The sequence below is a fragment of the Arthrobacter sp. USHLN218 genome (assembly GCF_037144715.1).
GTDB lineage: Bacteria > Actinomycetota > Actinomycetes > Actinomycetales > Micrococcaceae > Crystallibacter.
On sequence record NZ_JBBCYT010000007.1, the window covers coordinates 229,157 to 284,129 of the forward strand.

Genomic DNA, 54,973 nt, shown 5'->3' on the forward strand with positions numbered 1-54,973 from the left:
GACGCCGCTCCGGCGCAGGGCGCAGAAGCCCCGCCTGCCGAAACCGAGGCGCCCGCCAAGCCCAAGACGACCCGCCGCCGGAAAGCCGCACCCAAGGCCGAAGCCCAGGCGGCCGAGACCCAGGCCACCGAGGCGCCGGCCGACCAGCCTGCGGCCGGCCAGCCTGCGGCCGGCGCCGCCGCCGTCGAGAAGGTCGGCACGGAAGGGGCTACCGCGGAGAGCACCGCCGCTGTCCAGGCCTCCCCGGAACAGGCTGCCGCCGAGCCCGCTGCGGAGGAGCCCGCCGCAGCCGAGCCCGCTGCAGCCGAGGCGGCCCCCGCACCGGCGCGGACGCGCCGGACCCGCACTTCGACCCGGAAGAAGCCGGCCGCGAAAGCGGAGGAAACCGCCGAAGTTTCCGAGCCGGCCGGTCCGTCTGCGGAGCCCACCGAGACCGCCGGGTCCGCTCCCGCCGCGGCTGGCGAGCCGGCCGTCGAGGCCGCCTCCGCAGAGCCAGCCCGCGCTGAGGCCGGGGAGGCGCCGCAGGACCAGTCGTCGCCCGCCGGTGAAGCGGCCCAGGACGAGACTGCCCAGGACGAGAGCGCCCAGGATGCGGCAGCGCCGCTGAATCCGTTCGCAGTGCCCGAGTCGCCGATGTCGCTGCTGTTCCATGCGCCGGACCTGACCACGGTCCGCCCCGCCCGGCCTGCCGAGGAGCCCGAGCCGGCCGAAGCAGCCGACGAGGAGGAGGGCGGCCGCCGCCGAAGCCGGCGGAACCGCCGTTCGAAGAGCAAGAACCGCACCGAGGCCGTCGAAGAGACCGCCACGGAAGAAACGCCTGGCGCCACGGAAGAGGAAGCCGCCCCGGAAGCGGCCGACGGGGTGACCGCACGCCGCCGGCGCCGTCGGCGCCGCGGCGACCAGGACCTGGAGCTGACGGGCGGCCACGAAGATGATCCGCCTAACACGGTCACGCGGGTCCGCGCACCGCGGCCGGTCAGCGAAACCGCGCCGAGCAACCGCGTCTCTTCCGTCAAGGGCTCGACCCGGCTCGAGGCCAAGAAGCAGCGGCGCCGGGAGTCCCGGGAGTCGGGCCGCCGCCGCCAAGTCATCACCGAGGCCGAGTTCCTCGCACGCCGGGAGTCCGTAGACCGGCAGATGGTGGTTCGCCAGCGCGATGACCGCATCCAGATTGCCGTCCTCGAGGACGGTGTGCTGGCCGAGCACTTCGTCTCCAAGACCCAGCAGGACTCGCTGATCGGCAACGTCTACCTGGGCAAGGTGCAGAACGTGCTGCCGAGCATGGAGGCGGCGTTCGTGGACATCGGACGCGGCCGCAACGCCGTACTTTATGCCGGCGAGGTCAACTGGGACGCGGCGCATCTGGATGGCCAGCCCCGCCGCATCGAGAACGCCCTCAAGTCCGGCGACTCGGTGCTCGTGCAGGTCACCAAGGACCCCGTCGGCCACAAGGGAGCCCGGCTGACCAGCCAGATCTCCCTGCCCGGCCGGTTCCTGGTCTACGTGCCCGGCGGGTCGATGACCGGCATCTCGCGCAAGCTTCCGGATGTCGAGCGCAACCGGCTCAAGAAGATCCTCAAGGAGCACGTCCCCGAGGGCGCCGGCGTGATCGTGCGCACGGCCGCCGAAGGCGCCAGCGAGGAAGAGTTGATGAACGACATCAACCGGCTGCGCGCCCAGTGGGAAGGCATCGACGGCAGGGCCAAGTCGAACAAGACGCTGCCGCCCGAGATGCTCTACGCCGAGCCTGACCTGACCATCAAGGTTGTGCGCGACGTGTTCAACGAGGACTTCTCCAAGCTCATCGTCTCCGGCGAGGAAGCCTGGGACACCATCGAGGCCTACGTGACCTACGTGGCCCCGGACCTGGTGGACCGCCTGGAGAAGTGGAGCGCGGACGAGGATATCTTCTCGGCCAACCGGATCGACGAACAGATCCACAAGGCGCTCGAGCGCAAGGTCTTCCTGCCCTCGGGCGGCTCCCTGGTGATCGATCGGACCGAGGCCATGACAGTGGTGGACGTCAACACCGGCAAGTTCACCGGATCGGGCGGCAACCTCGAAGAAACCGTCACCAAGAACAACCTCGAGGCGGCTGAGGAAGTCGTCCGGCAGCTGCGCCTGCGCGATATCGGCGGCATCATCGTCATCGACTTCATCGACATGGTGCTCGAAGCCAACCGCGACCTGGTCCTGCGCCGGCTCGTCGAGTGCCTCGGCCGTGACCGGACCAAGCACCAGGTTGCCGAGGTGACGTCCCTGGGCCTGGTCCAGATGACGCGCAAGCGCATGGGCACCGGCCTGCTGGAGGTGTTCGGCGAAAACTGCGAGCACTGCGGCGGCAGGGGCGTCGTGACCCACGACGAGCCGATCGAGCACCGCCGGGCAGCAGTCGCCGCGGAGCACCATCAGCACCATGTTCGCGCGGAGAAGGCGCCGCGTCCGGAGCGGCAGTCGCGCAGCGAGAAGCGCCGGAACCGCGGCCAAGGCAACCAGGATGCGGGCCAGCAGGCGCAGGCCGCCCATGAGGCGCCTCAGCCGGACGACGCGGAGCGCCAGGCCAAGGCCCAGGCCACCCGGGCCGCGCTGGCGAACATTGCCGCCGCAGCCCAGGCCGCGCACGAGGCCGAGGACCATGCCCATGAGCTGGCCGAGGCGGGCGCTGCCCCGTCCGCACCGGTCCTGAAGATCAACGGCGAGGAAGTGGCGCTGCCGCGGGCCGAGCACAGCCCGGCCGCCGCGAGCGAAAAGCCGGCCCTGACGCTCGAGAACCTGACCGAGGCCTTCGACCGGGTCAGCCCCGAGGTCAAGGCGGAGAAGCCCGCCCCGGCCGAAACCCGGCCGGGGGCCGCGCCGGAGCCGTCCGCGGCGGAGGCGTCCTCAGCATCTGCCGCACCCGCCGCCGAACCCGTGCAGCCGGCACGTGCGCAGGCGGAGCCGGGCACGGCACCTGCGCAGGCGCAACCGGCCACGGCACCGACGGGCCGGCGCCGGCGCCACCGGGCCGCCGTCCGGCCGCAGGGAGCGGCCAATGCCGAACCCGTCCAGCAGCTCCCGGAAGCCCCCGCGCCCGCGGTTGCCGCCGGAGGCGCCCCGGCCGCCCGCCGGGTGTCGGTCTCCGCGCCGGCGGCCAAGCCGGCCCAGCCGGAGAAGAAGGGCGCCGAGCCGGTAATCCTTGGCGTGGGAGTCCCCGCTTCCGAGCTCTGACCACGGCAGCAAAAACGCCGCCGGGTGCCTCTTACTTGGCACCCGGCGGCGTTTTGCTATGCTGGCGTCAGTGACACGGGGTGCCGGTAACGCCGGCTGAGATGGATACCCGTTGAACCTGAACCAGTTAGGACTGGCGGAGGGATTGTCACACGGCTCCGCCGGCGTTGCCTCTATATTTCGATCGTCCCGCCGCGCTGCCGTGCAACGCTCGCTCCGCCTCTGATCGATGGAGCCAGCAGTGGAAACCCGCAGCATCCCCAGGGTACTGAGCATCGCCGGAACCGACCCGACCGGCGGCGCCGGCATCCAGGCGGACCTGAAGAGCATCGCGGCCAACGGCGGTTACGGCATGGCCGCCGTCACGGCACTGGTCGCCCAGAACACGCGGGGCGTGCGCAGCGTGCACACGCCGCCGCCGTCGTTCCTGGCGGAGCAGCTGGCAGCAGTCAGCGACGACGTCGAGATCGACGCCGTGAAGATCGGCATGCTCGGCTCGGCGGACATTATCGAAGCGGTCGGGGAGTGGCTCGCGGAAACCGCGCCCGCCGTCGTCGTTATTGATCCGGTGATGGTGGCGACCAGCGGCGACCGGCTGCTGGAACCGGCGGCAGAGGAATCCCTGCGACTGCTGCTGCGGAACGCGCACCTCGTTACTCCCAACCTTCCGGAACTCGGTGTGCTGCTCAACGAGCCGATGGCAGAAGACTGGGACGCGGCGCTGGCCCAGGGCCGCACCCTCTCGCGCCGCTACGGGACCATTGTGCTGGTGAAGGGCGGGCACCTGCCCGGCGGCGATTGCCCCGACGCACTGGTGGACGTGCACGGTCGCCTCGCCGAGGACGTCGTCGAATTCCGCTCGGCGCGCGTGGCCACGGCCAACACGCATGGCACCGGCTGCTCCCTCTCCTCGGCGATGGCGACGGTGCAGGCGCGGACCGGGGACTGGACCGAGTCGCTGAAACAGGTCAAGGACTGGCTCTTCGGCGCGCTGGCCCGCGCCGACGAGCTGGAAGTCGGCCAGGGCAACGGGCCCATCCACCACTTCCACCACCACACTCCGCGGCCGCCCGCCGCCTTCAGCGCCGAGTGCTGGGAAGACATTGCCGGCCTGCGCGCGGGAATTTTCGGCCTCGGCTTCATCCGCCAGCTGGGTGACGGATCGCTGCCGGAGACCGACTTCGGCTACTACCTCGCGCAGGACGCGCTCTACCTGTCCGGCTATTCGCGTGCGCTGGCGCTTGCGAGCAGCTTGGCGCCGACGGCGGGGGAGCAGCTGTTCTGGGCGAAGGGAGCCCGCGACTGCATCGAGGTGGAGGCGCAGCTGCACCGGGAATGGCTCAGCGAGCGCGAGGTGCCCGGCGGGCTCGGGCCCGTGACCAAGCAGTATGTCGACCATCTGCTGGCGACCGGCGCCTCCGGCGGCTATGCCGAGCTCGTTGCGGCGGTCATTCCGTGCTACTGGCTGTATGCGCACGTCGGCGAGGTGCTCCACGGCGCCTACCGGGCCTCGGGAGCGGCCGGGCATCCGTACGGCGACTGGCTGGAAACCTACGCGGACCAGGGGTTCGCTGAGGCGACGCGGCAGGCGGTCGGTATCATGGACGATGTTGCCGCGCGTTCGACCGAGGACGTGCGGCGGCGGATGCTTGAGGCGTTCCGCGAGTCCTCGCGCTACGAACTCCGGTTCTTCGACGCGCCGCGGCTGCACGCCGGAGGGACGCCCGCCTGAGCAGGGGCGCCGATCGCCGGGGTACGCCACGCCGGACCAGCCGGTATTTGCGGGTTGGAGCGGATATAGCGTAACCTAGTTCTTCGGTGCAAACGCCTTCGAAGGGATCATCCCGTTGGCGTGACTGCACAGCGCTGGCGCGGAGCTAATCAGGCCCGCAGAAGAGCGCGTAAAGGTATCAAACGTCGAGAGAAGTGAGTTCCCAAGTGGTGTACGCGATTGTCCGCGCAGGCGGCCGCCAAGAAAAGGTTTCCGTAGGAGACCTCGTGACCCTTGACCGCGTCCCCGGTGGAGCCGGCAGCACCTTCGAGCTGCCTGCACTGCTCCTGGTCGATGGCGACAAGGTCACCTCCGCAGCTGACGAACTGGCCAAGGTCAAGGTCACTGCCGAGATCGTTGAGAATCTTCGCGGCCCGAAGATTGTCATCCAGAAGTTCAAGAACAAGACCGGCTACAAGAAGCGCCAGGGCTTCCGTTCCGAACTGACCAAGGTCAAGGTCACCTCCATCGCTTAATTGCGGTCGGCAGGCTTCCAGCAGTTTCCAGAGACACAAAGGTAGGCATAGCAAATGGCACATAAGAAAGGTGCGAGCTCCACTCGCAACGGTCGCGATTCCAACGCTCAGCGTCTGGGCGTGAAGCGCTTCGGTGGCCAGGTGGTCTCCGCTGGTGAGATCATCGTCCGCCAGCGCGGCACCCACTTCCACCCGGGCGCGAACGTAGGACGCGGTGGCGACGACACTCTGTTCGCCCTCGAGGCCGGAGCCGTTGAATTCGGTACCCGCCGCGGACGCCGTGTGGTCAACATCGTCGCTGCTGCAGCCGCCGAGTAGTTTTCGGCTGTAGACAGCTTTCCAGTGAGGCGGGCCGGCTGGTCCGCCTCACTGGTATTTAACCCGACTAGAATCACCCATGGACCGTCCGTGCGCGACAGGTCCGCCGCACGCAAGAGGAGTTGAACGTGGCAACTTTCGTTGACCGGGTTGTACTGCACGTATCCGGTGGGGACGGCGGCCACGGCTGCGTTTCCGTAAGACGCGAAAAGTTCAAGCCACTGGGCGGTCCCGACGGCGGCAACGGCGGCAACGGCGGCGACGTCATCCTCCGGGTCGACTCCCAGACCACCACGCTGCTGTCCTATCACCACGCGCCGCACCGCCATGCCAGCAACGGCGACTTCGGCAAGGGCGACATGCGCCACGGCAGCAACGGGGAGACCCTGGTCCTGCCCGTGCCGGACGGAACGGTCGTCAAGACCAAGGACGGCAAGGTCCTGGCGGACCTGGTCGGCGAGGGAGCCGAGTACGTCGTGGCCGCGGGGGGCCAGGGCGGCCTGGGCAACGCGGCGCTGTCCTCGCAGAAGCGCAAGGCGCCGGGCTTCGCGCTCCTCGGAGTTCCCGGGGACGAGCAGGACGTGCTGCTGGAGCTGAAGACCATCGCCGACGTCGCGCTGGTCGGCTACCCCTCGGCGGGGAAGTCGAGCCTGATCGCGTCGCTGAGCGCGGCCCGGCCCAAGATCGCCGACTACCCGTTCACTACCCTGGTGCCCAACCTCGGCGTCGTGCAGGCGGGCGATGTCCGCTTCACGATCGCGGACGTCCCCGGACTCATCCCCGGCGCCAGCGAAGGCCGCGGCCTGGGTCACGAATTCCTCCGCCACGTGGAGCGCTGCGCGGCCCTGGTGCATGTGCTGGACTGCGCCAGCCTCGAATCGGACCGCGACCCGATCACGGACCTTGAGGTGATCGAGGCGGAGCTGGGCGCCTACGCCGTCGACATGAGCTACGCGGGCAGCGAGGGCGTGGTGCCGCTGAACGAACGGCCCCGGCTGGTCGCCCTCAACAAGGTGGACGTCCCGGACGGACGGGACATGGCGGAGTTCGTGCGGCCGGAACTGGAGCGCCGGGGCTACCGCGTGTTCGAAATCTCCGCGGTCAGCCACGAAGGCCTGCGCCAGCTGAGCTTCGCCATGGCCGAGATCGTTTCCGCCGCCCGCACCAACGCCGCGTCCGCCCCCGCCCCGGCGCGGATCGTGCTGCGCCCTAGGGCGGTCAACGAGGCCGGCTTCACCATCCGCAAGGAAGAGAAGAACCTCGAGCCGCTGTACCGCGTGCTGGGCGAGAAGCCCGAGCGCTGGGTGAAGCAGACGGACTTCAACAATGACGAGGCCGTGGGCTACCTCTCCGACCGGCTGGCGAAGCTTGGGGTCGAAGACCAGCTATTCAAGGCTGGCGCCGTGCCCGGTTCAACGGTGGTGATCGGCGAGGACGACGCCGTGGTCTTCGATTGGGAGCCGACTATGATGGGCGGCGCCGAGCTGCTCGCCGGCACCCCGCGCGGCACGGATCTGCGCCTCGCGGACTTCAGCAGCCGGCCCACCCGCAGCCAGAAGCGCCAGGAACAGCAGGACCGCAAGGATGCCAAGGCCGCCGCCCGCGCCGAACTCGAAGCGGAGCGCAAGGCGGGCATCTGGACCGAATCGGCCAACTACAAGGGGGCCGCTGCGGAAGACGGCGATGACCAGTAGGCTCCCCGCGGCGGACCGGTCCATGTTGCGGACCGCGCGCCGCCTGGTCGTCAAGGTCGGATCGTCCTCGCTGACCTCCGTTGCCGGCGGGATTGCGGAAGATGCGCTGCTGGACCTGGTGGAGGTGCTGGCTGCCCGGCGCAACCGAGGCACCGAGCTGATCCTGGTGTCCTCGGGGGCGATCGCGGCGGGGCTGGCCCCGCTGGGTCTCGCCCGCCGCCCGCGGGACCTGGCCACCCAGCAGGCCGCGGCCAGCGTCGGCCAGGGCCTGCTGATGGCCCGCTACACGCAGGCGTTCGGAGCCCACGGCGTCGCCGTGAGCCAGGTGCTGCTGACGGCCGAGGACCTGATGCGCCGCCAGCAGTACGCCAACGCGTACCGTGCGCTGAACCGCCTGCTGCACCTCGGCGTCGTACCCATTGTCAACGAAAACGACACGGTGGCGACCCACGAGATCCGCTTCGGGGATAATGACCGCCTTGCCGCGCTCGTCGCGCACCTGGTCAAGGCGGAGGCGCTCGTGCTGCTCTCTGACGTCGACGCGCTCTACGACGGCCCGCCCAAGGCCGGCGCCAAACGGATTCCGCAGGTCAACGGCGCGCAGGACCTCGAGGGCGTCAGCATCGGGAGCACGGGCAAGGCCGGGGTCGGCACCGGCGGCATGGTCACCAAGGTCGAGGCAGCCACCATCGCTGCCGAATCCGGAATCCCGGCGCTGGTCACCTCGACCCCGAACGCCGCGGAGGCGCTGGAGGGGAACGACGTCGGCACCTGGTTCAGCGTCAACGGTTCCCGCCGCCCGGTCCGGCTCTTGTGGCTGGCGCACCTGGCCACCGTGCAGGGGCGCCTGACCCTTGACGACGGCGCCGTGCAGGCGGTGCGTGAACGTCACCGGTCGCTGCTGCCCGCCGGGATCACCACGGTCAAGGGCACGTTCGAGCCCGGCGACCCGGTGGAACTGGCGGACCTCGAGGGCCGCGTCGTCGCGCGCGGGCTCGTCAACTTCTCCTCCTACGAACTGCCCCGCATGCTGGGCCGTTCCACCAAGGAACTCGGCGCGAGCCTCGGCCGGCAGTACGAGCGCGAGGTCGTCCACGTGGACGACCTGGTGGTCCTGTGACGCGTTCGTAACGCTGGACGGCGCGCCGCTCGGCACCGGCTAAAATCGCAGTATGACCCAGACAGCTCCTTCCCAGGCAACTTCCGGTGACGAGCAGGCCGCTGCCGAGCGGCCGGATGCCGTGACGGCCGTCCGCGCCATCGCGGACCGGGCCCGGACCGCTTCGCGCCGCATGGCCAGGGCCAACCGGTCCTGGAAGGACAAGGCCCTGCTGGAGATCGCCGACTCGCTGCTGGCGAAGCGGGACCTCATCCTGCGCGCCAACCGCCTGGACGTCGAAGCCGGGCGGGAAAACGGCACCAGCGCGGCGTTGCTGGACCGGCTCAGCCTCTCGGCCGAACGCATCGCTTCGCTCGCCGACGCCCTGAGGAACCTCGCGGGGCAGCCGGATCCGGTCGGCACGGTCATGCGCGGCCAGACCCTGCCTAACGGCCTGCGCCTGCGCCAGGTCCATGTCCCGATGGGCGTGGTGGCCGCGATTTACGAGGCACGGCCCAACGTCACTGTGGACATCGCCGGCCTGGCGCTCAAGAGCGGCAACGCCGTGGTCCTGCGCGGCGGCAGCGCGGCGGCGCAGACGAACGTTGCGCTGATCGGAGTCATCCGGGATGCCCTGGACCATGTCGGCCTCCCGGCCGACGCCGTGCAGAGCGTCGACGAGTACGGCCGCGAAGGCGCCAACGCGCTGATGCAGGCCCGCGGCCGGATCGACGTCCTGATTCCCCGTGGCGGCCGCGACCTGATCCAGACCGTGGTCAACAACGCCAAGGTCCCCGTTATCGAGACGGGCGAGGGCAACGTGCACATCTTCCTCGACGAATCGGCCAGCACCGAGATGGCCATCGACATCCTGCTCAACGCCAAGACCCAGCGGCCCTCGGTGTGCAACACGGTGGAGACCCTGCTGCTGCATTCCAACGCGCACGCGGCCGCCGAGGTCCTGCGCGCGCTATCGGAGGCCGGCGTCCGGCTGCACACGGACCAGCGCGCCGCGGAGCTGCTGCCCGAAGGTGCCGACGCCACGCCCGCCACGGACGAGGACTGGGCGCAGGAGTACATGGACCTGGACCTGGCGGTCGGCGTCGTCGATTCGATGGACGAGGCCCTGGAGCACATCCGGCACTGGACGACCGGCCACACCGAGGCGATCATCACCAACGACCTGGCCAATGCCGAGCGCTTCATTGCCGAGATCGATTCCGCCGCCGTGATCGTCAACGCTTCCACGCGCTTCACCGACGGCGGCGAGCTGGGGCTGGGAGCCGAAGTGGGCATCTCCACGCAGAAGATGCATGCCCGCGGCCCGATGGGGCTTCGCGAACTGACCACCACCAAGTGGATCGTCCAGGGTGAAGGCCAGGTCCGCGGCTGACCGCATGACCGCACCCCGGCGGCTCCCCAATGCGGGCTTGCCGCCGCTCAACGCGTACGATTAGACAGAAGCAGACCCGCGCCGCGTGATGGCGCTCGACGCACTCTCAGAGGGAGAACAATGCTGACTCAGGTATACAGCGCCGCACTGGCGGCAGCCGAACCCCATGTTGAACTGCCGGTTCCGGCCGGGGTAATCGGGGGAGGCATCTTCGTGGTCTTCCTCCTCCTGATGTTCGCCACGGTGGCCTTCACCAGCGTCGGCAACCGGCACCCTGCGGTCGAGGAACACGTCGACCCGCACCGCCAGCATCCGAACAAGCACGACCACGGCCAGGCCCGCCACTAGCATGCCCTTCGCGTCACCCGCGGATGCGGCCTCCCGCTCCGCGGGGGACTCCGGCCGCCGCGTCCGGCTCGGAGTGATGGGCGGGACCTTCGACCCGATCCACCACGGCCACCTTGTGGCCGCGAGCGAGGTCGCCGCCGTCTTCGACCTGGACGAAGTGGTCTTCGTGCCAACCGGCCAGCCGTGGCAGAAATCGACCCGGGACGTCTCGCCGGCCGAACACCGCTACCTCATGACCGTGATCGCCACCGCATCGAACCCCCGCTTCACGGTCAGCCGCGTGGACATCGACCGTCCCGGCCTGACATACACCATCGACACCCTGCGCGACCTGCGCGCCGCCCGGCCGGACGCCGAACTGTTCTTCATCACCGGCGCGGACGCCATGGCGCAGATCCTGTCCTGGAAGGACATCGATGAGCTGTGGTCGCTGGCGCACTTTGTCGGGGTAACCCGGCCGGGCCATGTCCTCCACGACCTCGGACGCAAGGACGTGAGCCTGCTGGAGGTGCCGGCCATGGCCATCTCCTCCACGGATTGCCGTGACCGCGTCGCCGAAGACCAGCCGGTCTGGTACCTGGTGCCGGACGGCGTAGTACAGTACATAGCCAAGTACGGCCTGTACCGCTCCGCACTCCCGGGGGCACCAGAATCACAGAACTAGCCGCAGACGAGACCACATGGGTGATTAGCAGAGCATGAGCAAGGAATCGCAGCAGCCTCGCAGCCGGAGGGAACTTCGGCTGCAGCGCAGCGAAGCCGCCGACCAGCCCCAGGACCGGGAACACGCCGCGACGGAGGCCGCAGCATCGGAAATTCCTGCCGGTGCACCCAAGGCACCCTCCCGGGATCCCGAGGCGGGAAAGCAGCGCCCCGCCGAACGCTCTTCGCAGGCAAGGGCCCGCGACCGCGAAGCACACCAGGCCTACAAGGCGCTGACCGAAGCGCTCCCGAAGGTTCCTGCTCCCCAGGAACAGCAGAACCCGCCGACCCGCCGGCAGCTCAGGCTGCAGCAGCTGGAGCGCGAACGCGGCGCCCAGGGCGCCGGCCAGCCGCCGGCCAAGCCCGCAGGCGGCGTTCCCGTTTCGGGCACTGACGACGGCGCCGCGTCCGGTAACCAGGATGGCGGCACCTCGGGCACGGCGGACGGCGGGATGACGGTCGACGCCGGCTACCAGCCTCAGCATCCGCCGGTGGAAGGCGGCCGCCGCGACCGGCGCAAGCGCGAACAGCCGGGGCAACCGGACAACACCTCGGCGACGGCCGCCGTTCCCGAGCTCCCGCCTGCCGCCGCCCAGGCGGTAGAGGCGGGGGAGATGTCGGTGGAACAGGCGCTGGCCGCCCGGGAGCTGTTGATCGGCCAGGCCAGGAACATGGCCAACGTGCTGGCGACGCAGCAGCAGGATCCCCGCAAGGTGGACCTGGAGGTGCTGGCGCAGCAGAAGGCCCTGGCCGAACGCGCCGCCGTACTCAACCGGCGCGCCGCCGACAAGCAGCGCCTGAGCGCCGAAGCCCGCCAGCAGCGCACCACCGCAACGGGGCAGCCCCCGGTCCAGGACCTGGCATCCGCCCCGATGGAGTTCGTGCGCATGCCCGGGAGCGAGAAGCACGTCCTGCGTCCCTCTGCGACCTCGCACGTGCCGATTGTGGCGGACCGGCCGCAGAAGGCGCGTCCTGCCGGCCGCCCGGAGAAGGTCACGGGTCCGGCCACGCCGCTGCCCGCGGCCCGGACCAAGGCCGCGGCGGGAGCGGCGCCGGCGGCTGCCCGTCCCGCCGATCCAGGGAAGCCCGCAACGCCAGCTGCGCCCCGGAAGGACACCCCGTCCGCGGCGCAGCAGAACAAGCCGGCGGCCAAGCCTGCACCGCGCAAGCCCACGGTTTCGGAACCGGCCGGGCCCGCACCGCGGTCGCGGCTGCTGGCCCACGCAGAAAACGTTGCGGACAACAAGATCCAGCCGCTGCGCGCAACCAACGCGCACGGGCTGGACCCGCTCGACGCACGAACGGCAGGACTGGGCCAGGCCAACCGCATGCGGATTGCCGTCATAGCCGCCCTGGCCCTGGGTGCCTTGGCGTTCGTCGCCGGCATCACCATGATGATCATCAGCTTCAGCGGCTAGACCGCACCAACCAAGGGGACCTCAGTGACCGCTTCCGAAAATTCCATCTCCATCGCCCGCGCAGCAGCCCGCGCGGCCGCGGACAAAATCGCCAAGGACATCGTGGCGATCGATGTCAGCGACCGGCTGGCCATCACCGACGTCTTCCTGATCGCGTCGGCGCCCAGCGAGCGGCAGGTCAACGCCATCGTCGACGGTGTCGAGGAGGCCCTCCACAAGATGGACCTGCGGCCCGTCCGCCGCGAGGGCCGTTCCGAGGGCCGCTGGGTCCTGCTCGACTACGCCGAGGTCGTGATCCACGTCCAGCATGAGGAAGACCGCGTGTTCTACGCCCTCGAGCGCCTGTGGAAGGACTGCCCGAGCATCGACCTGCAGCTGGAAGCGCAGCCGGCGCCGGCGGACTCGGAGTAGCCCGGGAGCCGGGGACGGGCTCACCGCGCGCCCGATTTGGCATCCCCGGCAGCTTCTGCATAGAATATTCAAGTTGCCCCGGACGGGGCGGCAAGGAAATACCACCGAATACGGGGCTGTGGCGCAGCTGGTAGCGCACCTGCATGGCATGCAGGGGGTCAGGGGTTCGAGTCCCCTCAGCTCCACTCGTGGAGGCATCTGGAACAGATGGAACCACGCCGTGGAACACAAGTCCGGCACTTTCCGCCGGCAGTATTTCCTAACGGGGCTGTGGCGCAGCTGGTAGCGCACCTGCATGGCATGCAGGGGGTCAGGGGTTCGAGTCCCCTCAGCTCCACGAACGAGGCCTATCGCCCGTCGGAAAAAGTCCGGCGAACGGTAGGCCTCTTTTCGTTTCCCCGGCAAGCCCTACGCTATCCCGCGGGCGCGGCTGGCGTCCGGTACAGCATGCGGCGGCTCAATCGTCCACGATTCCCCGGTACGCCTTGACCGCATTGTTGGTGGTCGGGAAGAAGTGGTCCGGACCGAACCGGCTGCCGACGCCGAACTTGACGAGCCGGTCCTTGATCGGCCCCTTCATCTCGGCGAACACCAAATCGATGCCCTCGCGCTCCAGCTGCTTGTCGAGCTCCACCAGCGTATCGGTGGCCGAGGTGTCCAGGCCGGTGATCGGCTCGGCAGCAACAATGACCATCCGCACCGGCGGGGGAGCCTCCTCGACCAGCGTCCTGATGTGGTCGCTGAACAGGGCGCTGTTGGCGAAGAACAGCGGGGCATCGAAACGGGCGATGACCAGCCCGGGAATCCGTTCGCCCTCTGGATGCCTGTCGACGTCGTGGAAGCCCGGCACGTCCTGCACTTTGACGAGTTCCGTGCGGTAGGGGCTCCAGGCCTGCCGTACGAAGGCCAGCAAAGCCAGGCCGACGGCAATGGCGATGCCTTGGAGGACGCCCACGAAGACGACGCCCAGGAAGGCGGCGATGAGAAGGACGGTTTCGGTCCGGCTCATGCGCGCCAGCCGCACGAGGGTCCTGATGTCCACCAGGGAGGCCACGGCCGCGATGACGACGGCGGCGAGGGTGCTTTGCGGCAGGTACGCCGTGAGGCCGGGTGCCAGCAGCATGAAACCCGCGACGAGCAGTGCCGCCACGAAGCCGGCCAGTTGGGTGCGTGCCCCGGCGTCGATGGATACCGGGGTGCGCGACGTACTGCCGGAGATCGGAAACCCGCCCAGCAGGCCCGCCGATAGGTTGGCCATGCCCAGGGCGCCCATCTCCTGACTGCCGTCCACGCGATAGCCGTAGCGGTCCGCCAGCGTCCGGGACAGGACGCCGGTATCGGCGAAGGCAATGAGGGCGATCCCGGCGGCCGGAGCGATCAGGGCCAGGATGTCTGCGGGCCTTAGCCCCGAGAGGGCCGGTCCGGGCAGGCCCTGAGGCAGGGCCCCGACCACCGGGACCTCGGACGCAAGCCCCAGCGCCGCCGTCGCTATCATGGAGCCCGCAACCGCGATCAGGATGCCCGGGAGCTTCCACCCCAGCAGCTTCGGAACCGCGATCGCCGCCAGCGACGCAAGGCCGATCGCCAGGGCAGTGCCGTTGACGCCGCCATCGGTGAGCGCGCCCGCGGCACGTTCGAAGTTTTCCCAGGTCGAGGCCCCGGAACCCGAGACGCCCATCAGTTTCGGCAGCTGGCTGGCGAAGACCACGAGGGCAATGCCGTTGAGGTAACCGGAACGGATGGGCTTGGAGAGCAGCCCGGTGACGAAACCGAGTTTCAGCGCCCGGCCGGCGACCAGGATGAGGCCGGTCAGCACGGCCAGCAGGCCGGCGAGGGCCACGGCGCGTTCCTGGTCCTCCAGCGCCAGGGGGAGCACGGCGGCGGCGATCATCGGTGCCAGCGACGAGTCCGGCCCGATCACCAGCAGCCGTGAGGGGCCGAAAACCGCGTAGGCCAGCAGCGGAACGATGGTGGCGTAGAGGCCGGTGACCGGCGGCAGCCCAGCCGCGGCGGCGTAGGCCATCCCCGCCGGAATCAGCAGGGTGAAGAGCGCTGCCGCGGCCACCAGGTCGGAGCGCAGCCAGGAGCGGTCATAGCGCAGGACGACGCCGATCCCGGGGAAGAACTTGTCGATCCACTTGCGCTGTCCCACTCGAGCCCGCCTCAGGGTCGGTCGTCGTGAACGCTCCGGCTGCGCGTCCGGGGCTGAGCCCATTATCCACCGCACCCGGTGGGCCAGGCACGGTCGTCCCACCGGGCTGCTGCCGCTTGGCGCGGGCACCAGGCCCGCCCCCGCGGCTCCCGCTGCTCAGCGGCGCTTGGGGGAGATGCTGGACTCGTGCAGGATGCCGGAGAGCCGGTCCATGAAGACATCCAGCCGCGGGTTCTGCCGGTCGTTCAAGAGCAGTGCGAAGATGTTCCGCGCCAGCCTCACCTCGGGGACGTCGATGACGACGATGCCCTCCGGTCCGTCCTGCAGGGCCAGTTCCGGCACCAGTGCTGCGCCCAGGCCGGAGGCAGCCATGGCCAGGCTGGCGTTGAAGTCGTCGCAGTAGGCGGCCACACGCGGATGCAGGTCGCAGCTGGCGAAGAGCCGCTCAATCACCGTCGCGTCGCTCGTCCCGGGGTGGTGCATGATCCACGGCATTTCGGCCAGCTGGGAGGCCGTCACCGTGGCACCGTGGCGGATGCCCCAGGACTGCGGCAGCACCACCCGGTAATTGTCGTCCCCGAGCCATTGCCGGCTGATGTTGTGCGGCCAGGCCAGGCCGCCCTGTCCGACCTGGAAGACCAGCGCGACGTCGAGTCCGCCGCCGCTCCGCAGCCCCTGGATCGTCTGGCCGGGTTCGGCCACGTAGACCTTGAGCTTGATGCCGAGGCCGGACCAGTCGGAGGCCCTCAGCAGGCGGGGCAGCACGTAGGTCGCCAGGCTGGGGAAGATGCCCAGCTTGATCTCCTGTGCGCTGGCGTCGTGGCTGCCGGCCGTCGCGGCGAGCAGCGCCTCGATGTCGGTCAGCACCTTGGCGGCGTGCCGCGACATGATCTGCGCCGCTTCGGTGGGCTGGACGCTGCGGGCCGATCGCTCGAAGAGTTTGACGCCCGTCTCGCGTTCCAGCGCCGACATCTGCTGGGACACAGCTGATGCCGTGTAGCCCAGCTGGCCGGCGGCGGCGGCGAAGGAGCCGCGCCTGGTCACTTCCAGCAGGGTGCGCAGATGCACCGTATTGACCATCAGGTCTCCTGACGATTGGAAGGATGCTCCATCAAAGCATCTTAGGCACGAACACGCCATTTTCCGGTTTCGGGAGGGGATGCAGCGCCGGTTCGGGAAAGGCCGCGCCGCCTGCGGCCGGCCGCCGAGGCGCAGGAATGCATCGGCCGCCGCGGGTGTTCTACTTAAGGCTGCCCGCGGGAGTGGCGGGGGTCGCTCCGGCGGGCACGACATGGACGCAACGACACGCCGACGAACAAGCGACACGAAGAATTTCCAACCTGTTGGCAAGTCCGTCCACAGCCTGTGGACGGCGGACCGGCAGAGGCGTCGGAACCCCGGAAAATCAACGGTTTCATCACTCATTGGATCCCGGGTTCCTGTGGACGACGCGGGGGATGAATGACATACTTGTAATACATCATCTAGGGGTCGCGGCGAGAAGCGTGCACTAGATGTAGTAGATTGAAAGCCGCTGGCGGGTGAATGGCAAGACCAGCCGGTGTGACGGCGGGACGGCACCGGGCGACAGCGAAGAATAGCCACAGACTTAACGGGAGAGGGACCATGACTGTAACGGTTTACACCAAGCCGGCATGCGTGCAGTGCAACGCGACTTACCGGGCGCTGGACAAGAAGGGCATCGCCTACGAGACCGTTGACCTCTCGCAGGACCCCGCAGCCCTGGACCGCGTCCGGGCCCTGGGCTACATGCAGGCTCCGGTGGTTGTTACCGAACAGGACCACTGGTCCGGCTTCCGCCCGGACAAGATCGAGGGCCTCGCCCAGACCGCGGCCGCTACTGTGGCCTAGCCGGAACGGAATCGGAAAGGCGGTCTCCATGACGGCTCTCCTGGCGGCCGGAGGGGCCATCGGGCAAGGGTCCGGAGGCGGGCCCGGCTCCACCACTGCTGCATCCCTGATCTACTTCTCGTCGGCCTCCGGGAACACCCACCGCTTCATCGGGAAGCTCGGTGTGGAAGCGGCGAGGATTCCGGTTTTTTCCCGGGACGAAACCATCTACGCCCGCCGGCCGTATGTCCTGGTCATCCCGACGTACGGCGGCGAGGACGGCCGGAACTCGATTCCGCCGCAGGTCCTCAAATTCCTCAAGCACGAGGGCAACCGGAACCTGCTCCGCGGAGTCATCGGTTCCGGCAACACCAACTTCGGCACCACGTACTGCCTGGCGGCAAAGAAGATCGCCGCGAAGTGCCAGGTGCCGCATTTATACAGCTTTGAACTTATGGGGACGTCCGACGACGTGGACCGGGTCAAAAAAGGATTGGAAGACTTTTGGAAACGACAGTCGCAGACGCGGCCGTAGCCGCTAAGGAACTGCCCGCAGCGTACAAGGGGCTCGGTTACCACGAGCTCAATGCGATGCTGAACCTCTACGGACCGGACGGCAAGATCCAGTTCGAAGCCGATCGCTGGGCGGCGCGCCAGTACTTCCTGGAGCACGTCAACACCAACACCGTCTTCTTCCACGACGTGGACGAGAAGCTCGATTACCTGGTCAAGCACGACTACTACGAGCGCGAAACGCTTGACCAGTACACGATGAACTTCATCCGCGACCTGTTCAGCCACGCCTACAAGAAGAAGTTCCGGTTCGAGACGTTCCTGGGAGCCTTCAAGTTCTACACGTCCTACACACTCAAGACCTTCGACGGCAAGCGCTACCTGGAGCGCTACGAGGACCGTGTCTGCATGGTCGCCCTGCACCTGGCCCGCGGCGATGAGGAACTGGCCACCCGGCTGGTCGACGAGATCATCGAGGGACGGTTCCAGCCGGCCACGCCGACCTTCCTGAACGCGGGCAAGAAGCAGCGCGGCGAGCTGGTTTCCTGCTTCCTGCTGCGGATCGAGGACAACATGGAGTCCATCGCCCGCGGCATCAACTCGGCCCTCCAGCTCTCCAAGCGCGGCGGCGGCGTGGCGCTGTCCCTGACCAACATCCGCGAGCACGGCGCACCGATCAAGCAGATCGAGAACCAGTCCTCCGGCGTCATCCCGGTCATGAAGCTCCTGGAAGACTCCTTCTCCTACGCCAACCAGCTCGGTGCGCGCCAGGGTGCCGGTGCCGTCTACCTGCACGCCCACCACCCGGACATCTACCGGTTCCTGGACACCAAGCGCGAGAACGCGGACGAGAAGATCAGGATCAAGACCCTCTCCCTCGGCGTCGTGATTCCGGACATCACCTTCGAGCTCGCCAAGCGCAACGAGGACATGTACCTGTTCTCCCCGTACGACGTCGAGCGCGTCTACGGCATGCCCTTCTCCGACGTCTCGGTCACCGAGAAGTACTACGAGATGGTGGACGACGCCCGGATCAAGAAGACCAAGATCAACGCCCGCGAGTTCTTCCAGACCCTCGCCGAGATCCAGTTCGAATCGGGCTATCCGTACATCATGTTCGAGGACACGGTGAACCGGGCCAACCCGATCGCCGGCAAGATCACCATGAGCAACCTGTGCTCGGAGATCCTGCAGGTCTCCACCTCCTCCGAGTACAACGAGGACCTGACGTACGCCGAGGTCGGCAAGGACATTTCCTGCAACCTCGGGTCGATGAACATCGCCAAGACCATGGATTCCCCGGACTTCGGCGCTTCCATCGAGACGTCCATCCGCGCGCTGACCGCGGTCTCGGACATGTCGTACATCAACTCCGTGCCCTCCATCGCGGCCGGCAACGCCCAGTCGCACGCCATCGGCCTCGGCCAGATGAACCTGCACGGCTACCTGGCCCGCGAGCGGGTCCACTACGGCTCCGAAGAGGGCCTGGACTTCACCAACATCTACTTCGCGACCGTGCTCTTCCACTGCCTCCGCGCTTCCAACGCCATTGCCAAGGAGACCGGGGAGACCTTCGGCGGCTTCGAGAACTCGAAGTACGCCACCGGAGAGTTCTTCGATAAGTACACCGAGCAGGACTGGCTGCCGCAGACCGAGAAGGTCCGGGAGCTGTTCCAGAACATCCACATCCCGACCCGGCAGGACTGGGAAGCGCTGAAGGCCTCCGTCATGGAGTTCGGCATCTACAACCAGAACCTGCAGGCCGTGCCGCCGACCGGCTCGATCTCCTACATCAACAACTCGACCTCCTCCATCCACCCGGTGGCCTCGAAGATCGAGATCCGCAAGGAAGGCAAGATCGGCCGCGTCTACTACCCGGCGCCGTACCTGACGAATGACAACCTGGAGTACTACCAGGATGCGTACGAAATCGGCTTCGAGAAGATCATCGACACCTACGCCGCCGCCACGCAGCACGTGGACCAGGGGCTGTCGCTGACGCTGTTCTTCAAGGACACCGCCACCACCCGGGACATCAACAAGGCCCAGATCTACGCCTGGCGCAAGGGCATCAAGACGATCTACTACATCCGCCTGCGCCAGCTCGCCCTGGAAGGCACCGAGGTGGAGGGCTGCGTCAGCTGCATGCTGTAGCAGCCGGCGCACAACTAAAAGTACGACGGCGGGTGACCGCCCGCCGTCGTACGCTTTCCTTGCGGTATTCCGGCACCGGAGGCCGCGTCCGGCGGGGCCTGAGGGCCGCCACCGCGAACTAGACTTGAAGAAACACCAAAGGAATCCGAGGGTAAAAATGACGGAGAAGGTCAAGCTCCTCCACCACGTTGAGGCCATCAACTGGAACCGCATCCAGGATGAGAAGGATGTGGAGGTCTGGAACCGGCTGGTCAACAACTTCTGGCTGCCGGAGAAGGTGCCGCTGTCCAATGACGTGCAGTCCTGGCACACGCTGACGCCGGCCGAGCAGACCCTCACCATGCGGGTGTTCACCGGCCTGACCCTGCTGGACACCATCCAGGGCACCGTCGGTGCCGTCAGCCTGATCCCGGATGCACTGACCCCGCACGAGGAGGCCGTGTACACCAACATCGCCTTCATGGAATCGGTGCACGCCAAGAGCTACTCTTCGATCTTCTCCACCCTGTGCTCCACCAAGGAGATCGACGAGGCCTTCCGCTGGTCGGTTGAAAACCAGAACCTGCAGAAGAAGGCCCAGATCATCACCGACTACTACTACGGTGACGACCCGCTCAAGCGCAAGATCGCCTCGACCCTGCTCGAGTCCTTCCTGTTCTACTCCGGGTTCTACCTGCCGATGTACTGGTCCTCGCGCGCCAAGCTGACCAACACGGCCGACCTGATCCGCCTGATCATCCGCGACGAGGCCGTGCACGGCTACTACATCGGCTACAAGTTCCAGAAGGGCCTGGAGCAGGTGGACGAAGCCAAGCGGCAGGAGCTGAAGGACTACACCTTCGAGCTGCTCTACGAGCTGTACGACAACGAGGTCCAGTACACCCACGACCTGTACGACGGCGTGGGGCTGGCCGAGGACGTCAAGAAGTTCCTGCACTACAACGCCAACAAGGCCCTGATGAACCTGGGCTACGAGGCCATGTTCCCGTCCACCGTGACGGACGTGAACCCGGCCATCCTGTCGGCGCTGAGCCCGAACGCGGACGAGAACCACGACTTCTTCTCCGGCTCCGGTTCCTCCTACGTGATCGGCAAGGCCGTCAACACCGAAGACGAGGACTGGGACTTCTAGCCGCCGTCATCATCTAGTTCTCTGCCTCTGCCCCGGTTGGACTTGTTGTCCAGCCGGGGCACTGTTGCTGTGGGATCCCGACCAAGTTGGAAGAAGTGCACCGCCGGCGGAAGCCTTGAAGGCGCATCACTGGCGGGCCGATGGTGCCACCGTTGCGGAAGGCGGCACCAATTCCGCTGTGCACCTAGTTAGGACTTTTGTCCCTGTTTTCCGCTGAGGCAAGTCTTGAGCCGATCTTGAGGGTGCCCTGCGCCTTTGCGAAGGTTCGGTGCGGCATGCTGTTCCCAGCTGGCGGCCACCATCCGGGTTCCGTCTGGGGAGTAGGAACCATTCGCGGCCGGTTCGTAGCCGCAACGCGATGGCGGGGCGCGGGCAGGTTCTGGGGAGGGCCTGCCGCCCCCGCCGTCTCGGACCCCAGGACGATCAACGCCGAGCGGCTACCCTCAGCATGTTGCTCCGAAAGCCGCCTGAAAGCCACTGGCCTCTCCCGCTGGTCCTTATCGGATGATTGGGTCAGCGTGCTTCGTTTGTAGTCCCTCTGCCATGCTTTCTCTCGGATATTGCAGCAGTAGACTTTACGCTCGGCCGCCGCTTATAAAGGGGTGCTCGGACGATCGCCGCGTCGCGGACGACCGCCTGCCGAAGTATGCTTTGCACAATGCGGGCACCCAGGAGGTGTGGTGCCTGGCTGATAATCCTCGTTCCACCATCAGCCCCCGGTCGGATCCCGGGATGGCTGTTCAGAACCGCCTCCCAACATTCCTACCAGAAAAGCACCCGAATGCAGCCACATCATTCGTCCCCATGGAGCCCGGCCGCAGCTATCTCCGAGCAGACCCCCGGCGTCTTCTTCGTCGAAGGCCCGGCCTCCAACTGGATCATCGCCCGCGACGGCCGCGACTTCACCGTCATTGACGGCGGCTACCCCGGCGACATCGGGCATGTCCTTGCCTCGATCAGTCACCTCGGACTAGACCCGGCCCACGCCGCGGCCATGGTCATCACCCACGGGCACATCGACCACACCGGATCCGCCGGCCATTTCTCCGACGAGTACGGCACGCCCGTCCTCTCCAGCTCCGCCGAACGCCCCCAACTGCTCGGCGAGGTCAAGTACCAGGTGGCGCCCCTCCAGATCATCATCAGGGCCTGGCGTCCCCGGGTTTTGAAGTGGATGATCCATGCCATCCAGGCCGGCGGCACCGCGACGAACAACATTGCTGAGGCTGAAGCCTGGGATGCTGCCCGGCTGGCCGCCCTGCCCGGCGGACTGGTCGCCGTCCCCACGCCGGGGCACACGCCCGGCCATGCCGCGTACCGGCTGCCCGAGGCCGGCGCCGTCGCCACCGGTGATGCCTTCGTGACCGGCCATGCGATCAGCGCGCACTGCGGACCGCAGATGCTGCACCCGATGTACCACCACGACGTCGCGGGCGCCTATGCGTCGCTGAACACGCTGGCCGCCGTCCCCGAGAACCGCGTGCTGCCTGGCCACGGCCCGGCCATGGACCTCGACCTTGCCACGGCCGTTCAGTCGCTGGCTCCTTGATTACAGCTAGTGCGTGTTGACCAACGGTTCCCGGCCGTCCCGACGTCTTCCACCGAGAAAAACGTGACCATCGCCGTCGCCTCCGCTACCGGCAAGCCGGACACAGCATTGCCCCGGAGTCTGGGGGCGCAGTTCCGGGGCAATGCCTTTCCCCTCCCAGGACGGAGGGACCGGCGGCGCTGCCAGTCTCGTCATGGCGTTGCCGTCACGACAGACAATATGGGTGCTGACTTGGAAAAACACCGGGCGTAAACGCTCACCGCCGAATCGCTTCAGCACCCTGGAAATACGAAATGGCCCGAAGCCAGGCCTCCCCAGGCCGTCTCGCTTCGAGCCATTTCGCTCTGGCAACAGTTCACGCATATGAATCCAGCGCCGTTGCTGGCATTCCCCCATGAGAAAAGCTGCCCGCCGGTCGCGGCCCCGTTCAAAAGCCCCGCCGACAGGTCCAGTATCCCGGATCCCGTGAGGACCTAAAGCGGTTGACCCGTCCCGCAGTCACCCCAGTTCCCAGTTACTGGGGTAGCACCGGGAGCGGACGTCCGTCTGATCTGCCGGAGGATGCTTCGTATGGCCGTCAGGAATCCTCTGCCGAACAGCACAACCCGCCGCAGGAGGCTCTGCCGGCTCGGGGCTGCCGCTGCCGCTGCCGTGGGGCTGGTTTTGTCCTCCACCGCCGCCAACCTCACCCTCGAGCACGTGGAGCGGTCCACGATCGAACCCTATGGTGAGAGGATCCGGATCAGCGGCGGGTCCGTGAACGTTCATCGTTCGGCTGGCCCAGGAGAAACCATTGTGCTGTTGAGTGGGCTGGGAACGCCGTCGCCGGCGCTGGACTTTGCCCCGCTGATCCGGGTCTTGGACGACTACAACGTCGTCGTGGTCGAGGGGTTCGGCTATGGGTATGCGGATCAGGCCCCCGACGATGCCCGGACCGTTGAGAACATCACCGACGAGCTGCACGAACTGCTCGGCGGGCTGGGAATCGGCGATCCCTACGTCCTGGCGGGCCACTCTTTGGCCGGCTACTACATGCTCTCTTACGCCAACCAGTATCCCGAGGAAGTGTCGGCCGTCATCGGCATCGACCCGACGTTGCCGTCCGATGATCACGGGCAGGGCCCGGAACAGGCCGCGGAAAGCTCTCCCGGGTTCAACTGGGGGCGGCTGCTCTCGATTACCGGTCTGGTCCGCTGGACCATAGCGATCGCACCCGGCCTCGCCGAACCGGACGGCAGTGCGTTTACCTCGGATGAACTCGAGAGGATGCGGTTGATGGCCAGCTGGAACTGGGACACCCCGGCGGTGGTCGACGAGACGGCCAGGATCGGGCAGAACGGCCGCGCCGTCCGGGGGATGAGTTACCCGGACGAGCTGCCGGTGCTCACCTTCCTGGCCAGCGGGAACGGGATGTCCCCGGACAGACTCGGACGTTACGAGGAATGGCTGCGCAACGTCCGTGACCACAAAATCGTGGTGCTCGACGGCGGTCACTACCTTCACTGGACACACTCGGCAGAGATGGCCGAGCAGATCACCGCGTTCCTGAACGCGCACTGACGAGAGCTGCTCAGTCCCGCCCGAAGGTGGCGGTCAGGTGCTTATGGATCGGGTAAACCTCGCCCGCCGTTAATCGATGGAGGGGCTTCGGGCCTGAATTCCTCTGGACCGCGGCTGCCGGGGCCGCTACCGTAGGATCAAGTGGGGGCAAGAGCCGTGCGAAGGACAGCAATGGCCGGTGCCAATCCTGACGCAATCGATTCCGACGCAGTGACCTTGCCGTCACGTGCCCGCCGCTTGACCCGGCGCGCCGCGCACGGTGTCGCCCGGCCCGCGGCCGCCCTGCTGCGTGCCTACGAAACCGAGCACGCCATCTACGGCACGGTGCTGGTTAGCGCCCTGATTGCCGTCGGCTGGAAGTACGAGACTGACTTGGAAGTCTTCCTGTTCACCCTCGGAACCGTCGGCGTCTTCTGGTTGGCCCACATTTACTCCGGGGTGGTTGCTGGCAATCGGTCAGCCGGGCGCCCCCGCAAGGCGGTCTGGGCTATGGTGCTGGCCACCGCCCGGCATTCGGCCGGCATGGTGCTTGCGATGCTCCTGCCGGCCTTCTTCCTGCTGCTGGCCGCGGCCGGAGTACTCGACGAGTACGTGGCCTATTACGTCGCCCTGTGGGTCGGCGTCGGGGTCCTCGCTGTGCTGGGCTACACGAACGCCGCCCGGCGTCGCAAACGCTGGCCGCTCCGGCTGCTCAACGCCGCCACTACCTCGGCCTTGGGCCTGATCATTATCTGGCTCAGTACGCTCGTGCATTGACCTTCGTTTTGGGGCGGTCAGTGCAACGCGGCGTTGACCAGCAGGCCGTAGAAGAATGCGGCCCAAAACGCGAGCACGGCGAAGAGCGCAGTGAACGCAAGCCCGAGTATCAGGGTGATGCCCCGCTGCAGCCGGGTGAACCCGCTGCTGTTCCAGCCGTGCGTGGAGAGAACGGCGCGCAGCCCGAGCAGGGCGACGGAAAGCGGCACGCCGATCAGGAGGACCAGATACCCGGCCGGGGACACCGGGTCGTCCTGGATGAGGTTGAACTCATGCCGGGCGACGGTGTGCGGGGCGAAGGTGTTGACGGCGAGGACCAGAGCCGGGTAAACCAGCAGGCTCGCCGCCAAGAGGGCGACCCCGGTCTTCTTCAGGACCCGCAGCGGCCGCGGATCCTCGGTTGAGTGTGGGGGTGCGGCCTCTATGCTGGGCATCTCCTCAGCCTAGGCCAAAGTCCTTGCGTCAACGCGCTCGGAGCGAATCGACTGGCGAGGCCGACTAGGCGCGATTAAGCGATGGCCTCGGGCAGCACCGGCACCTCGATGTCCTCCTCAAGTACGAAGGGGAGACGCTGTGGCCTGATGGGCTCACGCCTCCGACGACGCCGGACTGCAACATCTTCGTGAGTGAGCTGCCCGGGGATAGCATTCAAGAGCTTCATTGAGCCGTCGACGGGCGATTGCCGGATGATAATCATCAGCATCGTGAAGGAAAGAAATAACGCATGACCGCAACGGATCGAACCGAACGCCAGCGCCCCGCGAAAAGGAAACCCGAGTCGGGGATCGCGTACGCCGTCACCGGAGGTGCCCTGCTGCTCGGTACTCTCGCTTTGGTCGTCTTCGGCCGGTTCGAGGAAACCCCTGTCACCTTCGCCGCGTTGGCCGGCGGGGTTGCCCTGGGTGCCTGGCTGTTCCGCTGGGGACACCGCTCCTGGATTTCGATCCCTTGCCTGTTCGTTTCGCTGGCTGCATTCATTGCACTGGCCTCCTTTGCCGGTGGGGGCACGAGCATCGCCTGGATCGGGGGCTTCGTCGCAGGAACGAACCTCGGTGCCGGCTGGAGGTTGGCGACGCGCCGAACACCCGAAGCGCGCGGGACGATGGCCGGTGTCAGGCCGACGGTTGATTCCGTCCGGGCGGATATCATCTCTGCGATCGCAGAGATGCGTGCGGTTGCCCAGGAAGAGCAAGACGAGCAGCGGACCCGCACGGCGGATTACCTCGATCAGCGGTTCGCAGGTGTCACGGATCGGCAGGGCCTACGCGAGGCCGCCGAAGGCGCGCTCACCCTGTACGGCGGTGCGGGAACGTTCGCGGACGTCGGAACCGCCGAGTCGGCGCGGGCTGTGGTGAACCTCCAGGAGGCCCTGCACATGGCCCGGTCCCGGTTCGTGCGGAACACATAAGCGCGGCCACGCCGTGTCCGCGGTCGGCCTCGCCCCGTTACGATATGGCGTTGCAGGACCGGATCCTTCCACAGCGCTTCTGTACTCGCCCGATCAGCTCAGGGCATCCGGGCGTGCGTCGTAGCTCATGCGTGGATCGACTACCAGCCGCAGGGCTTTTTCGCGTGCGGGGTACGCCTGAATCCCGGCGGCGCCCTGCTCGGTCGCCTGCTACGAAGGGTAGAGACTTATGAGGCCAGCCAGGGACGGTGCCAGCCGAGGTAATCGGCGGTCAGCTCATCTGCCACTGGCGGCCCCCAAGACCCGGGCGTGTACCTGTGCACCGGTGGCGGCGCATCCAGGAGTGGCTGCATGATCCGCCATGTCTCCTCGACCCCGTCCTGGCGGGTGAACCGCGTACTCTTCCCGACCATCGCCGCCTCGAGCAACACTTCATAGGGAGTCGGCCCTTCGCCCCCTTCATTGGCGAACTCCATGTCGAGATCGATGGCGCCGGGGCCGACCGTGTCCGCACGTAGAGCCTCGACCTTGAGCCGGACGCCGGTCGACGGATCAAGCCTGATGACGAGCTGGTTGGGCTCTGGTCGGCGATCGGATCCGAAGTTGAAGCCGAGCCGGGGCGGGTGCTTGAACACCAGCCGAAGTTCGGTCTGGGTGACCGGAAGCCTCTTGCCGGTCCGAATGAAGAACGGTACCCCTGACCAGCGCCAATTGTCGATGTCGAGCCGTAACGCGGCGTACGTCTCCGTCGTCGAATCCGCGGCTACGCCGTTGATGCTCTGGTAACCCTCGTACTGGCCGCGGACGTAGTGGGCGGGGTCGGCCTCGGAGACCGCGCGGAACAAAGCGACCTGCGAGTCCTTGATCGTTTGCGGATCACCCCCTGACGGTGGCTCCATCGCGGCCGCGGACACGACCTGCATGAGGTGGTTGACCACCACGTCGCGCAGCGCACCGACGGGATCGTAGAAGTGGCCGCGGTCCTCGACGCCGAAGTCCTCGGCCATCGTGATCTGCACGCATTCGACATAGTTCCGGTTCCAGATCGGCTCGAGCATCGTGTTGGCGAACCGCAGGTAAAGGACCTCCTCCAGACCCATCTTCCCCAGATAGTGGTCGATCCGGTACAACTGCGACTCGTCGAGGAACTGGTGCAGCTCCTCGGCCAGGGCGCGAGCCGAGGCTCGGTCGCTCCCGAACGGCTTCTCCACCACTACCCGCCCCGTCGAGGTCAGGCCCGCCCGGGCCAGTCCCTTGATGACTGTGCCGAACAGGAAGGGCGGGACTTCGAGGTAGAACACAGGCGTGTCGGCGCCCTTGATTGCCTCGGCGATCCGCCCGTAGGTTGCTGCGTCGCCGAAATCGCCCTGCACGTAGGACAGCCGGGCCGCGAAACGGCCGAAAACGGCGGCGTCGATCACCTCCCCGGCACCCTCGATTGACACCCGCGCCCGTTCCACCAGCTGGTCAATCGTCCAATCATCGACGGCCACCCCGACGATCGGGCACTTCAATAAACCCCGCCGCTCCAGCCGGTACAACGACCTGAACGTCATCACCCTGGCCAGGTCTCCGGTGATCCCGAACACCACGAACACATCGGCGGAACCCTGACCAGCGCTATCCGGATGGCTACGCCCGGCACCGGTTGGGCCACTCATAGTTGCTGTCATGGCATCTCCTCGACGTGATCGACTATCTGCCGGCAAGAACGAATCTGCTCGTGGCCTCCGTGCCGGGGCTGAGGTAGACCGGCTTCTCTCAGAGCCAACCACCGCCTCCCGGCCCCCGTCATCACCTATTTTGGATGATGACGCCATCCGCTCCGGGGGGTCAGGATCAAGGTCTAGAGGCAGCATCGCCTGATCAGAGAACCGCTCCAGGAGGCTCCGGCATGACAGACGACCAGCACTATGACGTTGTCATCATCGGGACGGGAGCCGGGGGCGGGACGCTCGGCCACAGGCTCGCCACGAACGGGGCGAAGGTGCTCTGGCTGGAGCGAGGTCCGTTCCTGCCGCGCGAGCGCGACAACTGGCAGACCGAGGCGGTGTTCGTCCGCGGAAAATACCTCGCGAAAGAGCTGTGGTACGACCGGCACGGCCGCGAGTTCCAGCCGGAGGTCAACTACTACGTCGGCGGGAACACCAAGTTCTACGGCGCGGCATTGTTCCGCCTCCGTCCGGAGGACTTTGGCGAGCTACGCCATCATGGCGGAATTTCCCCGGCCTGGCCGATCTCCTATGACGACCTGGAGCCTTACTACACCCAAGCCGAACATCTCTATCTGGTGCACGGTCAGCACGGCGAGGACCCGAGCGAGGGCCGTGCCAGCGCGCAGTACGTCCACCCTCCGGTATCCCATGAACCCCGCATCCAGCAGTTGAACGACGACCTGGAGAAGCTCGGGCTGCACCCCTTCCACCTCCCGATCGGCGTCAATCTCCAGGAGGTCGGACCCGGACGGGCGGCACGGGCAAGTGCGTGCATCCGATGCGACCGGGTCGACGGCTTCCCGTGCCTGCTGAACGCAAAATCGGACTCGCAAGTCATCTGCGTGGATCCTGTTCTCTCCCAGGACAACGTCACACTGGTTACGGGCGCCCACGTGCAGCGCTTGGAGACCGACGCTTCAGGACGCAGTGTCACCGCGGTCGTCACAACCTTGGACGACGGCACCGAGACCAGATTCACCGGCGACATCGTGGTCGTCGCCTGCGGCGCGGTGAACTCCGCCGCCTTGCTGCTCAGATCCCGCCAGGACCACCACCCGGACGGGCTGGCCAACAGCTCCGGAGTGGTCGGCCGGCACTACATGCGGCACAACAACATGGCGCTGATGACCGTGTCCCGGGAGCCCAACCCCACGCGGTTCCAGAAGACGTTGGCGATGAACGACTGGTATCTAGGGTCCGACGACTGGGACTATCCGCTCGGCGGTATCCAGATGCTCGGCAAATCCGACGACGAGGAGCTTCGCGCGCAGTCGCCGCGATGGGCCGGCAAGATCTCTCCGGGCCTGCCCTTCGAGGTGCTGGCGCACCACGCCGTCGACTTCTGGCTCTGCGGCGAAGACCTGCCGCAGGCCGACAACCGCGTCACGGTCGACGCGGACGGCACCATCCACCTCAGCATCGACGAGAAGAACAACGTCGAAGGAGTCAAGCGGCTGCGCCGCAAACTCGACGGCATGCTCGGCAAACTGGGCATGCACGAGCACCATTTGCTGGACCGGAGCCTCTACCTGTACAAGAGCATGCCGATCGGCGCCACCGCGCACCAGGCAGGCACCGTCCGTTTCGGCCTCGATCGCGAAACCAGCGCTCTCGACGCGAACTGCAAAGCCCACGACCTGGACAACCTCTACGTCGTCGACACCAGCTTCTTTCCCAGCATCGGCGCCGTGAACCCGTCCCTGACCGCCATCGCCAACGCCCTGCGGGTCGGCGACCACCTCACCGAACGCCTTGGCTAGTCCCCGGGTCCCCATGGCAGCTGTCATTCCCGCTGAAAGGGGTGCGACATGACGCTGTTCGCCGAGGCCCTCATGCCTTTGATGGAGGTTGACCCGGTTCCGTGGGCTCGAGCCCAGATGGCATTCACGTTGGCCTTCCACATCATCCTGGTGCCACTCGGCGTGTCCTGGTCTGTGATGGCGCTGATCGCCAACTACCGGGGCATCAGGCGGTCCGACGCTGACGCCATCCGGCTCGCGCAGCGCTGGTCGAAGTACATGGCGGTCACCTTCGCCGTCGGCGCCGTCACGGGAACGGTTCTCTCCTTCGAATTCGGCCTGCTGTGGCCTCAGTTCATGGGTCAATGGGGCGAGGCGTTCGGGGTGCCTTTTGCGTTCGAGGGTCTCTTCTTCTTTCTCGAGGCCGTTTTCGTCTCGATCTACATCTTCGGGTGGCGCCGACTCAAGCCCTGGACCCACTTCTGGACCGGTGTGCCGATCGCCGTCGCCGGCATCTTCGGCAGCGTTTCGGTAGTGGCCGCCAACGCATGGATGAATTCCCCCGAAGGGGTCACCCTGGACACCGCCGGGAATGTCGTGGCCGTGGACCCGCTCGGCGTGATCTTCAACGAGGCGATGCCGCTGATGGCGGCGCACATGGTGATTGCGGCCTACCTGGTCGGCGGCTTCCTCGTGGCCATGGTCTACGCGACGGCGATGCTGCGCGGGCGGCGGGACCACTACCACAGGCTCGGCTTTCTTATCGCCTTCAGCGTGGCCGCCGTCGCCGTCCCCGTGCAGATGGGGGTCGGTGACGGCCTGGCTCGCTGGGTATACAGCAACCAGCCGGTCAAGTTCGCCGCGATCGAGATGGTGCCGTCGACCAGCAGCGACGTGCCCGAGACGCTGCTCGGCCATCTCAACTCAGAAGGAGAGGTGGTGGGCGGTATCCCCATTCCCGGGCTCGCCTCGTGGTTGTCGGACCCCAGCACTGGCCGGGCGACCGTCGTTCAGGGGCTCGACACCGTACCCGCAGACGAACGGCCGACGAACCGCCAGGTGAACGTCGTCCATCTCGCTTGGGACATCATGGTCGGCGTCGGTACTGCCCTGTTCCTGCTGACGCTGTGGTACTGGGCCTCGTGGATCTTCCGACGAGAGATGCCTCGCAGCAAGTGGTTCCTGCGCTGCGCCGTCGCTGCCGGACCCCTCGCCGTCCTGGCGTTGGAGGCGGGCTGGACGGTGAGCGAGGTCGGCCGTCAGCCGTGGATCGTCTACAACAAGATGCGCGTGGAGGACGCCGCGACCACCAACACCGGAGTCTGGGTCACCTTCATCGTGGTCACGATCCTCTATCTCGGGCTGGGCGTCACTACAATCCTCGTCCTGCGCGGGATGAGCCGTCGCTACCGTGCGGCAGGACGATTCGTGGAGACGGACTCCCCGTACGGACCACGCAAGCCGATGAAAGAGCCCTAGGGGTCACCCATGGATACCGCCGCAGCCCTGCTCCTGTTCGGTGCCATCACCATCTACGCGATCTTCGGCGGCGCTGACTTCGGTGCCGGCTTCTGGGACCTGACCGCTGGTGGCACGCAGCGCGGGGAGCGGCCGCGCGAGGTAATCGACCACTCCATCGGGCCCGTGTGGGAAGCGAACCATGTGTGGCTGATCTTCATCTTCGTCGTGCTCTGGACGTGTTTCTCCGAGGCTTACGCGTCGATCACCCTGACCATGTTCGTGCCCCTCACCTTGGCGGCACTCGGCATCGTCCTGCGCGGTGCCAGCTTCGCTTTCGGGAAGGCGGTGTTTCGGCAGCGAGCCCGCCGCAGCTTCGGGGCCATCTTCGCCGTCTCCTCGGTGCTGGTGCCCTACTGCTTCGGCGCCATCGCGGGAGGCATCGCATCCGGCCAGGTTCCGGCCGGCGGTCGGGCGGGCGATCCGCTGCACAGCTGGGTCAACCCGACGTCGGTCGTCATGGGTCTGCTCGCTGTATCCGTGACGGCCTATGTCGCCGCGGTACTGCTCACCTGGGATGCCCGTCGCCTCTCCGACGAGGCGATGGTCGGCTACTTCCGCGTCCGCGCCGTGGCGGCCGGGGCCGTGGCGGGAGCCGTCGCGCTGGTCGGTCTCTTTGTCGTACGGAGCGAAGCCAGCTACGTCTTCGGAGGACTCACCTCACGTGCCCTGCCGCTGGTGATCATCTCGGCGGCCGCCGGGCTCAGTGCGCTTTTCCTGCTCCGAGGCCGGCCCCACCGCGGAGCGCGGCTGGCAGCGATCACCGCGGCCGGCGCACTGGTGCTCGCCTGGGGCGTTGCACAGTGGAACTACCTGCTGCCCGAAACGCTAACGGTCCCGGCGGCCGCTGCGCCGTCGGGCACGATCACGGCCGTGCTGGTCGCGGCCGGTCTCGCCGTGCTGTTGATCGTGCCGGCCTTCACCTTGTTGTACGTGCTCGACCAGCGCGGAATGCTTCCCGAAGAAGGCGGCGACGACGAGCCCGACCGGGGCCCCGGGGCCGTCCGTGCCTGACGTCGCTGACGAGGTGGCAAGCGAGATCGACGTGGTCGTGCGCCGGGCGCGGCCATTCTCTTCTGGTCAATCGGTGGCTGGACCCTGCCGCCGGACTTCGTATCAAGCCCGGAAGCAGGCAGGCCGGTTCAGCCGGGCTTTCCACCGCGGTGGAAGCCGCGGGAACTGAGCGTGGGGAACTGGCGGCGACGCCGGGGCATGGTCGCCGGCGTCGCCTCTTCCGCTGCAGGGTGTCCAGCGACGTGGACCTCGTACCACTGGTGGTAGAAGGCGACCAGCGGGGCCGAGCTCAGGCCGTGGAGAATAACGCTGAGTGCAACGGTGATGACTACGGTCGTGAACACGACTTCACCGTCGGGAACCCCGCGCTCGAAGGCGAGCAGCGCGAACACCAGCGAGGCGAGGCCGCGCGGACCGAACCAGCCGATGAACGCCGTCGTCTGGGCCTTCACGCTCTGGCCGGCGAACGCGATCGCCACGGGGATCATGCGTACCAGTGTCAGGCTGAGCACAGCGTAGAGGACCACCTGCCACGTGACGTGGGGGATGGCCCATGTCAGGGCCAGTGCTCCGAAGCCGATCCAGGTCACGGCGGCCAGGAAGTCGCCCGACTCCTCGGCAAACAGGGTCACCAGCGAACCGCGTGCGCCCGAGGCCCTCCCGAACGCGAGGCCGCCGACGAAGGCGGCGATAAAACCGCTGCCGCCAAGCGTCAGCGCGAGGGTGTAAGCCAGCAGCGCCACGGACATGGTCACAACCTGGCGCCACTCCGGGCTGATCCATCCCCGCCGGTCGGCGGTGCGGAACAGCAGCCCGCCCAGGATTCCCGCCGCGAGTCCGCCAGCGAGTCCCCAGCCGATTTGGGCGGCCATGTTGCTGACGACCGCGCCGGTGACCCCGGTCGTGAGTTCGGCGTTGGCGATTTCGAGCGCGACCAGGAAGAAGGGGACCGCGAGGCCGTCGTTGAGGCCGCTCTCGACGTCCAAGGCTTGCCGCACCCGGGCCGGAACGGCGGTATCCGCGACGACCTTCCGGCCCAAGGCGGCGTCGGTCGGGGCCAGTATTGTGGCCAACAGGGCGGCGGACGCGAGCGCCATGCCGGGGAAGACGAGGGTTCCGACCCACATGCCGGCGAGCATTGTGAGGGGCAGGCCAATCAGTAGCAGGCGGCTTGGCCACCCCAGTTCCCGGCGGAGCGAGCGGAGGTCGAGCCGGGCGGCATCGCTGAACAGCAGCAGCACGAGTGCGAGCTCCGCCACGCGCTCGACCGCTTCGGCCTCCAGCGCGATGTCGAGCATGCCCAGAGTGGAAGCGCCGACGGCGAATCCGGCGGCCGTCAGGAAGAGTGCCGAGGTGATGCCATAGCGGTCAAATGGCCTGGAGACGGCGCTCCAGACGATGATGATCCCCAGTATCGTCGCCGCCGTCACCATGCGGATCCTGCTCTCGATCGCTGCATCGGAGTTTGAGCCCAGCCTACGCTTTACCCGGGCGCTCCGGCAGTGCCCGGCGATCTTGCCCTCCCACCTCGATTCAGCCTGGCAATCCGTCCCGTCCCTGCCGGGCTGCCGCCTGTTCCGCCTGCACCGCCCGGTGGATGTTCCCGTGGATCCTCTGCGTGCTGAGTCGCTCAACCACGCCGTCCCTCTCCAGGGTCGCGCGTACGGTCGGCTTCAGCCGGGCCAGGCGCAGGTTGATGCCGGCCTCGCGGGTCAGGTGCACCACGTCTGCCAGCTTGGCTGCGCCCTGGGAATCGATGAAGTTGATCCCCTCGCAGTCGAGCACGATGCCGGTAAGCTGCGGCGCCGATTGGATGGCCTCGCGCAGGCGGTCCTCCAGGGCGTCGGCGGTGGCGAAGAAGAGCCCGCCGTCGAACCGCACCACGGCGATGTCGGGAAGCACTTCGTCGCCGGGGTGGCCGTCGGTTTCGCGGAAGACCTGGGTGCCCGGCTGGCGTCCCAGGACCGGCATCTCGGGGTGTGTGGCCACCGAGATGAGCCAGAGGAGCGAGAGTCCGATGCCGATGAGGACGCCCGCGAGCACGCCAAAGATGACGGTGCAGGCGATCGCGGTGACCGCGATCCAGAAGTCGAACCGCTGCACCCGGGCCAGCCGCCGCATTTCGCGCAGGTTCATCATGCCCATGACGACGGCTTCGATGATCAGGGCCGCCAGCACCGGCTGCGGCAGGTTCGAGAAGAGCGGAGCCAGGAAGAGCAGCGTGAGCAGGACGGTGGCGCCCGAGGTGAGGGAAGCCAGACCGGTCCTGGCCCCGGAATGATCATTCAGCGAGCTTGCCGACAGGCTCGTCGAGACCGGCATCCCCTGGAACAGGCCGGCCGCCGTGTTGGCCAGCGACTGGGCCGTCGACTCCTGGTCAATGTCGATCCGGTAGTGGTGCTTCGCGGAGAAGGCCCGAGCATCTCCCGCGGTCTGGGAGAAGCCGATCAGGGCAAGCGCCACGGCCGCGACGGCGACGATACCCACCTTGTCCCACATCAGGTGGAGGTCCGGGACCTGCGGCGACGGCAGCCCGCTGGGCACATGTCCGACGAGTGCCACGCCTTTGGCCCCAAGGTCGAACACCGCCGACGCGAGGAGTCCGCCCACGACCAGGACCAGGGCGCCGGGGATGCTGGGCGCGACCGCCCTCAGGCCGAAGACCACGGCCAGCGCAATCGTGCCTACGAAGAGCGTCGCCGGATGCGTCCCGCCCAGGGTGCCCAGCCAGGAGATAAATTCCTGGATCGGGTTGGACCCGGTCGCGTCAGTGCCGGTGAGCTTCGGCAGTTCGCCGACGACGACGTCGATCGCCGCGCCGAAGAGGAAGCCGGTCACCACGGCCCGGGAGAGGAACTGGGCAATCCAGCCCATTTTGAGGACTGCCACGAGCAGGAACAGGATTCCGGAAGCAAGGGTGATGCCAGCGACAAACGAGGCAATATCCTGCGGGCTGGTGAGGCCGGCGGCGAGCACTGCGCTGGCAGCCACCGCCGCGAGGCCCGAACTGGGCCCCATCGAAATCTGACGGCAGGTGCCGAAGATGGCGTACGCGATCGCGCCGGCTGCGGCTGCATACAGTCCATTCTGCAGCGGGATTCCCGCGATGCCGGCGTACCCCAGGTTCTTCGGAACGATGAGGGCCGCGACGGTGATTCCGGCGATCAGGTCGCCGCGCAGCCACGTGCGGTCGTAGGAACGGAGTTGTCCGATCAGTGGCACCAGGGACCGGCCCCTGTGCTGCGACCTTTTCATGGTCCAGTCATACTCCGGGCCGCAGTGGTCCACCAGAGCCATCTTCTCCGGATCATCCCGCTGGTTCACCAGCCGGACCGCAGCGCTCGCCGGCTTTGGTCAGCGGGGTCCGGCCGGATGCATGGGAGCCTTACTTCAGCTTGAGCCTGGCCAGGACCATGTTGTGGTCCGACGCCGGGGTGGAGCGCAGCCGGCCCGCGGCGTCGATGTCGAGGACGTTCTCGTACGAGGCGGTGCCGGCGATGTTCTTCGTGAAGACGTAGTCGATGCGCCCGAACGTCGACGTCTGCTGTTTCCGGTAGCCGTTGGTGGTGGGGTAGAGGAAGTCGGTCTTCGCCGCCGAGGAAGCGGTGTCGGTCCAGCCCGCCTTGATGAAGGCCTCGTGCGGGGCGTTGGAGGGCAGCTGGTAGAAGCTGCTGTTCATGTCCCCGCCGACAACGACAGCGCGGTTGCGGGTGTTGATCGTCTTCATCTGCCGGTCGATGGTCTGCAGGACGGCGGTTTTGGAGACGGAGCCGGTCAGCGGCAGCTTAGGGTCGACGTGGTAGGACACGGCGTAGAAGATCTTGCCGGTCTTCTTCGATTTCAGGGCTACCCAAGCGGCACCGCGGCGGTCCTGGCCCGCCGGGGTCGGCAGGGCGAAAGTGCCCCGTTTCACGACCGTGTATTTGGAGCTTTTGTAGGCGACGCGGTTCCAGTAGTGCTTGGTGCCGGCCTTCTCCGGCGTCCGGTCCAGTGCATAGCCGATGGTCTTCAGCCGGGCCTGGAAGTCGGTCATGGCCTTGGTGCTGGCGGTGCCCGGGATGTTCACGTTCATGGCCTCCTGGAGCAGGAGCACGTCCGGGTTCTTCGCCTTGATGGTTTTCAGGTGCGTGAGCTTGCGGGTATTCCAGTGCGGGGCGCCGGTGACCGTGCAGCTGGCACAGAGCAGGTTCTGGCTGGCAACGGTCAGCGGCTCGCTGCCGCCGACGACCGGGGCCGCGGGGTAGGCGGTGAGCCGGACCGAGGTGCGGGTCTTGTAGGTCTTGTTGTGCGCCTGGACCCGAATGAAGCTCGGCATGGAGGAGCGGGATCCGTGCGTGAGGTTCCGGATGGTCAAGGTGGTGCCCGTGACGTTGAGGTAAGTGCGCGGCCGCAGCGTCATGGCCATGTTGTCCGCGATCGTCACCGTGTAGTGGGTAGTGTCCGCGGTGCGGTTCCAGCTGACCGTGATGCTGTCCTGCCCGCCGGTCGTCTCCAGTGCGGTGAATGCGCCGGGGTAGTTGGCCTGTGTCGTGGCCTTCAGCGTGGGCGACCAGGCCGAGCGGACGTACTCGCCGTAGTCGCTGCCGGGCTCGCGGTACAGCGCCCGGTACTGGATGTAGTAGGTAGTCGCGTCCTCCAGGTCGCCCAGGTATCGGCTGTTGACCTTCTCGATGACTGGTGCGCCGGCCATGTCGGAGCGTGTGGAAAAGCGGACCTCGTACCGGTTGGCCCCGGTGACCGCATCCCAGTCGAGGGTAAAGCCGGTGTAGCCGGCAGAGACGAGCTCGGGTTTGTCCAGGCTGGCTGCCACCTGTACCTGTCCAGGGGCCGGTGCCGCCATGGCGGTGCCGGGTACTAGGGCAGCGAGCAGTGATGCGGCGAGCAGGGCGGCCGCGGCGCGGCGCAGGGGAGTGGACTTCATGATGCTCCTAGGCGAGTGAGTGATCTCTAGGAGACATGCGTCGAACCCCCGAAGCCTTCCCCCGCACAAGAGTATGACCGCCAAACCGCGTTTGGGGAAACGTTGAACCTAGGAGGGCATCCCCGGGCGACGAAACGATCCTCAATCCGTCGATCGCCCGGGCCCCACGGTGCCGCACCTCCCCGGCCAGCGCGCCCGGTCTAACCTTTCGCTTCAGTGACCGCGGCTAGGTCGCGGCCGAAAGCCTCGGGTTCGTCATCGATAGGAAGGTCAACGGTGTTTTCGTCAGCGTCGAGGGATCCGGGGGAGTCCGGCCTGAGGGCAGCGAAGACCGCAGCGAGGTCATCCTGCTCGCTCCCGTGCTCGGCGACGAGCTCGAAGGTCTTGCTCCGGGCGGCATCGGTGCGAAGGCTGTCGATGAGCACGCGGGCAATTTGGTCACGCGCAATGGCACCGTCGGCGGGCGTGCCGCTTTGCCGGCGGTCGCCCTGGAGCATGACTATCCTGCGTTGGTCGGCCTGGTTGTGGTCGAACCAGCCCGGCCGCACGATTGTGTAGGGGTTGCCGCTGGCCTTCACGAGCCGCTCGCTGCGCAGCTTCCACTGGGTGTACGGCATGCCTGGCCTGGTCACACCAATCGCCGTCATGAGCGCGATGCGCACGCTTCTGCCCTCCAGCGCGCGGAGGATGTTGGCGACGCCGGCATAGTCGTTGTCGCGCACGTCGCGTTCGCTCGTGGTGGAGCCATGGGTAAGTACGACGGCGTCCACCTTTTCAACGGCAGAAACGAGTGTTTCGGGTCGGGTCAGGTCTCCGACGACGACTTCAACATCGTCGGGCAGGGTGCGTGCGGCGCGGGCCCGGTCGCGCACGAGTGCCCTGACGGTGTAGCCCCCGCGCAGCGCCTCGGCTACGGCGTGGCGGCCGATACTGCCGGTAGCGCCTGCAATCAATACTGTGAGCTGGCGGTTGTTCGTCATTTGTTCTCCTTGACGGCGCCAGTCTGCGCCGTTTCACGTTGTGTGGCCGCCCAGCTGGCGAGGACTTTCAGGGCGTCCTCCGACGGCGTGTTCGGGTCGGCGGTGTATACGTTGATCCGCAGTCCGGGGTCGGAGGGCAGTTCGAGGGCTTCGTATGTCAGGTCCAGGTCGCCGACGATGGGGTGGTGGAGCCTTTTGCGGCCGGTGCGGTGGTACTTGACGTCGTGCCGGGCCCATCGGGTGCGGAACTCCTCGCTGCGGGTGGAGAGTTCCCCGATCAGGTCCGTGAGGTCCTTGTCGTAGGGATTTTTCCCGGCGGTGGACCGCAGGACGGCGACGATGTCGTCGGCGCTGCGCTCCCATTCGGCGAAGAACTCGCGGGCCTTAGGGTTGAGGAAGGTGAATCGTGCGCTGTTGGGCGGGGTAGTTCGTTCTGCCATCATGTCCAGATAAAGGGCGCGGCCGAGCTCGTTGGCGGCCAGGACGTCGCCGCGGTCGTTACGCACCCAAGCGGGCGCCGTCGTAATCGCGTCGATGACCCGCTGCACACTGGGCCGCACCGTCAGGGGACTGCGCTTGCGCCGCACCCGGGGAGCGGCTGAAGCAGCGCGGGCCAGATCGAAAAGGTGGGCCGTCTCGGCGTCGTCAAGCTTCAGGGCGCGCGCGAGGGCCTCCAAAACGCTGTCCGAGGCGCCGGAGAGGTTTCCGCGCTCCAGGCGGATGTAGTAATCGATGCTCATCCCGGCGAGCATGGCGACTTCCTCGCGGCGCAGTCCGGCCACGCGGCGGTTGCCGCCGTAGGCCGGCAGCCCGGCTTCCTCGGGCGTGATCCGGGCACGGCGGGAAGACAGGAACTTCCGCACGTCGTCGCTGTGTGTCATGGGATCCACGCTACGCCCGGGCTTGGGAGCGAGGGAGGCACTGCCATTACCCGGAACGACCGTGACTCCCTGACTCTAAGGAATCGCGGTTGCATGGAAAGCATGAAACGAGCACCCACAACAGCTGCCCGCCCGGCGGCGATCCTGGCAATCATCCTGGCAAGCTACTTCATGATTCTTTTGGACAACTCGGTCATCTTCACTGCCCTGCCCAGCCTGCAGGCCGAGCTGCTGTTGAGCACCGGTGAGCTCTCGTGGATCCAGGATGCCTACACGCTGGTCTTCGGCGGCCTGCTGCTCCTGGGCGCCCGGGCCGGCGACTTGCTCGGGCGCCGGCGCGTGTTCGTGTTCGGGCTGGTGGTGTTCTCGCTCGCGTCGCTGCTGATCGGCCTGGCGCCGGCGGGCTGGTTTGCGATCGCCGGCCGCGCCGTACAGGGCGTAGGCGCTGCGATCGTGGCACCGGCGTCGTTGTCGTTGCTTACCGCGAGCTTCCCGGAAGGCCGTGAGCGGATCAGGGCCGTGTCCCTGTACGGGGCGACGGCCGGGATCGGCGCCAGCCTCGGGCTGGTGGTCGGCGGCGCCCTGGCCCATTGGATCTCGTGGCGGGCCGGGTTCTTCGTCAACGTCCCGATCGGGGCTTTGATGATCGCGCTTGCTCCCCGGTTCCTGCCCGAGACCGGACGCGCCCGCGGACGCTTCGACGTGCCCGGCGCGCTCACGGCGACCCTGGGCGTGGGCGCGCTCGTCTTCGGCATCATCCACACCGCCGAGGCCGGCTGGAACGAGCCGGTCACCACGATGGCAGTGAGCGCCGGCGCCGTACTCCTGGCCGTGTTCGTGCTGATCGAGCGCAAGGCGGCCCAGCCGATCATGCCGCTGCGCCTGTTCGCGAGCCGCCGCCGCACCGGCGCCTACGTGGCCCGCTTCCTCTACCTCGGTGCGATGATCGGGTTCTTCTTCTTCACCACGCAGTACATGCAGGAAGTCCTCGGCTTCAACCCGCTGCAGGCCGGGATCGGCTTCCTGCCGATGACCGCCGTGAACTTCGCCGTCGCCATGAGCATCCCGCCGCTGGTCAGGCGGATGCCGGGCTCGGCTGCCCTATTGGCAGGGATCCTGATCACCCTCGCCGGGATGTTCTGGCTCAGCCGGGCCGGGGCCGACTCGAGCTACGGGACGGCAGTCGCCCTGCCGATGATCCTCATCGGTGCCGGCCAGGGGTTGGCCTTCGCGCCCTTGACGTCATTCGGGATTGCCGGTGCCCCGGCGGCAGACGCCGGCGCCGCGTCCGGCCTGGTGAACACCTTCCACCAGGTAGGCACCTGCCTGGGACTCGGCATCGCCGTCGCGGCCGCAGCCACCGTCCCTGCCGGCGGCCCTGCCACAGGGCAACTGGCTGCGCAGGTCAGCGCCGCCCTCACCACCGGCAGCGTCCTCCTGCTCCTGGCCCTGGCGGTCAGCGCAGCCCTCATCCTGCCCGCAGACCTCGCGGCCCGGCGGATCCGCGAAACCCCGGCCACCGTGTCCGTGCCGCAGGCCGCGCACGCGCGCTGACCACCTGAACCCGGGTTCGTTCTTTGCAGCACCTGCCCCTCGACCACCACCTGTTCCCCACGAAACAAAGGAAAAACTCCCATGAAAACACGCAAGCTCGGCGACGGCCTGGAAACTTCTGCCATGGGCCTCGGCTGCATGGGCCTGAGCTTCGGCCTCGGCCCCGCTACCGACCGGGCCGAAGCCCTTGCCGTCATCCGGTCCGCCGCCGAACGCGGCGTCACCCTGTTCGACACCGCCGAAGGCTACGGCCCTTACCTCAACGAAGACCTCGTCGGTGAAGCCCTGCAGCCCATCCGGGACGACGTTGTGGTGGCCACCAAGTTCGGGTTCGACATCAACGAGAACGGCGAAACGGTCGGGCTCAACAGCCGCCCGGCGCATATCCGCGACGTCGTCGACGCCTCGCTGCGCCGGCTGCGCACAGACCACATCGACGTGCTTTACCAGCACCGGGTCGACCCGAACGTTCCGATGGAGGACGTCGCGGGCACCGTCAAGGACCTGATCGCCGAGGGCAAGGTGCGCCACTTCGGCCTGTCCGAGGCGAGCGAAACCAATATCCGCCGCGCCCACGCCGTCCAGCCCATCGCAGTCATCCAGGACCACTACTCGCTGTGGATGCGGGAGCCGGAAACCACGAAGTTCGGGGTCTGCGAGGAGCTCGGGATCGGACTGGTCGCCTGGGGCCCGCTCGGACAGGGCTTCCTCACCGGCGGCATCACCCGGGACATGAAGTTCGACCACCCCAATGATCTCCGCGCGGACTTCCCGCGCTTCATCCCGGAGGCACTCGAGGCGAACTTCGCCCTGGTCGACTTCCTTAAGGATTTCGGCACCGAAAAAGGCGCCTCCCCGGCACAGATCGCCCTCGCCTGGCTGCTGGCGCAGAAACCCTGGGTCGTGCCGATCCCCGGCGGCACACACCTGACCCACCTGGACGACAATCTGCCCGCAGCCGACCTCGAACTCACCGCGAACGACCTCCGGCGGATCGACGAAGCCCTCGCCGCCCTCGACCTCGTCGGCGCACCCCTCTCCGCCGGGCTCGACGCCGCCATCGACCGCGACCGCTAACCACAGGCAACCTACCGGCCCCGACTCCATCGAAGCCGGCCGGCTTAACACGCCGGCACTCATGGGGGTACTGACAGGCACTCCCAGGCGATCCATGCCCGGTGTTGACTGAAACCCGACACAACCACTAAGGAACCCCACCATGCGAGCAACACTGATGTACGGCGCCGGAGACGTGCGCGTCGAAGCCGTCCCCAACCCCGCCATCCAGGAACCCGCCGACGCGATCGTGCGCATCGTCGCAGGCTGCATCTGCGGCAGCGACCTGTGGCCCTACGCCTCCATGCCGCAGACCCCCGAGGGCGCGCGGATGGGTCACGAATTCGTCGGCATCGTCGAAGAACTCGGATCCGAGGTGACCGGCCTAGCGATCGGGGACTTCGTCATCGCACCGTTCGTCGCTTCCGACGGTACGTGCGATTTCTGCCGGGAGGGACTGCAGACCTCCTGCCGCCACGGGGCCCACTGGGGCGGACATGATGACGGGGGCCAGGGTGAATTCGCCCGTGTCCCGCAGGCCTCCGGGACCTTGGTCGTTGTCCCTGCCGGCTTCGATGAGAAGCTGATTCCGTCACTGTTGAGCCTCTCCGATGTGATGTCGACCGGATACCATGCGGCCAAGAAGGCCGGCATCGCGCCAGGCCAGACGGTCACGGTGATCGGTGACGGCGCGGTCGGCCTCTCAGCGGTCATCTCCGCCAAGCTGATGGGCGCCTCGCGCATCATCCTCATGGGACGGCACCCGGACCGCACGGACCTTGGCCGCGAATTCGGTGCCACCGACGTGGTTTCCGAACGCGGTGAGGAGGGCATCACCAGGGTCAAGGAACTCACGAACGGCGAGGGCACGCACGCCGTGCTCGAAGCCGTGGGCCTCAAGCCTGCGCTCGAGATGGCCATTGGCGTCGTCCGTGACGGCGGCGTCATCAGCCGCGTCGGGGCACCGCAGTTCTCCGACGTGCCGCTCGGGTTCCCCGAGTTCATGCGCAACATCACGCTCACCGGCGGCGTCGCGCCCGCCAGGGCGTACATCGACGAACTACTGCCGCTCGTGCTCGACGGCACCATCGAACCGGGCAAGGTCTTTGACCGGACCATTGGCTTGGACGACGTGCCTGCAGGCTATCGGGCAATGGCCAGCCGCGAAGCCCTGAAGGTACTCGTTCGCCCGTGACCCAGGTCCCGGGACCGACAATGGCCCCGGGACCTGCGTTTTGCCTGCTCAGCGCGTGCGTGAGCACGAACACATGTCACGGGTTTGTAACGATTCAGCAGGGGGCGATACGTTAGATGGCGCCATGCTCCGGACGGTGCCATGGCCTGGTGCGCACGCCGAACTCTGCCAGCGTACCTGTCCGTTCAATTGCACTGGCAGAGGTGGAGGAACCATCATCGGCGCCACCGGCGCCTTGGGGTGAAGTGCGGCCAGCCGAAGCAGTTCCTGCTGTGCGGCGGCCGCGCCGGGATGCTCTCTCTCGAATCCGACAGCTAACTTCTCAGGCGTGTAGAGAGGATTCCCGTGAAGATTCACTCATCGCGCGGTCGCCGGCGTGCCGGCTCCGCCGTTCCACCCGGCCGCCGCGTTCGCGGCCGCCGAAGCGCCGCCGCAGCCTCCTCTGCGGCCGGACTCTCCTCGGTTCGGAAGCCGGTGGCGTTCACCGGCATCGCCGCCGTCGCCACCGGGCTGGCAGCGGCCGTGGTCCTGCCGCTGATTCAGCCAGCGGAACCGGATGCCGCGGGCAACCCCTCGGACGCCAAGACGTTCACGACGACCGGATCGGTAGCGGTATCGACCAGCAGCACGACTCCCGCGTACGACCGGCCCACGGTGGACAGCAAGGCGGCCTCCACCGAGGCTGAACCAAAGCCGGCGGCAGGCGACGTGCTGCCGACCGCCGGCGCCGCTTCCCCGCAGGTCCCCGCGGCAGGAGCGAATGGCCCTGCCGAGGAGCCTGCTGCCGTCCCGACCAGCGACGGTGCGGGAGCAACGGGGACGCCGGAGGCTGCGAGCGCCCCGGCCACCGGCTCGACCCGGGACAAGGCGGCGGCCGCGACCGGTCCGTCCCGGGCCGCCACCGCGGACCCGACCTCGGTGCCGGAATCGACGGGCACGGCGGCGGCCGCGACCGGTCCGTCCCGGGCCGCCACCGCGGACCCGACCTCGGTGCCGGAATCGACGGGCACGGCGTCGTCCGCGCCGGCGAGCCCGCGCCCCACCGCATCCGCCACCCGCACCGAGCGGGCCGTGCCCGACCAGACCGCTCCGGCCCAGCGCAGCGCGCGGGCCACGACGTCGGTGTCTCCGAAGCCTGCTCCGTCCACCGAAACGACCGCTCCCGGTGGTCTTCCCGTGCCTGGCGTATCGGTGGAAATCGGCACTTCGGAGGGCGAAGCGGCGCTGGGGAAGCTTCGGGCAGTGCGCGGCGAGACCGTCGACGACCCGAACTGGCGCTGGATCCGCGCGCATCTGCACGGGCGCGAGGAAGAACGCAGCCGCTAGGCCCTCGTGCTGGTCCGCGGGGACAGAATCCCGCACGCCCCTGCCTCGGACCTGCGGCGGGAGTACGACGGCGGAACTCACGTTCCGCCGTCGTACTTGCTTGAGCTGCGGGCAGCTCAACGGCGGCTCGACCAATTCCCGGATGCGGGATTACCGTTGAGATGGAGTCCGATGATGGACGATTTCAACGCACTGGTGGACACGGCGCGGACGGCCTACGCCCGCGGTGACTGGCATGCCGCCTATCGGGATTTCGGGCGCGCCAGGGAGCTCTCCGGATTGTCAGCGGCGGATCTTGGCCTGCTGGGCAGCGCCGCCTGGTGGGTCGGGGAGGTCCGGGAATCGCTGTCCCTGTCCGAGGAGGTGTACCACCGCTTCCTGGACGGTGGCGAGCCGGCCGAAGCGGCCATGAAAGCGTTGAACCTGGGCCTGTTGTGGTTCATCCGGGGCGACCTCGTGATTGCCTCCGGCTGGGCCAGCCGGGCTCGGCGGATCCTGGCCGACATGCCGGAGGGGCCGGCGCAGGGCTACCTGCTGTACCTGGACGCGTCAATTGCCTTCGACTTCAGCCCCGACGGACCGGCGGCGCAGGCCGCGGCACGGCTGCAGGAGCTGGCCCGCCGGCACCGCGCACCGGAGCTGACCTCGTTCGGGTTGGTCCTGTCCGGGCTGGTCGATCTGCGCGCCGGCAGGACGGCGTCGGGTTTCGCGCAGCTGGATGAGGCGATGCTGCCCGTGCTCGCCGGGGCGATCCCGCCGGAATGGGCCGGGGACATCTACTGCACGGTGATCCATGCCTGCCATGAACTGGGGGACCTGCCGCGCATGAGCGCCTGGACCCGCGCCACGGAGCAATGGTGCCAGCAGTTCCACGGGGAAGTGGTCTACGCGGGCATCTGCCGCATCCACCGGCTGCAGCTGCTCAGTGTGGAGGGCCGGTGGGGCGAGGCGGAGGCGGCCATCGAGCGCAGCGGCGCGGAGCTGGTCGGCCGGAACAACTGGGTGGCGGGCGAGGCCTTCTACCAACTGGGCGAGCTGAGGCGGCTCCGCGGCGATGCCGGCGGAGCGCAGGCAGCCTACGCCCGCGCCCGCGAGCTGGGCACTGACCCGCAGCCGGGGGAGTCCCTGCTGCAGCAGGCGGCGGGCCATAGCGACGCGGCATGGGCCGGGCTGTGCTCGGCGCTGGCCGGGCGGGACCGGCTGGCGTGCGCGCGCCTGCTCGAGCCGGCGGTCTGCATTGCCCTGGCCCGGGGGCTGCGGGACGAAGCGGAACGGTTCTGCACCCAGCTGGAGGAAACGGCGGCCGAATTCGGCACGGCCTGCTTCCGCGCGTGGGCCGGACACGCCAGGGCGGAAGTGCTGGTCGACGCGGCAGACTTTGCGCACGCCCTGCCCCGGCTGCAGTCTGCGGCCGCGGGATACCGGGCGCTGCAGGCCCGGTATGAGACGGCCAGGCTCTACGAGCTGTCCGCAAGGGCGCACCGCGGGATGTCCCAGCCGGCCGTGGCCGACGCCGACGAGGCCACGGCGCTCGCAATCTACCGGGAGCTCGGCGCGCTGCCCGACATCCGGCGCTTCGACCGGACCCCGCTGCCCGGTGGCCTGACCGAGCGGGAAGCCGACGTCCTGGCCCTGATCGCTTCGGGGGCCAGCAACAAGGACACGGCCCAGGCGCTGTTCATCAGCCAGAAGACCGTCGGCCGGCACCTGGCCAACATCTTCGCCAAGCTCGGAGTGTCGTCCCGCACCGCGGCCGCCGCCTGGGCCCATGAGCACGGCCTGCAGCCCGCGGGAGCCCGCAGGCCGGCAGGCTCTGCATGAAATGGCCCATGCCGCGGCCGGAGGAAATGGGTAATCGTCCCGACGCGCCGGTTCTCGCCGCTCCGTAGCGTTGATGGTGCACAGCCAGTGCACACAGCGTGAAGGAGCAGCAGTGATGGATATCGATCTGGCGGTCCTGGCCGGCGGTGTCTCCACCGTCATCTTCGCCGGCAGCGTCATGCCGATGATCGTCAAGGCGGTGCGGACCCGCGACCTGGCGTCCTACAGCCTGGGGAACCTGCTGTTGAGCAACACGGGGAACCTCGTCTATGCCGTCTACGTCTACAGCCTCCCGGCCGGGCCCATCTGGGCGCTGCACGGTTTCTACATCCTTTCGACCGCCTTCATGCTGGCCATGTACCTGCGCCACGGTGCGCTCGCGGACCGGCGGAAGGCCCGTCCGCCGCGCACCGGACAGGATGAGCGGCAGCCGCGGCAGGGCACCGAGGCCTTGTCCGGACTCCGGCAGTCCGCCGCCTCCGGAGCCGTGGTCCCGTAACGCAGGTCCGCTACAGCAAAGGAAAAGAAAAATGACCATCGACCAGGAAACGACTCTGGAAGAACTCGGTAGCGGCCATGACGCCGCGGCGGCGGCTGCCGCCGCGGGAGGCTACCTGGAGATCCTCAACAAGGCTGCGATCGCCCTGCTCACGAGCGTCGGGCACCAGACCGGCCTGTTCGAAACGCTGGCGCAGCTGCCGGCGGCGACGAGCAGGCAGATCGCCGACGCGGGCGGCCTGGACGAACGCTACGTCCGGGAGTGGCTGGGCGGCATGACCGCTGCGGGGATAGTCCGCTACGACGCCGCCGGCCGCACCTACCTGCTGCCCCGCGAACAGGCGGCCGTCCTGACCCGGGCCGCGGGCCCGAACAACATGGCTCTGCTGATGCAGCACATCTCCATGATGGGCGAGGTGGAGCAGAAGATTATCGACCGCTTCCACCGCGGCGGCGGCCTGGCCTACGCCGAGTACCCGCACTTCCACCGCAACATGGCGGAGACCAGTGCGGCAGTCCACGACGCGGCCCTGCTGGACGTGATCCTGCCGCTCGCGCCGGAAATGCCGAAACGCCTGGCCCGGGGTATCGATCTGTGCGACATCGGATGCGGCAGCGGCCACGCGATCAACCTGATGGCCAGGGCCTTCCCCGCCAGCAGGTTCACCGGCTACGACTTCTCCGGGCATGCCATTGAGGCCGCCCGCGCCGAGGCCGGCCGGATGGGCTTGGCGAACGCGTCCTTCGAGGTGCTGGACGTGGCGGCCCTCGACCGGGAGCAGGCCTTCGATGCGGTGACCGCGTTCGACGCGATCCACGACCAGGCGCACCCGGCGCAGGTGCTCGCGAACATCCGCAAGGCGCTGCGGCCCGGCGGGGTGTTCCTGCTGGTGGACATCAAGGCCTCCAGCTACGTCGAGGACAATGCCGCCCTCCCGTGGGGCAGCTACCTGTATGCCATTTCGATGTTCCACTGCATGAGCGTCTCGCTCGGGCTCGACGGCGACGGGCTGGGTACCGTCTGGGGCCGGCAGCTGGCGCTGTCCATGCTCTCGGACGCGGGCTTCGGCCGGGTCGAGGCCAAGGAGATCGAGTCGGATCCGTTCAACCTGTACTTCGTGGCAGGGCTGTAGTCAGGCCCGCGGGAGGACGTGCCGCCGCTTCGGGAGCCTGATCCTCTCCAGGTCCTTCGCCGCGAGGACCGTGGCACCGCCCGCCCGCGCGCCGGCCTGCTCCGCCAACACGGACACATCGTCCCCGTAGCGGGAGGAGAAGTGCGTCAGCACCAGCGTGCCGGCCCCGCCGGAGGCAGCCAGCGCACCGGCCTGTCCGGCGGTGAGGTGGCGATACTGCGAGGCGAGCCCCTCGTCGTCGTCGTTAAAGGTGGACTCGGTGACGAGCAGGTCGGTGCCGTCGGCCAGTTCCTCGGCGCCGGGACACACGGCGGTGTCCATGATGAAGGCGAAGCGCTGGCCGGGACGGTACACGCTCACGTCCTCCAGGCGCACGCCGTTGAGGCTGCCCTCGCGCTGGAGCCGTCCGACGTCGGGCCCGGCGATGCCGGCCGCGGCGAGGCGCTTGGGCAGCAGGGTGTGGCCGTCCGGTTCGGTGAGGCGGTAGCCGTAGGTCTCGATCCGGTGCCGCAGTTCCCGGACCTCGAGCCCGGCAGCGATGGGGCCGGCCGAGCCGTGCGGGCAGAGCCGCAGGTCGATTCCGGGGGAGGCTACCGAGACTAGCGCACGGACCACGTCCTCGCCGGAGGCCGGGTAGTGCAGATAGACCGGATGGGGCACGCCGTCCAGGGCCATGCGGGAGAGCACGCCGGGCAGGCCGTAGCAGTGGTCCCCGTGGACGTGGGTCAGGCAGATCCGCGTGATCCGGGTGGCGGAGACGCCGGCATGGATCATCTGCCGCTGCGTCCCCTCACCCGGGTCGAAGAGCAGGCCTTCGCCGTCCCAGAGCAGTAGGTACCCGTTGTGGTTCCGGGTCCTCGTGGGGACCTGCGACGCTGTGCCGAGAACGATCAGTTCGCGCATGCCACCGAGTGTGCCATGTGATTGGCGGCTGCGGGACGTTACCGGTTTACTGGTAGGAACGGCCCCAGCGGCACGAGGGAGAAGGACATGGTCAGGGCAGTATGGCGCGGCGCGGTGATCGCCGAATCCGAGGACACCCTGGTGGTTGAAGGCAACCACTACTTCCCGCGCGACAGCGTCAAGGACGAATACCTGGTCCCTTCCAGCCACCATTCCGAGTGCGGCTGGAAGGGCACGGCCCACTACTACTCGCTCGACGTCGACGGCGAGCGCAACCAGGATGCCGCCTGGTACTACCCGCTGACTACCCCGGAGGCCGAAAAGATCCAGGGCCGGGTTGCCTTCTGGCGCGGAGTGACCGTTGGCGACTGAACTGGCGGCCGGCGGGGCGGCGAAGCGGCCGGAAGCCTCCGGGCCGTCGTCCGCCACCCCGGGGCCGGCGTGGCCCGGGGACCTGGACCGGTCGCTGTCGTGGGTCCGGCAGGACGTCTCCTTCGGGGCCGCGGAAGACCTGGATTACGGGCTGCGGATGCTGCAGGCGGCCAAGGCCGGCCGGCTGGGGGCGACGGTGCGGATCTACCGGCCGGAACCGAGCGTGGCTTTCGGCCAGCGCGACGCGCATCTCGCCGGCTTTGCCGAGGCCGCGGAGCGCTGCAGGGCGCTCGGGTTCGAGCCGCTGGTGCGCAAGGCCGGGGGACGCGCGGCGGCCTACCACCGCGGGTGCCTGGTCATCGACCATGTGCAGCCGGAAGCCGACGCCATCGCAGCCTCGCGGCACCGCTTCGCCTACTTCGGCGAACTGCTGGCGGCGGCGCTGCGGGATGCCGGCGTGACCGCCCGCATGGGGGAGATTCCGGGCGAGTACTGTCCGGGGGAGTACAGCGTGCACGGGGTTCCCGGGTACGACGGCGGTACCCGGGTCAAACTCGTGGGCACCGCCCAGCGGGTCGTCTCCGGGGCCTGGCTCTTCTCCTCCGTGATCGTGGTGGAGGACTCCGGGCCGCTGCGGGAGGTGCTGGTCCAGGCGTACGACGCGCTGGGGCTGGAATGGGACCCGGCGACCGCGGGCGCCGCGGACGACCTGGTTCCCGGTATCGGGGTAGAGACGGTCGAGCGCGCCGTGCTCGCCAGGTACCGCGCTGACTGGGAACCCGAGGAGTCCGGCTTCCTGGTGCTGCTGGACCGGACCGGGCGGCCGGGCGACTAGGACCCGGAAGCGGCGGGACGGTGGAACATGGGTCGGTCGATCACCCCGAACAGGCCCGGCGGGCGCAGGCACCGCCGTCCGGAGCCCACGCCGGCGCAGGAGCGCTGGGCCCGGATCCTGACCTGGCTCTACGCGGTGGCGACGCTGACCGCCGTCGTCCTCTGGCTCGCGCGGATCGCGGGATTCCCGTCGCGGCTGCCCGTGGTGGTGGCGTTCGGCGCACTCAACATTCCGCTGACGCCCTCCCTCGTGTCCATCGTGGTCCTGGCCCTCGTCACCGGCGCGCTGTTGCGGCGCCGGCGCGTGGCGCTGATGCTGTTGGCGATCTTCGCCGTGCTGGGGCTGCTGGTCTCGGCGGCTATCCTCGCCGAGCTGTGGGGGCGCCCCGCCGGCGACCGGCCGGCCGCAGCCGCGCTCGCCGCGGGCACCATCATCGAGCTCATCGGGATCGTCGCCTCCGTGCTAACCCTGTGGCTCGTGTGGTGGGTGCGTCCGGCGTTCCCGGCGCGGACGCGGGCCGGCGCGGCACGGGCGGCCGCCCTGACCCTGGTCGGCGGAACAGTGTTATCCGTGGGGCTCCCGCACCTCCTGCTGCGCGCCCGGACCGGGCCGGCTGTTGATGGTCTGGACGTGCTCGGCGTGGCGGTGCTGCGCGCCCTCGGCCTCCGGGTGGCGCCGGCCTTCTACCGGCAGATCCCCGAGGGTATCCCGCTGCTGACGTCGATCCTGCTGGCCGTGACGATCGTGGCTACCGTCTTCGTCTTCCTGCATTCGGGGCGCAGGCCGGGCGCCTGGACGAGCGGACAGGAAATCGCCCTGCGCGGCCTGCTTGCCGAGTACGGCGGCAACGATGCGCTCGGCTATTTCGCGACCCGCCGGGACAAGGAACTGATCTTCGCTCCGGACGGGCGCGCCGCCGTGGCCTACAGGGTGGTTGGCTCGGTATGCCTGGCGGCGGGGGACCCGGTCGGGGATCCGGCCGCCTGGCAGCCCGCGGTGGAGGCGTGGAAGCGCCACGCACGCCGGTTCGGCTGGACACCGGGCGTGGTGGGCGCATCGGAAGAGGCGGCACGGGTGTTTGCCGCGGCCGGGCTCGGCGTTTTGGTGCTCGGTGACGAGGCAATCCTGTATGCGGACCAGTTCTCGCTGACAGACCGGAACCTGGCCGATGTACGGCGCGCCGTTCGCCATGCCCGCCGGGAGGGTATTGAAGTCCGGATCCGGCGGCAGTGGGACGTGCCGCCGGCAGAACTGGCTGCCCTGGGGGAGCTGGCGGACAAGTGGCGGGGGAGCGCAAGCGACCGCGGATTTTCCATGGCACTGAACCGGTGGGGCGACCCCGCCGACGGGCGTTGCCTCATCGTCACCGCACACGCCGACGGCGGTGCCGTCACGGGCCTCCTGTCCTTGGTGCCCTGGGGGAGGAACGGGCTGTCCCTGGACCTGATGCGGCGCTCGCCGGAGGCCGCCAACGGGACGACCGAACTGCTGGTCGCCCGCCTGATGGAGCAGGCCAAGGACCTCGGGATTGCCCGGATTTCACTGAACTTCGCGATGTTCCGGGGGCTGTTCGCCGATGCCGACCGGCTCGGCGCCGGGGCGGTGACCCGGCTCAATACGTCCTTGCTGGGCTTCTTCGAACGGTTCTTCCAGCTGGAGCGGCTCTACCGGTCCAATGCCAAGTACCGGCCCGAGTGGTTCCCCCGCTACCTGTGCTTCGACGGACTCCTGGTGCTGCCCCGGGTGGCCCTGGCGGCGGCGCAGGTCGAGGGTTTTGTGCCCGGGCTGTGGCACCGGGAAGCCCCGCAGAACCGGCTGACGGAAGCGGAGCTCGAGCTGGTCGGTGCGCTCGAGGCTGCCCCGCCCCGCCCTCGCGGCCCCGCCCGCAGGCTCTCCGCGCAGACCCGGCACCGGCTGCGGCACGCACAGATGCTCCGGGATGCGGGGATGGAGCCGTACCCGGTCGGGATGGCGCCCGCAGTCCCGGTTGGGTCCGTCGACGGCGGACCGGGGCAGCCTTGCCGGGTGTACGGGCGGATTTGCGGACTGCGCCACCACGGCGGCGTGCTGTTCGCCGACCTCACGGATGGCGGGCGCACGGTGCAGGCGGTGCTGGAGCGCGAGGTCCTCGGCACGGAGCGGCTTCGCCTGCTGAGCCGGGCGCTGGACGTCGGCGACCTCGTGGTGGTTACCGCCACAGCCGCGCGATCCCGCACCGGCACGCCGTCGTTCCTGGTCTCGCAGCTGGAGGTGGCTGCGAAGGCGCTGCATCCCGTGCCGTACGTCCGCGGGCCCGTGGCGCCGGGCGGCCGTCCGCGGCACCGTGAAATGGACCTGCTGGTTCGCCCGGCGGGACGGGACGTGCTGGCGCGCCGGGCTCGGGTCCTTAGCGAAATCCGGCGCCTGCTCGGGGAAGAAGGCTACCGCGAGGTCGAGACACCCATCCTCGCGGCGCCGGGCGGCGGTGCGGCCCGCCCCTTCCGCACCTACAGCAACGCGTACGGGGCCGATTTGACCCTGCGCACCGCACCCGAGCTCTATCTCAAGCGGCTGTTGGTCGCGGGAACCGGCCGCATCTTCGAGATCGGCCGCAACTTCCGCAACGAAGGGGCCGACGCGACCCACAGCCCGGAGTTCACTTCCCTGGAGGCGTACAGCCCGTTCGCCGACTATGCGGACATGAAAGAGCTGACCGAACGACTGATCAAGGCCGCGGCCACGGAGGTGCACGGAGCGGCCCTGGTGCCCCTGCGCAGGGCACAAGCCGCGGGGGAACCTCCGGAACTGACCGATGTCTCCGGACCGTGGGCGTGGGTCAAGGTCCTCGACGCCGTCTCCCAGATCCTCGGCCGGCGCGTTACTGCCGACTCGGACCCCGAGCTCCTGGTGCGGCTCGCCCACCGGCACGGGCTCGCCGTCGGTCCCGGGGCGGACGCCGGAACCGTACTGGAGGAACTCTACGCCCGGATCGTCGAACCGGCCACGGTCTTGCCGACGTTCTACTACGATTTCCCGGCCGAGAGCACACCGCTGGCGGCCCCGCACCGCAGCGGCGCCGGCTTGGTGGAACGGTGGGACCTGGTGGCCAACGGGATGGAGATCGGCACCGGTTACTCGGAGCTGACGGACCCGCTGGAACAACGCCGCCGGCTCACCGAGCAGGCCCTGCACGCCGGCGCCGGCGCGGCCGGCGCGGCCGGGGTCGACGAGGGGTTCCTGTTCGCGTTGGAGACCGGGATGCCGCCGGCCGGCGGGCTCGGGATCGGGATCGACCGGCTCATGATGCTGCTCGAGGGAACCAGCATCCGGGACGTGCTGAGCTTTCCGTTCAGCAAGCCGGGAGCCGGGCCTTGACCGCTGCGCTCCGCGGGTGCCGTCCGGCGGTTCAGCGCACGAGGCCAGCCACCAGGTTGATGGTGGTGGCGAGCACGATCGTGCCGAGCAGGTAGGAGAGCAGGGCATGGCGCAGCACCGTGGCACGGACCGCGGCGGTCTTCAGGTCGGTATCCGAAACCTGGAAGGTCATGCCGATCGTGAAGGCCATGTAGGCAAAGTCCCGGTACGCCGGGGATGACGCCTGATTGAAGTCCACGCCGTCATGGTCCCGGTAGTAGAGGAACGTGTACCGCAGGGTGAAGAGCGTCTGCACCAGGCACCAGGAGAGGATGATCCCGCCGAGGGCGACGCCGATAATTCCCGCCTTCAGCGGTCCGTCGGCTTCTCCCGCGTCCAGCAGGATGAGGGCGACGCCGCCGAAGCTCGCCAGCGTTGCCGCCAGGATGAGGACGTCCGAGGCCGCCCTGCCGGTGTCCTCGCGGACCGCATGCGCCGCGGTGGCGGCAGGCGAGAGGCCGCCGATGACGGACCACACCCACACCAGGTAAGTCACGCAGGCCGCCGCCCAGCCCACTGACGGGGCATAGGTCCAGGACCAGTAGGACCCCGCCAGCCCTCCCGCCAGGGTGCCCGCCGCCAGCATCGCCGCCAGCCGGACCCCGGAGCGGTGCTTCCCGCTGTCATAGCTGGGGACCGTCATGCGCACATTCTGGCACAGACCGGACTGGCCGTGCCGTCCTGCGCGCCTCCTGCCGCCGGCGCAATGAACGGCCCCGCCCGTGGTAATCCACAAACGGCAAGCAGCCGGTATCCCCGGCCGACGGCGAGGGCCAGACTGATTCCACGACAGGTCACCTGAAGGAGGCAGCATGTGCGATATCTGCAACGGCATGTCGGTGCGGCAGCTCATGGAGAAGATTCGGATGAACATCGCGCGGCACGGCTGGCACGCCGCGCTGGTGGAAGGCGGTCCGGATTTTCCCGCCTTCGGCTACACGGTGGGACTGACGGAGCTGCGGCACGCGGAGATCCTCATCGCCGGCAGGGAACCGCGGGAGATCTACCTGATGCTGGCCGAGATGGCGCACATGGTGATCGGCCGCGGCACCCGGCTGCCGGCCACTCTCAACGTGCGGCTCAGTACCCGGCGGGTCTATCTGGCGCCGATGGAGGAGCAGGACCAGGAAGAAGTGCTGCTGTACGCCCGCAAGCTGTACGGGCGTCGCCTCCGGGCGGTGCAGGCCGTGTGGGCGGACGACGGCGGCCACCTGCCGTGGCAGCAGGACGGGGTCGACGTGCTGACCCAGCCCCTCTACGGCACGCCGCCCGGCCTCACTCCCGTGCGGGAATGAGGCCGGGCGGCGGTATCGCGGGGACGGTGCTCGTCCGGCCTAGTGGCCGCGGGCGATCCATTCGTCGAGGTGGGGTGCCTCGGCTCCGATGGTGGTGGCGTCGCCGTGGCCGGTGTTGACGGTGGTTTCGGCGGGCAGGGTGAGCAGGCGGCTCTTGATCGAGTCGATGATGGTTTCGAAGCTGGAGTAGCTGCGGCCGGTGGCGCCGGGGCCGCCGTTGAAGAGGGTGTCGCCGCTGAACAGGACGCCCTCGGAGGGCAGGTGGAAGCACACGGAGCCGGGGGAGTGGCCCGGGGTGTGCAGGGCGGTCAGGGTGGTTCCGGCGACGTCGAAGGTGTCGCCGTCGTTGATCGTGTGGTCCGGGGCGGCGTCGGGGAAGACGGCGTCCCAGAGCATGCGGTCGGCGTCGTGCAGGTAGACTTCGGCGCCGAGCAGCTGGCGGGTTTCGCCGACGGCCCGGATGTGGTCGTCGTGGCCGTGGGTGAGCAGGATGGCCTTGACGGTCCGGTTTCCTACTGCCTCGGCGACGGAGGCCGGGTTGTGGGCCGGGTCGATCACGATGGCTTCGGAGTCGTCGCCGAGGATCCAGACGTTGTTGTCGACGTCCCAGGTGCCGCCGTCGAGCGAGAAGGTGCCGGAGGTGACGAGGTTCTCGATCCGGATGCTCATGCGGTGGCTCCTGCGGGTTCGATTTCCACGACGGAGCGGAGGACTTTGCCTTCGTGCATTTTGTTGAAGGCTTCTTCGATTTGGTCGAGGGTGATGCGTTCGGTGACGAAGGCGTCGAGGTCGAGGTTGCCTTGCTTGTAGTGGTTGACGAGCATGGGGAAGTCCCGGGAGGGGAGGCAGTCGCCGTACCAGGAGGACTTCAGGGCGCCGCCGCGGCCGAAGACGTCGAGCAGGGGCAGTTCG

At 68.0% G+C, this 54,973-nt stretch carries 45 protein-coding genes, 2 tRNA genes, 1 pseudogene and 2 riboswitches (1 of these 50 only partly in view); of the genes and pseudogenes, 35 read left to right on the top strand and 13 right to left on the bottom strand.

Annotated features, from left to right (window positions below):
• The 13 genes from WFH44_RS16730 to WFH44_RS16790 form a co-directional block, all read left to right on the top strand.
• Positions 1–3,207, top strand: the 3' portion of a protein-coding gene (locus WFH44_RS16730; protein ID WP_336715110.1) for an Rne/Rng family ribonuclease. 294 nt of this gene lie to the left of the window's left edge; the window shows 3,207 of its 3,501 coding nt (coding positions 295–3,501); its start codon lies off the left edge, out of view; it ends in the stop codon at positions 3,205–3,207.
• Positions 3,208–3,273: 66 nt separating this feature from the next.
• Positions 3,274–3,370: riboswitch (TPP riboswitch) on the top strand.
• A 66-nt stretch (positions 3,371–3,436) separates the two neighbouring features.
• The gene (thiD, locus tag WFH44_RS16735) at positions 3,437–4,939 is read left to right on the top strand and encodes a bifunctional hydroxymethylpyrimidine kinase/phosphomethylpyrimidine kinase (protein WP_442892925.1); all 1,503 of its coding nucleotides are present in this window, start codon (positions 3,437–3,439) and stop codon (positions 4,937–4,939) included.
• A 206-nt stretch (positions 4,940–5,145) separates the two neighbouring features.
• A complete protein-coding gene (rplU, locus tag WFH44_RS16740) occupies positions 5,146–5,454 on the top strand; it encodes a 50S ribosomal protein L21 (protein WP_264796954.1) in 309 nt (102 codons plus the stop codon).
• Between the two features lie 54 nt (positions 5,455–5,508).
• Complete coding sequence (gene rpmA, locus WFH44_RS16745) at positions 5,509–5,772, top strand: 50S ribosomal protein L27 (RefSeq protein WP_074702156.1); 264 nt, start codon at positions 5,509–5,511, stop codon at positions 5,770–5,772.
• Positions 5,773–5,900: 128 nt separating this feature from the next.
• Entirely contained in the window at positions 5,901–7,466 is a 1,566-nt protein-coding gene (gene obgE / locus WFH44_RS16750) for a GTPase ObgE (protein WP_336715116.1), read from the top strand.
• The gene (gene proB / locus WFH44_RS16755; RefSeq protein ID WP_336715118.1) at positions 7,456–8,586 is read left to right on the top strand and encodes a glutamate 5-kinase; all 1,131 of its coding nucleotides are present in this window, start codon (positions 7,456–7,458) and stop codon (positions 8,584–8,586) included. The genes obgE and proB overlap by 11 nt, the downstream gene beginning before the upstream one ends.
• A 52-nt stretch (positions 8,587–8,638) precedes the next feature.
• The gene (locus WFH44_RS16760; protein WP_336715121.1) at positions 8,639–9,958 is read left to right on the top strand and encodes a glutamate-5-semialdehyde dehydrogenase; all 1,320 of its coding nucleotides are present in this window, start codon (positions 8,639–8,641) and stop codon (positions 9,956–9,958) included.
• A 120-nt stretch (positions 9,959–10,078) separates the two neighbouring features.
• Positions 10,079–10,306 (top strand): hypothetical protein, encoded by a 228-nt coding sequence (locus WFH44_RS16765; protein WP_336715122.1) that lies wholly within the window; start codon positions 10,079–10,081, stop codon positions 10,304–10,306.
• A 1-nt stretch (position 10,307) separates the two neighbouring features.
• On the top strand, positions 10,308–10,970 hold the full coding sequence (gene nadD, locus WFH44_RS16770) for a nicotinate-nucleotide adenylyltransferase (protein ID WP_336715125.1): 663 nt from the start codon (positions 10,308–10,310) through the stop codon (positions 10,968–10,970).
• Between the two features lie 34 nt (positions 10,971–11,004).
• Positions 11,005–12,426: a hypothetical protein gene (locus WFH44_RS16775; protein ID WP_336715127.1), complete on the top strand. Its 1,422-nt coding sequence runs from the start codon at positions 11,005–11,007 to the stop codon at positions 12,424–12,426.
• A gap of 24 nt (positions 12,427–12,450) precedes the next feature.
• Entirely contained in the window at positions 12,451–12,837 is a 387-nt protein-coding gene (gene rsfS / locus WFH44_RS16780) for a ribosome silencing factor (RefSeq protein ID WP_262104871.1), read from the top strand.
• A gap of 112 nt (positions 12,838–12,949) precedes the next feature.
• A tRNA-Ala gene (locus WFH44_RS16785) sits at positions 12,950–13,022 on the top strand.
• Between the two features lie 79 nt (positions 13,023–13,101).
• Positions 13,102–13,174 (top strand) — tRNA-Ala (locus tag WFH44_RS16790).
• Between the two features lie 120 nt (positions 13,175–13,294).
• Here the strand turns inward: WFH44_RS16790 and WFH44_RS16795 are convergent.
• Both WFH44_RS16795 and WFH44_RS16800 read right to left on the bottom strand, forming a co-directional pair.
• A complete protein-coding gene (locus tag WFH44_RS16795; protein WP_336715128.1) occupies positions 13,295–14,989 on the bottom strand; it encodes a SulP family inorganic anion transporter in 1,695 nt (564 codons plus the stop codon).
• 156 nt (positions 14,990–15,145) lie between these two features.
• The gene (locus WFH44_RS16800; protein ID WP_336715130.1) at positions 15,146–16,069 is read right to left on the bottom strand and encodes a LysR family transcriptional regulator; all 924 of its coding nucleotides are present in this window, start codon (positions 16,067–16,069) and stop codon (positions 15,146–15,148) included.
• 546 nt (positions 16,070–16,615) lie between these two features.
• Between WFH44_RS16800 and nrdH the strand changes: the two genes are divergently transcribed.
• From nrdH to WFH44_RS16835, 7 genes are all read left to right on the top strand, one after another.
• Positions 16,616–16,861: a glutaredoxin-like protein NrdH gene (gene nrdH / locus WFH44_RS16805; protein WP_336715132.1), complete on the top strand. Its 246-nt coding sequence runs from the start codon at positions 16,616–16,618 to the stop codon at positions 16,859–16,861.
• A gap of 28 nt (positions 16,862–16,889) precedes the next feature.
• Positions 16,890–17,375, top strand: a complete 486-nt coding sequence (nrdI, locus tag WFH44_RS16810; protein ID WP_336715133.1) for a class Ib ribonucleoside-diphosphate reductase assembly flavoprotein NrdI — start codon at positions 16,890–16,892, stop codon at positions 17,373–17,375.
• An 11-nt stretch (positions 17,376–17,386) separates the two neighbouring features.
• The gene (nrdE, locus tag WFH44_RS16815; RefSeq protein WP_336715226.1) at positions 17,387–19,507 is read left to right on the top strand and encodes a class 1b ribonucleoside-diphosphate reductase subunit alpha; all 2,121 of its coding nucleotides are present in this window, start codon (positions 17,387–17,389) and stop codon (positions 19,505–19,507) included.
• Positions 19,508–19,664: 157 nt separating this feature from the next.
• Positions 19,665–20,639, top strand: coding sequence for a class 1b ribonucleoside-diphosphate reductase subunit beta (gene nrdF / locus WFH44_RS16820; protein WP_336715135.1), 975 nt, complete (start codon positions 19,665–19,667; stop codon positions 20,637–20,639).
• Between the two features lie 781 nt (positions 20,640–21,420).
• Complete coding sequence (locus WFH44_RS16825) at positions 21,421–22,188, top strand: MBL fold metallo-hydrolase (RefSeq protein WP_336715139.1); 768 nt, start codon at positions 21,421–21,423, stop codon at positions 22,186–22,188.
• A gap of 570 nt (positions 22,189–22,758) precedes the next feature.
• Positions 22,759–23,748: an alpha/beta fold hydrolase gene (locus WFH44_RS16830; protein ID WP_336715140.1), complete on the top strand. Its 990-nt coding sequence runs from the start codon at positions 22,759–22,761 to the stop codon at positions 23,746–23,748.
• Positions 23,749–23,919: 171 nt separating this feature from the next.
• Positions 23,920–24,504, top strand: coding sequence for a hypothetical protein (locus WFH44_RS16835; protein WP_336715142.1), 585 nt, complete (start codon positions 23,920–23,922; stop codon positions 24,502–24,504).
• Between the two features lie 17 nt (positions 24,505–24,521).
• Here the strand turns inward: WFH44_RS16835 and WFH44_RS16840 are convergent, their stop codons facing one another.
• Positions 24,522–24,938, bottom strand: a complete 417-nt coding sequence (locus WFH44_RS16840; protein WP_336715144.1) for a hypothetical protein — start codon at positions 24,936–24,938, stop codon at positions 24,522–24,524.
• 290 nt (positions 24,939–25,228) lie between these two features.
• Between WFH44_RS16840 and WFH44_RS16845 the strand changes: the two genes are divergently transcribed.
• Positions 25,229–25,912: a hypothetical protein gene (locus tag WFH44_RS16845; RefSeq protein WP_336715146.1), complete on the top strand. Its 684-nt coding sequence runs from the start codon at positions 25,229–25,231 to the stop codon at positions 25,910–25,912.
• Positions 25,913–26,139: 227 nt separating this feature from the next.
• Here WFH44_RS16845 and zwf read toward each other — a convergent pair whose 3' ends face one another.
• The gene (gene zwf / locus WFH44_RS16850) at positions 26,140–27,585 is read right to left on the bottom strand and encodes a glucose-6-phosphate dehydrogenase (protein WP_336715149.1); all 1,446 of its coding nucleotides are present in this window, start codon (positions 27,583–27,585) and stop codon (positions 26,140–26,142) included.
• 221 nt (positions 27,586–27,806) lie between these two features.
• Here zwf and WFH44_RS16855 point away from each other — a divergent pair, with 221 nt between their 5' ends.
• Genes WFH44_RS16855 through WFH44_RS16865 form a run of 3 tightly spaced genes read left to right on the top strand, consistent with a single transcriptional unit; the run spans position 27,807 to position 31,898 of the window.
• Positions 27,807–29,387, top strand: coding sequence for a GMC family oxidoreductase (locus tag WFH44_RS16855; RefSeq protein ID WP_336715151.1), 1,581 nt, complete (start codon positions 27,807–27,809; stop codon positions 29,385–29,387).
• 48 nt (positions 29,388–29,435) lie between these two features.
• Positions 29,436–30,845, top strand: coding sequence for a cytochrome ubiquinol oxidase subunit I (locus WFH44_RS16860; RefSeq protein WP_336715153.1), 1,410 nt, complete (start codon positions 29,436–29,438; stop codon positions 30,843–30,845).
• 9 nt (positions 30,846–30,854) lie between these two features.
• Positions 30,855–31,898 (top strand): cytochrome d ubiquinol oxidase subunit II, encoded by a 1,044-nt coding sequence (locus WFH44_RS16865; RefSeq protein ID WP_336715156.1) that lies wholly within the window; start codon positions 30,855–30,857, stop codon positions 31,896–31,898.
• Positions 31,899–32,026: 128 nt separating this feature from the next.
• Here WFH44_RS16865 and WFH44_RS16870 read toward each other — a convergent pair whose 3' ends face one another.
• The 5 genes from WFH44_RS16870 to WFH44_RS16890 form a co-directional block, all read right to left on the bottom strand.
• Positions 32,027–33,331, bottom strand: a complete 1,305-nt coding sequence (locus WFH44_RS16870) for a cation:proton antiporter domain-containing protein (protein ID WP_336715159.1) — start codon at positions 33,329–33,331, stop codon at positions 32,027–32,029.
• 100 nt (positions 33,332–33,431) lie between these two features.
• Positions 33,432–35,222 (bottom strand): SulP family inorganic anion transporter, encoded by a 1,791-nt coding sequence (locus tag WFH44_RS16875; protein ID WP_336715160.1) that lies wholly within the window; start codon positions 35,220–35,222, stop codon positions 33,432–33,434.
• A gap of 61 nt (positions 35,223–35,283) precedes the next feature.
• Positions 35,284–36,819 (bottom strand): endonuclease/exonuclease/phosphatase family protein, encoded by a 1,536-nt coding sequence (locus WFH44_RS16880; RefSeq protein ID WP_336715162.1) that lies wholly within the window; start codon positions 36,817–36,819, stop codon positions 35,284–35,286.
• A gap of 200 nt (positions 36,820–37,019) precedes the next feature.
• Positions 37,020–37,799, bottom strand: a complete 780-nt coding sequence (locus tag WFH44_RS16885; RefSeq protein ID WP_336715164.1) for an SDR family oxidoreductase — start codon at positions 37,797–37,799, stop codon at positions 37,020–37,022.
• Complete coding sequence (locus WFH44_RS16890) at positions 37,796–38,680, bottom strand: helix-turn-helix transcriptional regulator (RefSeq protein WP_336715166.1); 885 nt, start codon at positions 38,678–38,680, stop codon at positions 37,796–37,798. The genes WFH44_RS16885 and WFH44_RS16890 overlap by 4 nt, the downstream gene beginning before the upstream one ends.
• Positions 38,681–38,782: 102 nt before the next feature.
• Between WFH44_RS16890 and WFH44_RS16895 the strand changes: the two genes are divergently transcribed.
• From WFH44_RS16895 to WFH44_RS16925, 7 genes are all read left to right on the top strand, one after another.
• A complete protein-coding gene (locus tag WFH44_RS16895) occupies positions 38,783–40,234 on the top strand; it encodes an MFS transporter (RefSeq protein ID WP_336715167.1) in 1,452 nt (483 codons plus the stop codon).
• Between the two features lie 81 nt (positions 40,235–40,315).
• On the top strand, positions 40,316–41,311 hold the full coding sequence (locus WFH44_RS16900) for an aldo/keto reductase (protein ID WP_336715169.1): 996 nt from the start codon (positions 40,316–40,318) through the stop codon (positions 41,309–41,311).
• A 142-nt stretch (positions 41,312–41,453) separates the two neighbouring features.
• Positions 41,454–42,485 (top strand): zinc-dependent alcohol dehydrogenase family protein, encoded by a 1,032-nt coding sequence (locus tag WFH44_RS16905; protein WP_336715171.1) that lies wholly within the window; start codon positions 41,454–41,456, stop codon positions 42,483–42,485.
• A 150-nt stretch (positions 42,486–42,635) separates the two neighbouring features.
• A riboswitch (cyclic di-AMP (ydaO/yuaA leader) is annotated at positions 42,636–42,828 on the top strand.
• Positions 42,829–42,830: 2 nt separating this feature from the next.
• A complete protein-coding gene (locus WFH44_RS16910) occupies positions 42,831–43,811 on the top strand; it encodes a hypothetical protein (protein ID WP_336715173.1) in 981 nt (326 codons plus the stop codon).
• 171 nt (positions 43,812–43,982) lie between these two features.
• Positions 43,983–45,632, top strand: a complete 1,650-nt coding sequence (locus WFH44_RS16915; protein WP_336715175.1) for a response regulator transcription factor — start codon at positions 43,983–43,985, stop codon at positions 45,630–45,632.
• A 115-nt stretch (positions 45,633–45,747) separates the two neighbouring features.
• The gene (locus tag WFH44_RS16920) at positions 45,748–46,131 is read left to right on the top strand and encodes a hypothetical protein (RefSeq protein WP_336715177.1); all 384 of its coding nucleotides are present in this window, start codon (positions 45,748–45,750) and stop codon (positions 46,129–46,131) included.
• Between the two features lie 31 nt (positions 46,132–46,162).
• The gene (locus WFH44_RS16925; protein WP_336715179.1) at positions 46,163–47,263 is read left to right on the top strand and encodes a class I SAM-dependent methyltransferase; all 1,101 of its coding nucleotides are present in this window, start codon (positions 46,163–46,165) and stop codon (positions 47,261–47,263) included.
• On the opposite strand, the gene WFH44_RS16930 is transcribed toward WFH44_RS16925, so the two are convergent.
• Positions 47,264–48,166 (bottom strand): ribonuclease Z, encoded by a 903-nt coding sequence (locus WFH44_RS16930; RefSeq protein ID WP_336715182.1) that lies wholly within the window; start codon positions 48,164–48,166, stop codon positions 47,264–47,266. It lies immediately after the preceding gene.
• Between the two features lie 87 nt (positions 48,167–48,253).
• Here WFH44_RS16930 and WFH44_RS16935 point away from each other — a divergent pair, with 87 nt between their 5' ends.
• From WFH44_RS16935 to lysX, 3 genes are all read left to right on the top strand, one after another.
• Positions 48,254–48,538 (top strand): DUF427 domain-containing protein, encoded by a 285-nt coding sequence (locus WFH44_RS16935; RefSeq protein ID WP_336715186.1) that lies wholly within the window; start codon positions 48,254–48,256, stop codon positions 48,536–48,538.
• A gap of 82 nt (positions 48,539–48,620) precedes the next feature.
• Complete coding sequence (locus WFH44_RS16940) at positions 48,621–49,373, top strand: lipoate--protein ligase family protein (protein ID WP_336715228.1); 753 nt, start codon at positions 48,621–48,623, stop codon at positions 49,371–49,373.
• Positions 49,374–49,400: 27 nt separating this feature from the next.
• On the top strand, positions 49,401–52,727 hold the full coding sequence (gene lysX, locus WFH44_RS16945; RefSeq protein ID WP_336715189.1) for a bifunctional lysylphosphatidylglycerol synthetase/lysine--tRNA ligase LysX: 3,327 nt from the start codon (positions 49,401–49,403) through the stop codon (positions 52,725–52,727).
• A gap of 31 nt (positions 52,728–52,758) precedes the next feature.
• Here lysX and WFH44_RS16950 read toward each other — a convergent pair whose 3' ends face one another.
• Positions 52,759–53,409, bottom strand: a complete 651-nt coding sequence (locus WFH44_RS16950) for a DUF1345 domain-containing protein (RefSeq protein ID WP_336715192.1) — start codon at positions 53,407–53,409, stop codon at positions 52,759–52,761.
• 169 nt (positions 53,410–53,578) lie between these two features.
• Here WFH44_RS16950 and WFH44_RS16955 point away from each other — a divergent pair, with 169 nt between their 5' ends.
• Positions 53,579–54,061, top strand: coding sequence for a DUF4262 domain-containing protein (locus WFH44_RS16955; protein ID WP_336715195.1), 483 nt, complete (start codon positions 53,579–53,581; stop codon positions 54,059–54,061).
• A 39-nt stretch (positions 54,062–54,100) separates the two neighbouring features.
• Here WFH44_RS16955 and WFH44_RS16960 read toward each other — a convergent pair whose 3' ends face one another.
• Together WFH44_RS16960 and WFH44_RS16965 are read right to left on the bottom strand one after the other, a co-directional pair.
• A complete protein-coding gene (locus WFH44_RS16960; protein ID WP_336715197.1) occupies positions 54,101–54,730 on the bottom strand; it encodes an MBL fold metallo-hydrolase in 630 nt (209 codons plus the stop codon).
• A pseudogene (locus WFH44_RS16965) lies at positions 54,727–54,973 on the bottom strand (S-(hydroxymethyl)mycothiol dehydrogenase); the annotation flags it as partial. The gene WFH44_RS16960 and the pseudogene WFH44_RS16965, both read right to left, overlap by 4 nt.

What these genes read in the sequence shown, in the direction of transcription:
- thiD (WP_442892925.1), top strand. Translation starts at nt 3,437, where the DNA reads ATGGAGCCAGCAGTGGAAACCCGCAGCATCCCCAGGGTACTGAGCATC.
- rpmA (WP_074702156.1), top strand. Translation starts at nt 5,509, where the DNA reads ATGGCACATAAGAAAGGTGCGAGCTCCACTCGCAACGGTCGCGATTCC.
- proB (WP_336715118.1), top strand. Translation starts at nt 7,456, where the DNA reads ATGACCAGTAGGCTCCCCGCGGCGGACCGGTCCATGTTGCGGACCGCG.
- WFH44_RS16760 (WP_336715121.1), top strand. Translation starts at nt 8,639, where the DNA reads ATGACCCAGACAGCTCCTTCCCAGGCAACTTCCGGTGACGAGCAGGCC.
- WFH44_RS16765 (WP_336715122.1), top strand. Translation starts at nt 10,079, where the DNA reads ATGCTGACTCAGGTATACAGCGCCGCACTGGCGGCAGCCGAACCCCAT.
- nadD (WP_336715125.1), top strand. Translation starts at nt 10,308, where the DNA reads ATGCCCTTCGCGTCACCCGCGGATGCGGCCTCCCGCTCCGCGGGGGAC.
- WFH44_RS16775 (WP_336715127.1), top strand. Translation starts at nt 11,005, where the DNA reads ATGAGCAAGGAATCGCAGCAGCCTCGCAGCCGGAGGGAACTTCGGCTG.
- WFH44_RS16800 (WP_336715130.1), bottom strand. Translation starts at nt 16,069, where the DNA reads ATGGTCAATACGGTGCATCTGCGCACCCTGCTGGAAGTGACCAGGCGC.
- nrdH (WP_336715132.1), top strand. Translation starts at nt 16,616, where the DNA reads ATGACTGTAACGGTTTACACCAAGCCGGCATGCGTGCAGTGCAACGCG.
- nrdI (WP_336715133.1), top strand. Translation starts at nt 16,890, where the DNA reads ATGACGGCTCTCCTGGCGGCCGGAGGGGCCATCGGGCAAGGGTCCGGA.
- nrdF (WP_336715135.1), top strand. Translation starts at nt 19,665, where the DNA reads ATGACGGAGAAGGTCAAGCTCCTCCACCACGTTGAGGCCATCAACTGG.
- WFH44_RS16825 (WP_336715139.1), top strand. Translation starts at nt 21,421, where the DNA reads ATGCAGCCACATCATTCGTCCCCATGGAGCCCGGCCGCAGCTATCTCC.
- WFH44_RS16830 (WP_336715140.1), top strand. Translation starts at nt 22,759, where the DNA reads ATGGCCGTCAGGAATCCTCTGCCGAACAGCACAACCCGCCGCAGGAGG.
- WFH44_RS16835 (WP_336715142.1), top strand. Translation starts at nt 23,920, where the DNA reads ATGGCCGGTGCCAATCCTGACGCAATCGATTCCGACGCAGTGACCTTG.
- WFH44_RS16840 (WP_336715144.1), bottom strand. Translation starts at nt 24,938, where the DNA reads ATGCCCAGCATAGAGGCCGCACCCCCACACTCAACCGAGGATCCGCGG.
- WFH44_RS16845 (WP_336715146.1), top strand. Translation starts at nt 25,229, where the DNA reads ATGACCGCAACGGATCGAACCGAACGCCAGCGCCCCGCGAAAAGGAAA.
- zwf (WP_336715149.1), bottom strand. Translation starts at nt 27,585, where the DNA reads ATGACAGCAACTATGAGTGGCCCAACCGGTGCCGGGCGTAGCCATCCG.
- WFH44_RS16855 (WP_336715151.1), top strand. Translation starts at nt 27,807, where the DNA reads ATGACAGACGACCAGCACTATGACGTTGTCATCATCGGGACGGGAGCC.
- WFH44_RS16860 (WP_336715153.1), top strand. Translation starts at nt 29,436, where the DNA reads ATGACGCTGTTCGCCGAGGCCCTCATGCCTTTGATGGAGGTTGACCCG.
- WFH44_RS16865 (WP_336715156.1), top strand. Translation starts at nt 30,855, where the DNA reads ATGGATACCGCCGCAGCCCTGCTCCTGTTCGGTGCCATCACCATCTAC.
- WFH44_RS16870 (WP_336715159.1), bottom strand. Translation starts at nt 33,331, where the DNA reads ATGGTGACGGCGGCGACGATACTGGGGATCATCATCGTCTGGAGCGCC.
- WFH44_RS16880 (WP_336715162.1), bottom strand. Translation starts at nt 36,819, where the DNA reads ATGAAGTCCACTCCCCTGCGCCGCGCCGCGGCCGCCCTGCTCGCCGCA.
- WFH44_RS16885 (WP_336715164.1), bottom strand. Translation starts at nt 37,799, where the DNA reads ATGACGAACAACCGCCAGCTCACAGTATTGATTGCAGGCGCTACCGGC.
- WFH44_RS16890 (WP_336715166.1), bottom strand. Translation starts at nt 38,680, where the DNA reads ATGACACACAGCGACGACGTGCGGAAGTTCCTGTCTTCCCGCCGTGCC.
- WFH44_RS16895 (WP_336715167.1), top strand. Translation starts at nt 38,783, where the DNA reads ATGAAACGAGCACCCACAACAGCTGCCCGCCCGGCGGCGATCCTGGCA.
- WFH44_RS16900 (WP_336715169.1), top strand. Translation starts at nt 40,316, where the DNA reads ATGAAAACACGCAAGCTCGGCGACGGCCTGGAAACTTCTGCCATGGGC.
- WFH44_RS16905 (WP_336715171.1), top strand. Translation starts at nt 41,454, where the DNA reads ATGCGAGCAACACTGATGTACGGCGCCGGAGACGTGCGCGTCGAAGCC.
- WFH44_RS16915 (WP_336715175.1), top strand. Translation starts at nt 43,983, where the DNA reads ATGATGGACGATTTCAACGCACTGGTGGACACGGCGCGGACGGCCTAC.
- WFH44_RS16920 (WP_336715177.1), top strand. Translation starts at nt 45,748, where the DNA reads ATGGATATCGATCTGGCGGTCCTGGCCGGCGGTGTCTCCACCGTCATC.
- WFH44_RS16925 (WP_336715179.1), top strand. Translation starts at nt 46,163, where the DNA reads ATGACCATCGACCAGGAAACGACTCTGGAAGAACTCGGTAGCGGCCAT.
- WFH44_RS16930 (WP_336715182.1), bottom strand. Translation starts at nt 48,166, where the DNA reads ATGCGCGAACTGATCGTTCTCGGCACAGCGTCGCAGGTCCCCACGAGG.
- WFH44_RS16935 (WP_336715186.1), top strand. Translation starts at nt 48,254, where the DNA reads ATGGTCAGGGCAGTATGGCGCGGCGCGGTGATCGCCGAATCCGAGGAC.
- lysX (WP_336715189.1), top strand. Translation starts at nt 49,401, where the DNA reads ATGGGTCGGTCGATCACCCCGAACAGGCCCGGCGGGCGCAGGCACCGC.
- WFH44_RS16950 (WP_336715192.1), bottom strand. Translation starts at nt 53,409, where the DNA reads ATGACGGTCCCCAGCTATGACAGCGGGAAGCACCGCTCCGGGGTCCGG.
- WFH44_RS16955 (WP_336715195.1), top strand. Translation starts at nt 53,579, where the DNA reads ATGTGCGATATCTGCAACGGCATGTCGGTGCGGCAGCTCATGGAGAAG.
- WFH44_RS16960 (WP_336715197.1), bottom strand. Translation starts at nt 54,730, where the DNA reads ATGAGCATCCGGATCGAGAACCTCGTCACCTCCGGCACCTTCTCGCTC.